General features: G+C 62.7%; 44 protein-coding genes and 2 pseudogenes (1 of these 46 running past the window's edge). 13 read left to right on the top strand and 33 right to left on the bottom strand.

The features are described from left to right. The 5 genes from ACIQUS_RS23105 to ACIQUS_RS23085 form a co-directional block, all read right to left on the bottom strand. Positions 1-869, bottom strand: partial view of a FepA family TonB-dependent siderophore receptor gene (locus tag ACIQUS_RS23105; RefSeq protein ID WP_403052019.1) — the 5' portion only. Its footprint begins 1,372 nt before the window's first position; only the first 869 of its 2,241 coding nucleotides appear in the window; its start codon is at positions 867-869; its stop codon lies off the left edge, out of view. A gap of 1,071 nt (positions 870-1,940) precedes the next feature. After that, the gene (locus ACIQUS_RS23100) at positions 1,941-3,395 is read right to left on the bottom strand and encodes a curlin (protein WP_403052016.1); all 1,455 of its coding nucleotides are present in this window, start codon (positions 3,393-3,395) and stop codon (positions 1,941-1,943) included. An 18-nt stretch (positions 3,396-3,413) separates the two neighbouring features. Then, entirely contained in the window at positions 3,414-3,887 is a 474-nt protein-coding gene (locus tag ACIQUS_RS23095) for a curlin (RefSeq protein ID WP_403052013.1), read from the bottom strand. 17 nt (positions 3,888-3,904) lie between these two features. Next, positions 3,905-6,136, bottom strand: coding sequence for an Ig-like domain-containing protein (locus tag ACIQUS_RS23090; protein ID WP_403052010.1), 2,232 nt, complete (start codon positions 6,134-6,136; stop codon positions 3,905-3,907). Positions 6,137-6,171: 35 nt separating this feature from the next. Next, positions 6,172-7,518, bottom strand: coding sequence for a hypothetical protein (locus ACIQUS_RS23085; RefSeq protein WP_403052007.1), 1,347 nt, complete (start codon positions 7,516-7,518; stop codon positions 6,172-6,174). Positions 7,519-7,754: 236 nt separating this feature from the next. Between ACIQUS_RS23085 and ACIQUS_RS23080 the strand changes: the two genes are divergently transcribed. From ACIQUS_RS23080 to ACIQUS_RS23060, 5 genes are all read left to right on the top strand, one after another. Beyond that, positions 7,755-9,224, top strand: coding sequence for a sensor histidine kinase (locus tag ACIQUS_RS23080; protein ID WP_403052004.1), 1,470 nt, complete (start codon positions 7,755-7,757; stop codon positions 9,222-9,224). A 175-nt stretch (positions 9,225-9,399) separates the two neighbouring features. After that, positions 9,400-12,180 (top strand): multicopper oxidase domain-containing protein, encoded by a 2,781-nt coding sequence (locus ACIQUS_RS23075; protein ID WP_403052001.1) that lies wholly within the window; start codon positions 9,400-9,402, stop codon positions 12,178-12,180. A 36-nt stretch (positions 12,181-12,216) separates the two neighbouring features. After that, positions 12,217-13,176, top strand: a complete 960-nt coding sequence (locus ACIQUS_RS23070; RefSeq protein ID WP_403052150.1) for an SCO family protein — start codon at positions 12,217-12,219, stop codon at positions 13,174-13,176. A 107-nt stretch (positions 13,177-13,283) separates the two neighbouring features. After that, on the top strand, positions 13,284-14,780 hold the full coding sequence (locus ACIQUS_RS23065; protein ID WP_403051998.1) for a sensor histidine kinase: 1,497 nt from the start codon (positions 13,284-13,286) through the stop codon (positions 14,778-14,780). Then, positions 14,749-16,179, top strand: a complete 1,431-nt coding sequence (locus ACIQUS_RS23060) for a sigma-54-dependent transcriptional regulator (protein WP_403051995.1) — start codon at positions 14,749-14,751, stop codon at positions 16,177-16,179. The genes ACIQUS_RS23065 and ACIQUS_RS23060 overlap by 32 nt, the downstream gene beginning before the upstream one ends. A 160-nt stretch (positions 16,180-16,339) precedes the next feature. Here the strand turns inward: ACIQUS_RS23060 and ACIQUS_RS23055 are convergent, their stop codons facing one another. From ACIQUS_RS23055 to ACIQUS_RS23045, 3 genes are all read right to left on the bottom strand, one after another. Next, positions 16,340-17,530 (bottom strand): hypothetical protein, encoded by a 1,191-nt coding sequence (locus ACIQUS_RS23055; RefSeq protein WP_403051992.1) that lies wholly within the window; start codon positions 17,528-17,530, stop codon positions 16,340-16,342. A gap of 83 nt (positions 17,531-17,613) precedes the next feature. Then, positions 17,614-18,081, bottom strand: a complete 468-nt coding sequence (locus ACIQUS_RS23050) for a VOC family protein (protein WP_403051990.1) — start codon at positions 18,079-18,081, stop codon at positions 17,614-17,616. Positions 18,082-18,188: 107 nt separating this feature from the next. Next, positions 18,189-19,808, bottom strand: coding sequence for an NADP-dependent glyceraldehyde-3-phosphate dehydrogenase (locus ACIQUS_RS23045; protein WP_403051988.1), 1,620 nt, complete (start codon positions 19,806-19,808; stop codon positions 18,189-18,191). A gap of 139 nt (positions 19,809-19,947) precedes the next feature. Here ACIQUS_RS23045 and ACIQUS_RS23040 point away from each other — a divergent pair, with 139 nt between their 5' ends. From ACIQUS_RS23040 to ACIQUS_RS23030, 3 genes and pseudogenes are all read left to right on the top strand, one after another. Next, on the top strand, positions 19,948-22,176 hold the full coding sequence (locus ACIQUS_RS23040) for a putative bifunctional diguanylate cyclase/phosphodiesterase (protein WP_403051986.1): 2,229 nt from the start codon (positions 19,948-19,950) through the stop codon (positions 22,174-22,176). Then, on the top strand, positions 22,164-22,388 hold the full coding sequence (locus tag ACIQUS_RS23035) for a hypothetical protein (protein ID WP_403051984.1): 225 nt from the start codon (positions 22,164-22,166) through the stop codon (positions 22,386-22,388). The genes ACIQUS_RS23040 and ACIQUS_RS23035 overlap by 13 nt, the downstream gene beginning before the upstream one ends. Before the next feature lie 166 nt (positions 22,389-22,554). Beyond that, positions 22,555-23,410: pseudogene (locus ACIQUS_RS23030) on the top strand (IS5 family transposase). Positions 23,411-23,870: 460 nt separating this feature from the next. Here the strand turns inward: ACIQUS_RS23030 and ACIQUS_RS23025 are convergent. The 3 genes from ACIQUS_RS23025 to ACIQUS_RS23015 are packed head-to-tail and all read right to left on the bottom strand — an operon-like array spanning position 23,871 to position 27,222. Then, positions 23,871-24,776 carry a plasmid partitioning protein RepB C-terminal domain-containing protein gene (locus ACIQUS_RS23025; RefSeq protein ID WP_403051981.1) on the bottom strand — a complete coding sequence of 302 codons (906 nt, stop codon included), beginning with the start codon at positions 24,774-24,776 and terminating at the stop codon, positions 23,871-23,873. Continuing rightward, complete coding sequence (locus ACIQUS_RS23020; RefSeq protein ID WP_403051978.1) at positions 24,773-25,669, bottom strand: ParB/RepB/Spo0J family partition protein; 897 nt, start codon at positions 25,667-25,669, stop codon at positions 24,773-24,775. Before ACIQUS_RS23020 ends, ACIQUS_RS23025 begins: the two co-directional genes overlap by 4 nt. After that, positions 25,669-27,222, bottom strand: a complete 1,554-nt coding sequence (locus ACIQUS_RS23015) for a recombinase family protein (RefSeq protein WP_403051975.1) — start codon at positions 27,220-27,222, stop codon at positions 25,669-25,671. Before ACIQUS_RS23015 ends, ACIQUS_RS23020 begins: the two co-directional genes overlap by 1 nt. 844 nt (positions 27,223-28,066) lie before the next feature. On the opposite strand from ACIQUS_RS23015, the gene ACIQUS_RS23010 reads away from it, so the two are divergent. Next, entirely contained in the window at positions 28,067-28,273 is a 207-nt protein-coding gene (locus ACIQUS_RS23010; RefSeq protein WP_403051972.1) for a hypothetical protein, read from the top strand. A 267-nt stretch (positions 28,274-28,540) separates the two neighbouring features. Here ACIQUS_RS23010 and ACIQUS_RS23005 read toward each other — a convergent pair. From ACIQUS_RS23005 to ACIQUS_RS22905, 21 genes and pseudogenes are all read right to left on the bottom strand, one after another. Then, positions 28,541-29,247 (bottom strand): annotated as a pseudogene (locus ACIQUS_RS23005) (MFS transporter); the annotation flags it as partial. A gap of 94 nt (positions 29,248-29,341) precedes the next feature. After that, the gene (locus ACIQUS_RS23000) at positions 29,342-29,575 is read right to left on the bottom strand and encodes a LysR substrate-binding domain-containing protein (RefSeq protein ID WP_403051969.1); all 234 of its coding nucleotides are present in this window, start codon (positions 29,573-29,575) and stop codon (positions 29,342-29,344) included. Between the two features lie 31 nt (positions 29,576-29,606). Next, positions 29,607-30,797, bottom strand: coding sequence for an MFS transporter (locus tag ACIQUS_RS22995; protein ID WP_403051966.1), 1,191 nt, complete (start codon positions 30,795-30,797; stop codon positions 29,607-29,609). Positions 30,798-30,891: 94 nt separating this feature from the next. After that, a complete protein-coding gene (locus ACIQUS_RS22990) occupies positions 30,892-31,827 on the bottom strand; it encodes a LysR family transcriptional regulator (RefSeq protein WP_403051964.1) in 936 nt (311 codons plus the stop codon). A 56-nt stretch (positions 31,828-31,883) separates the two neighbouring features. Continuing rightward, a complete protein-coding gene (locus ACIQUS_RS22985; RefSeq protein ID WP_403051961.1) occupies positions 31,884-32,186 on the bottom strand; it encodes a DUF3077 domain-containing protein in 303 nt (100 codons plus the stop codon). A gap of 338 nt (positions 32,187-32,524) precedes the next feature. Continuing rightward, the gene (locus tag ACIQUS_RS22980) at positions 32,525-33,316 is read right to left on the bottom strand and encodes a ChbG/HpnK family deacetylase (protein ID WP_403051958.1); all 792 of its coding nucleotides are present in this window, start codon (positions 33,314-33,316) and stop codon (positions 32,525-32,527) included. After that, positions 33,288-34,460: a GNAT family N-acetyltransferase gene (locus tag ACIQUS_RS22975; RefSeq protein WP_403051955.1), complete on the bottom strand. Its 1,173-nt coding sequence runs from the start codon at positions 34,458-34,460 to the stop codon at positions 33,288-33,290. Before ACIQUS_RS22975 ends, ACIQUS_RS22980 begins: the two co-directional genes overlap by 29 nt. 4 nt (positions 34,461-34,464) lie before the next feature. Beyond that, complete coding sequence (locus ACIQUS_RS22970; RefSeq protein WP_403051952.1) at positions 34,465-35,154, bottom strand: GNAT family N-acetyltransferase; 690 nt, start codon at positions 35,152-35,154, stop codon at positions 34,465-34,467. Between the two features lie 563 nt (positions 35,155-35,717). Further along, on the bottom strand, positions 35,718-37,643 hold the full coding sequence (locus tag ACIQUS_RS22965) for a hypothetical protein (protein ID WP_403051949.1): 1,926 nt from the start codon (positions 37,641-37,643) through the stop codon (positions 35,718-35,720). Next, positions 37,640-38,944, bottom strand: a complete 1,305-nt coding sequence (locus ACIQUS_RS22960) for an oligosaccharide flippase family protein (protein ID WP_403051946.1) — start codon at positions 38,942-38,944, stop codon at positions 37,640-37,642. The genes ACIQUS_RS22965 and ACIQUS_RS22960 overlap by 4 nt, the downstream gene beginning before the upstream one ends. Beyond that, positions 38,941-39,951, bottom strand: coding sequence for a polysaccharide deacetylase family protein (locus ACIQUS_RS22955; protein ID WP_403051943.1), 1,011 nt, complete (start codon positions 39,949-39,951; stop codon positions 38,941-38,943). The genes ACIQUS_RS22960 and ACIQUS_RS22955 overlap by 4 nt, the downstream gene beginning before the upstream one ends. 9 nt (positions 39,952-39,960) lie before the next feature. Next, entirely contained in the window at positions 39,961-41,097 is a 1,137-nt protein-coding gene (locus ACIQUS_RS22950; protein WP_403051940.1) for a glycosyltransferase family 2 protein, read from the bottom strand. Then, the gene (locus ACIQUS_RS22945) at positions 41,090-42,055 is read right to left on the bottom strand and encodes a glycosyltransferase (protein WP_403051937.1); all 966 of its coding nucleotides are present in this window, start codon (positions 42,053-42,055) and stop codon (positions 41,090-41,092) included. Before ACIQUS_RS22945 ends, ACIQUS_RS22950 begins: the two co-directional genes overlap by 8 nt. Further along, positions 42,052-43,422, bottom strand: a complete 1,371-nt coding sequence (locus tag ACIQUS_RS22940; protein WP_403051934.1) for an O-antigen ligase family protein — start codon at positions 43,420-43,422, stop codon at positions 42,052-42,054. Before ACIQUS_RS22940 ends, ACIQUS_RS22945 begins: the two co-directional genes overlap by 4 nt. Then, entirely contained in the window at positions 43,419-44,507 is a 1,089-nt protein-coding gene (locus tag ACIQUS_RS22935) for a glycosyltransferase family 4 protein (RefSeq protein WP_403051931.1), read from the bottom strand. Before ACIQUS_RS22935 ends, ACIQUS_RS22940 begins: the two co-directional genes overlap by 4 nt. After that, positions 44,504-46,096, bottom strand: a complete 1,593-nt coding sequence (locus tag ACIQUS_RS22930; protein ID WP_403051928.1) for a GumC family protein — start codon at positions 46,094-46,096, stop codon at positions 44,504-44,506. Before ACIQUS_RS22930 ends, ACIQUS_RS22935 begins: the two co-directional genes overlap by 4 nt. Before the next feature lie 20 nt (positions 46,097-46,116). Beyond that, on the bottom strand, positions 46,117-47,136 hold the full coding sequence (locus ACIQUS_RS22925; protein WP_403051925.1) for a polysaccharide biosynthesis/export family protein: 1,020 nt from the start codon (positions 47,134-47,136) through the stop codon (positions 46,117-46,119). A 23-nt stretch (positions 47,137-47,159) separates the two neighbouring features. Next, positions 47,160-47,807, bottom strand: coding sequence for a CpsD/CapB family tyrosine-protein kinase (locus tag ACIQUS_RS22920; RefSeq protein ID WP_403051922.1), 648 nt, complete (start codon positions 47,805-47,807; stop codon positions 47,160-47,162). Then, the gene (locus ACIQUS_RS22915) at positions 47,808-48,554 is read right to left on the bottom strand and encodes a sugar transferase (protein WP_403051919.1); all 747 of its coding nucleotides are present in this window, start codon (positions 48,552-48,554) and stop codon (positions 47,808-47,810) included. It lies immediately after the preceding gene. Next, a complete protein-coding gene (locus ACIQUS_RS22910) occupies positions 48,551-49,621 on the bottom strand; it encodes an NAD-dependent epimerase (RefSeq protein WP_403051916.1) in 1,071 nt (356 codons plus the stop codon). The genes ACIQUS_RS22915 and ACIQUS_RS22910 overlap by 4 nt, the downstream gene beginning before the upstream one ends. Beyond that, the gene (locus tag ACIQUS_RS22905) at positions 49,618-50,970 is read right to left on the bottom strand and encodes a UDP-glucose dehydrogenase family protein (protein ID WP_403051913.1); all 1,353 of its coding nucleotides are present in this window, start codon (positions 50,968-50,970) and stop codon (positions 49,618-49,620) included. The genes ACIQUS_RS22910 and ACIQUS_RS22905 overlap by 4 nt, the downstream gene beginning before the upstream one ends. Before the next feature lie 400 nt (positions 50,971-51,370). Between ACIQUS_RS22905 and ACIQUS_RS22900 the strand changes: the two genes are divergently transcribed. After that, positions 51,371-53,080, top strand: coding sequence for a sulfatase-like hydrolase/transferase (locus ACIQUS_RS22900; protein ID WP_403051910.1), 1,710 nt, complete (start codon positions 51,371-51,373; stop codon positions 53,078-53,080). 9 nt (positions 53,081-53,089) lie between these two features. On the opposite strand, the gene ACIQUS_RS22895 is transcribed toward ACIQUS_RS22900, so the two are convergent. After that, on the bottom strand, positions 53,090-54,028 hold the full coding sequence (locus ACIQUS_RS22895) for a LysR substrate-binding domain-containing protein (protein WP_403051907.1): 939 nt from the start codon (positions 54,026-54,028) through the stop codon (positions 53,090-53,092). Between the two features lie 146 nt (positions 54,029-54,174). On the opposite strand from ACIQUS_RS22895, the gene ACIQUS_RS22890 reads away from it, so the two are divergent. The 3 genes from ACIQUS_RS22890 to ACIQUS_RS22880 all read left to right on the top strand — a co-directional run bounded on the left by ACIQUS_RS22890 (position 54,175) and on the right by ACIQUS_RS22880 (position 57,480). Further along, positions 54,175-55,548, top strand: a complete 1,374-nt coding sequence (locus tag ACIQUS_RS22890; RefSeq protein ID WP_403051904.1) for an L-serine ammonia-lyase — start codon at positions 54,175-54,177, stop codon at positions 55,546-55,548. 159 nt (positions 55,549-55,707) lie between these two features. Beyond that, positions 55,708-57,006, top strand: coding sequence for a serine/threonine transporter (locus ACIQUS_RS22885; protein WP_403051901.1), 1,299 nt, complete (start codon positions 55,708-55,710; stop codon positions 57,004-57,006). Between the two features lie 66 nt (positions 57,007-57,072). Continuing rightward, the gene (locus ACIQUS_RS22880; RefSeq protein ID WP_403051898.1) at positions 57,073-57,480 is read left to right on the top strand and encodes an OsmC family protein; all 408 of its coding nucleotides are present in this window, start codon (positions 57,073-57,075) and stop codon (positions 57,478-57,480) included. The last annotated feature ends 191 nt before the right edge of the window (positions 57,481-57,671 follow it).

The raw sequence follows: 57,671 nt of genomic DNA, 5'->3' as shown, positions 1-57,671 counted from the left end.
TAGCTGGACTCCAGGTCCAGGGTGTTGGCCGGGTCGATGGTCCAGCTCAGCAGGCCGCTGATGTCCTTGTTGCGCACGCCTTCGCGGCCGGCCATCAAGGAGTCCTCGAAGGCCTGGTGGGCGCTGTTGATCTGCATGTCGTCGGCATTGGTCTTGTTCAGGCTGCCGTAGACCCGGAAGATCACATCATCGCTGATCGGCCCGCTGAGGCTGAAGTTGGCGCGCTTGCTCATGCCTTCGGCGTCGTCCTCGGGGAAGGAGCCGAACAGGGTCATGGAGGCGCGCAAATCCTGGGTCGGGCGTTTGGTGATGATGTTCACCACACCGCCCATGGCCCCCGAGCCATAACGGGCGGCGGCCGGGCCGCGCAGGATCTCGATGCGCTCGACCTCTTCTGCCGGCACCCAGTTGGTTTCGCCGCGGGTATCGCGATCGCCGCTCCAGCCGTAGCGCACGGCATTGCGCGAGGTGGACGGTTTGCCGTCGATGAGGATCAGGGTGTTTTCCGGGCCCATGCCGCGCAGGTCGACCTGACGGTTGTTGCCACGCGCACCGCTGGTGCTGTTGCCGGTGAGGTTGACGCCGGGTTCGCGGCGGATGATCTCCGAGAGGTCGTTGACCGGTGGGCGCTTCTTGATGTCTTCGGCGGTGATGATCGATACCCCGGGGGCCTGTTTGAGTTCTTCTTCGGCAGTGCCCAGGACTCGGGTGTTTTCCAGTTCGATGGCCTGGCGGCTGCCGGCGACCGGCAGATCGGTGGCCTGGACCGGGACTTCGTCGGCTGGCAGGGGGGCAGCGGTGAGCGGGGTGGCGCCCAGGGTTGCCAGCAACGCAATACTCAAGGGGCTGTAGGTGAAGCGCGACGCCATGTCAAAGTTCTCCATGAACAAACGAAGCGCCGAATGATAAGTATTAGCATTCGCATGTAAAGTGTCAGGGAGAAAAATAAAATATTAACAAGGGCTCTGGGGTAAGGGTTTCAGGGGGTATGGGTCTTTGGCTGGGTGTTTAAGGTGCGAGCTTATCCATTTGGTGTGGTGAGGCTGCCGGCCCCTTCCGCCCTTACGGCGGCCTACTTTTTTCTTGGAAAAAGTAGGCAAAACCGCCTGCTCCTACATACGGCCCTACGCTTCGCTTCGGGTCCCTTCGCTCCGGCGTCTTCCGGGGCCACGCGGCCTACGACTTGCTTCGCCAAGTCTACGGCTCGCGCTCTTCGGCTACGCCGAAGGTGCTACGCACCGGCCCCTACAGACACCTCCACTCAGCCTCCTGAAGTCGCAAAGTTACGGGCGGCGTCTGGAATGGCTTTATCTTCGAAAACAGATTGTGCAGTGGATAATTGCCACCGCAAGACAAGCTTCGCACGCGAAGCGAACACAACGACTTGCTGTCGCTTTTGCTCTGGCTTTTGCTTTTGCTCTTCATACGCGCAGGTTCAGACGCCACAGATCTGCGACTTCAGAAGGCCGAGTGGAGGCACCTGTAGGGGCTGGTGCGTAGCACCTTCGGCGTAGCCGAAGAACGCGAGCCGTAGACTTGCGTAGCAAGTCGTAGTGCCGCGTGGCCCCGGAAGGTGCCGTAGCGAGGGTACCCGAAGCGCAGCGTAGGGCCGTATGCAGGAGCGAGCGGTTTTGGTTCCTTTTGCCAAGACAAAAGGAACCCGCCGTAAAGGCGGAAGGGGCCGGCAGCGTCGCCGCATCCAATGGATAAGCTCGCAACCTGAACACCCAAGCCCAAGCCCAAGGACCTGATCCCCCAAAATCCCGAGAAGAAAAAAAAGGACCGCAACCACCCCCATCGGTAGTTGCGGTCAAGCGGGAAAACGAAGGAGAACCGCGGTTGCTGTGTTACCCATCGCAGGCTACGCCAGCTCCCACAGAGAACACTGCAAAACCTTGTGGGAGCTGGCGTAGCCTGCGATGGACGGCCAAGCCGTCCTGTTATTGCTGCAAGACGGACGCCTGGTTGCCATTGCCAAACTGCTGGACAGTGGCGTTCATGTTCGCGCCGCTCTGGTCGACGACGGCCTGGTTGTAGGAACCGCCCTGGGTCACGTAGGAGACATTGGCACCATTGACACCATCGGTCTGGGTGATGGTGGCCTTGTTGTTGTCACCGTACAGCTGCCAGGTGTAGCTCTGGTTGCCGGTACCGGACTGGTCCAGCAGGATGCTGTTGGTGGATCCGGTGCTGGAGCCGGTGGCGTAGTTGTTGGTCCCACGCTGATCGGCGATCAACAGGTTGTCGCTGCCGTTCTGCTCGAAGTACAGCTCGTTGTTGCTGTCGGACTGGGTCACCTCGGCCGTGTTGGTATAACCGGTCTGGTTCAACCGGGCCAGTTGGTTCATGTTGTTCTGGGTCAGGTTGGCACTGTTGCCGGTGCCGTTCTGGTTGATCTCGGCGCGCTGGTTGCTGCCGAACTGACCGCCGGATTTTTCGCCTTTCCAGTTGCTGGCCAGCACCTTGTTGCCGGTACCTGTGGAGGTGACCGAAATGACATGGTTGTCGCCATTCTGGTAGGTGAAGCTGAGGTTGTTCTGGCCGCTCTGGACCAGGGTGGTGGTCGACTGCAGCGACTCGAACTGGTCGGCGTAGAGGGCGTTCAGGCTGCCCACCTGGAGCACGCTGGCGATGTTGCCGTCACCGAAGCTCTGGTCGACGATGGTTTCGTTGGTCTGGCCATATTGGGTGATCGACGCCTGGGCGCCCAGCTGGGTGTCCTGCCAGACCTCGGTGGAGTTGCCCGTGCCGGACTGGGAAATGGTCACGGTACCGCCCTGGCCCTCGCGCTGGTCGCCATAGGCCCAGTTGTCGTCACCGGCCTGGTAGATGCCGATCTGGCCGTTGTTGTGGTTGATGTGCTCGGCGGCGCTGTAGTTGTTGTTACCGGTCTGGACGCTGGTGGCAGTGTTGCCGCCGCCACTGAACAGCTGTTCGACGTACGCCCGGTTGTCTGAGCCGTACTGCAGGGTAGTGCCCTGGCTGCCGGTCTGGCTGTCCTGGTAGACGAACGAGAAGTTGCCGGTGCCTTGCTGGGTCTGCTGGGCGTTGTTCTCGGTGCCCAGGGACTGGCTGGCATGGGCGACGTTGAGGGCGCCGGTCTGGTTCTGGTGGATTTCACTTGTGAATTCGTACAGTTGCTCGGCGTAACCGGCGTTGTAGTCGCCGGCAGCGTCCTGCCAGATCGGGCTGTTGCCGCCTTCCTGCTTGATGGCGTGGTTGTTGCCTTCACCGTACTGGTTCTGGGTAGCGGTGCTGTAAGGCGCGGCAGACTGCTTGACCTCGGCGATGTTCTCGGTGCCGGCCTGGTTCTGGGTCGACAGGCTGTCATCGGCCATGACCTGGCCGGCAACGGCCAGGACAATGGCGGCGCTTAGGGGAGCGAGCTTGAACATGGTGGTGCCTCCAGGTTTCTATCGGTATTGATTGACTTGCACGCGCTGGCCGTTGCCGGCCTGGACCACGGAGCTGGAAAGCCCCGAGCCGGACTGGGCGATGCTGGCGCTGTTGCTGTTTCCGTACTGCTCGATCTGCGCACGGTTGTTGCTACCGCTCTGGGTGATCGATGCGTTGTTGCCATACCCCTGTTGGTTGATGGTGGCCATCAAGTCGTTGCCTTGCTGCAGGATGTAAGCCTCCTGTGCACCACCGGACTGGACGATGCGGCCCAGCAGGGCCTGGCCGTCCTGGCCGATGGCGGCGCGGTTGGACTTGCCGTCCTGTCCGATCAGTGCCTGCTGCCCGGCGCCGGCCGGCAGTGGCTGCATGGACAGCGGTTCGCCCAGGTCGCCGCCAGGGCCGATGTCGGCGTTATCCATCAAGTCGTCGGCCAGGGCGGCCTGACCGATCAGGGTCAGGCAGAGCAGCAGGGTGGTCAGGCGCGCCATGGTCGTTTCTCCTTGGGTTACTGCACGGTGACCGGCACGGTGCGGACGGTGCCCTGGCTACTGCGGATAGTGGCCGACGGCGCCGCGGTCGGAATCACCGTGGTGCTGTTGCTCACCGCCAGGCGCCAGCGTCCGGTCAACGGCACCGTGGTACTGCCCAGGGTGACCAGCCCGGTCGGGGTGGTGACCTGCACGGTGATGGTGTTGCCGGTGGTCACCGACGAGGTGCCCGAGATGTCCCAGTTGTAACGGTTGTTGGAGCGCGCCGTGACGGTGGCGGCGGTTACCGCGAAGGTTTCCGCTGCCGGCCGTGGCGACACCTGCACGCTCACCGTGGCCGGTGCCGAGAGGGCGCCGAGGCTGTCCTGGGCGATGTAGGTGAAGGTGGCGGTGAAGGCTGCCGTGATGACGGCCGGTGGGGTGTAGATGACCTGGGTGCCATCGGTGGTTACCGTACCGCGGCCGGGTGCTGGCTGGCCGACGCTGGCGACGGCCAGGGGGGTGTTGCCTTCCGGATCGCTGTCGTTGGCCAGTACGTTGATCGGCAAGGTCACGCCCAGGGTCGCTGCCGTGTCGTTGACAACGGTGGGCGCCTGGTTGGGTGCGACGTTGACGGTCACCGTGGTGACTTGCGACTTCATCCCTTTCTTGTCCTGGGCCCGGTAGGTGAAGGTGGCGGTCATCGGCGCGGTCACCACCGGTGGCGGGGTGTAGACCACGGCGGTGCTGCCGCTCAGGGCGACGCTGCCCAGGCCCGTGTCCGGTTGGGTCAGGTCGGCGATGCTCAATGGCACATCACCGTCCGGGTCGCTGTCGTTGGTCAGCGGGTTGAGGGTCAGCGGCACGCCGAAGCTGGTGCTGCCGGCGTCAGCCTGGGTCACGGGCGGCTGGTTCTCGGCCTCCACAGGCGCGTTGCCGACCACCACGACCGCCTCGGTATCGCTGCCGCCGGCAGCGGACTTGATGGTCACGGTGGCCGGAGGCTGGGGCAGGTCGTTGACGGTCAGGGTCTGCACGGTGCCGGACTTGGACAGGCGGCCATAGCCCTGGGCAACCAGGTCGGGCACCTGCACTTCGTCACTGGAACTGGCTTCGATGCGCAGGCGCTTGTTGGCCCAGTCGTACCGTGCGGTGGTGACCTTGACTACGTCGCTGAGCTTGCTTGAGAGCGCGGTGGGGCGGTTGACGCCGGTCGGGTCGGTGGCGGTGACCACCACCACCGGTGGCGGCGCGGCACTGCTCAGGTGATGGGCGAAGAACAGGCCGTTGTTGTCGGCCAGCAGGTTGAACTGGCAAGGCGAAGGCGGGGTGCCAGGCACCAGCGCCAGGCTTTCACGGAAGCACAAGGTGGCGTTGTTGGGCGCCTTGGCGAACACCTCCACGCGGGTGCCGGCCGAGGTGCGCCGGTAGCTGGCGCGCTGCAGTTCGGCGGCGACCTGGTTGCGTGGGTCCAGGACCTTGCCGGAGACGGTGAACAGGTTGGTCTGGATGGTGCCGGGTGGACCTTCGATGCGCACGAAGTTGGTGTTGAACGGGCTGCCGATCACAGGTTCAGTGATGTTCGGGTCACCAATGAAGGTTTCCAGGGCAGAGGTGTCGGGGTTGACCTCTTTGTAGGGCCCTCCGACGCCGCGCAGGAACGGACCGAGCGCACCATTGAGTGCGCCACTGAAGTTGCCCGGTGCGCCGATGCCCACGTCGCGGGTGATGTTGATCGCCCGCCGACCCGGGGCGGTGACATTGACCGTCTCTACACCATAGGGGTGGGTGATCTTATAGGTGCCGGCCTGGGGTACCGAGACACGGATGCGGATACGGGCAAAGCTCTGCTGGTCGCCATCGACCGGATTCTCGGCGGCGAAGGCCGCTTCGATGCCGGCGACATAGACGTCCATTTCATAGCCGCTGTTGCCCACTGCCGGAATCGAGGTTTCCGCCAGGTACCAGAACATCTCCGGTGGCCAGTTGTCCGGGAACACCAGGGGCAGCGCGTCGTCATAGACACCGGGCTCGGGCAACAGGGTACACATGTAGGCCGGAGGCACCGAGACCCCCACCCGCGAGCTCGCCGCCCGCGACTGACACAGCTCCAGGGAGAGGTTGTCGTGGTCCTGGTACCACATCGGGTAACGCCCGGTGGCCAGGGTGTAGGGGCCCGGATCGACCGCCTTGAGGCCGGCCCAGGCAGTGCCGGCCAGCGAGAGGGAGAGCCCGGCTGCGCACAGCGCCAGGCGTGGCCAGTTGTTCATGGTGCCTCCTGCTACGGGACGTGGCGTGATGATGTTCATGGCACAAGCACCACTTCTTCAGTGTCGGTACCGCCATTGGCGCTGGTCACCGTGACCTTGGCCGGCGGGATCGGCGAGAGCCCGGTGCTGAGCGTCTTGACCGCACCGTCGCCGCTCAGGGTGCCGATGGTGGCGCCGTTTCCGGTGGTGGCGACGAGGCCCGGAGGGCTGGTTTCATCGCTGGTGGAGGCGACCAGGGTCAGTAGCCCTGAGTTCAGGTTGAACTCGGCGCGCTCGATCACCACCAGATCGGTGAGCGGCAGGGTCAAGGTGGTCGGGGTGCTGCTGGGGATCGCCAACTGGTTGTCGGCAGTTACCTGAAGACTCAGTGGCAAGGCGGGGTTGAGTGCCGACTGGGCGTACCAGGCGCCGGTGCTGTTGGCCTCGGTGAGGCTCAGGTTCGGGGTCTGGCTGATCAGGGTGGCGGTGCCCGGTGGCGGCGGGGCCTGCACGAACACATCCTGCTGGGCGCGCAGGTCGCCGTTGTCGCTGACGCGCGAGTAGGTGCTGCGCTGGGCGATGATCGGCGTGGGTCGGACTACATTCGAGAGTTTGCCGGTCACCGAGAACAGCTCGGTACGCAGGTCCAGGCCGTTGGGCCCCTCGATGCGTACGAAGTTGGTGTTGAACGGGCTGCCGGTGACGGCTTCGTTGAGGTTCGGGTCGCCGATGTAGCGCTCGCTGGCGCCGGTCTCCGGGTTGGTTTCGGTGTAGGGACCGCCGACGCCGCGCAGGAACGGACCGACGTCGCCCGTGAGGGCGCCGGTGTAGGTCTTCGGCGAACCGATACCGATGTCGCGGGTCATGTTGATCGCGCGCCGACCGGCAGCGGGCACATCGAATACCTCGACACCGTAAGGGTGGGTGACGATGTAGGTGCCGGCGGTCGGTACATCGACACGGATACGCACCCGGGCGAAACTCACCTGGTCACCGTCGTGCACTTCTTCGGCGGCGAAGGCCGCCTCGATGGCGGTGCCGTAGCTCAGGTCGATACCGCGGGCGGCGTCGACGATCGCCGCGTCTGCGGTGAACCAGAAGGTTTCGTCGGGGTAGTTGGTGGGGAAGCTGATCGGCAGGGTGTCGTCGAACACCCCGGGCGCAGGGTTGAGGACGCACATGTACGAAGGCGCACCGGGGGCACCGGCTACCCGCGAACTGACGGCCTTGGACAGGCACAGGTCGAGTACCCTGCCATGGGTGTCCTGGTACCAGGCGGCGAACCCGCCGGTTGCCGGCAGGTAAGGGCCGGGGTCAACATCGAACAGCGCGGCCTGGGCCGGTGTCTGGATCAGGCCGGCCAGGATCAGCAAAGCCAGTGGGTGGGGCGTTGGACGGTGCATGAGTCTTCCCTCTCGCAATCGGGCCCATGGACTTGGGTCGTCTGCTCAAGGGTCGGCAACTTCCGTACCAGTTTCGGCAAAGCCTTGTGCTGCCTGGCCTGCAGAGAAAAACAGGGTTGGGATGGGGGGCGCGGCGCGGGGCCGATGACCCAGGGTTGGGGGCGATTGGGGGAGTGCAGGGGGCAATCGCAGGTAACTGGTCTATAACCTTAGAAGTCATCTGCCGGGAGTTCGCGATGGATCTGCAGTCACGCCTGGACTCACCGTCCCAACCTGCCGCCACCGTTGAACAGGGCACGGGCAAGCGGCCATTCAATCTGCTGCGCTGGTATGCCTTTGTCAGCCTGGCGATCATCCTTTCGGTGGCCGTGGGCCTGGGGCTGATTTCCAGTCGCTTCGTGATCAACCAGAGCGTCGAGCGCGATGCCCTGCTGACGGCCCAGTTCATCCAGGCCATCGCTTCGGCTGAAGTGCGTCATGTGTCCATTCCCAACGTGCGGACCATGGGCGAGCTGCTCGACCCGCGCATGGACCAAAGTTTTCCCGACGTCGATCCCCAGGCCCGGCGCAGTGCCCGTGGCGAGTTCCTCGATCACGTCGCCAACCTGCCGGATATGCTCCTGGCCAACATCTATGCGCCGGACCGCATGGTGATCTGGTCGAGCAACCCGGCCCTGGTGGGCAAGATGATCGAAGCCGACGACGACCTCGAGCGTGCCTTCGAGGACAAGGTCGGGGTCTCGGCCAGCTATCACGATGTCGACCAGGCCCGCAGCGAGCAGAAGTTCATCACCCCGCCCGAGCAGCTGTTCATCGAGAACTACATTCCGCTGTTCGACGCCGATGGTCAGAACGTCACCGCCATGGTCGAAATCTACAAGGAGCCCCGTGACCTGATTCTGCGTATCGAACGCGGCCTGGTGTTGATCTGGCTGGCGGTGGCGGTGGGCGCGGCACTGGTCTACGGCGGCCTGTACTGGCTGATGCACCGGGCCAACCGGCAACTGGCGGTCCAGCAAAAGCGCCTGATCAACAACGAGACCTTCGTCGCCCTGGGTGAGATGTCCTCGGCGGTGGCCCACAGCCTGCGCAACCCGTTGGCCAGCATTCGCTCCAGTGCCGAGCTGGCCCAGGAAATAGAAGAGGGCCCGGCACAGAAGAACATCGGCGATATCATCAGCCAGGTCGACCGCATGTCGCACTGGGTACGCCAGTTGCTGCAGTCGTTGCGCCCGCTCAATGACGAGGCCGAACCGGTCGAGATCGAGCCGGTGCTCAAGGACAGCCTGCAGGCCTTCATTCTGCAGTTGCGGCGCCAGGGCATCGAGGTACAGGTGGGGCCCCTGGCCGATGTGCGGGTGCTCAGCCAGCCGGTGTTGCTCGGGCAGATCTTCAACAGCCTGATCGCCAACGCCCTGGAGGCCATGGCCGAGGGGGGAGTGCTGCGCGTGGAGCAATTGTCGAAGGGGCGCAAGAGCGTGATCCTGAGGGTGCGCGACAGCGGCAAGGGCATGACCGAGGAGCAGCTGCGCATGGCGCTCAAGCCGTTCTACACCACCAAGCAAGGGGGATTGGGGGTTGGCCTGGTGCTGGTCAAGCGCATCATGGAGCGCTTTGGCGGCTCGGTGCGCCTGAGCAGCCAGGAAGGCGAGGGCACCACCGTACAGCTGACCTTTCGCGTGGCGCGCTTGCCGGCGACGAAGTGAAATCTACACCGTTTTTGACCCGACTCTGGGGGGGATACGTCCCCACCTTAATGGCTCAGGCTGCACTGCATTGCCAGCTAATACCTTGATTAATAACGAATACATATCTTGATACAAATTTGGCCGGCTAGTTGCAAATCGACATCACCCGTCAGCAAAACCTGGGTGAGACATCATGGCCAAGCGAGTGCACTACCCCCACTGCCTGAGCGCAGCTCTGGCATTACTGCTGGCGGCCGAAGCGCCTGCCAGTCCCATTGACGACGTTGGCCCTCCGGACGCGGGAGATCCGTCGGCCTACAGCGAGATACCGGCGGATCCTCAAGCGGCGTTGAACAACCTGCTCCTGTTGCCTGAAGCCAACGTCGGCGCGTTCGACACGGCTGCCGGGGAGGGTGATCGCACTACCCCGCGTCAGGAGAACGAGCGTCCGCCGGCGTTGCAGACGTCCTTCAATTACCCCACCAATGGGGCACCGAGCCCGATGTTCGGTGCCCAGCCCTTCAGCCAGCAACTGCTGTTGTTCGAAGAGTTCGGCCCAACCCGTCTGGACCCGACCACCCCGGCCGGCCTGCTGATGTTTCCGTTGCCCAGCACCGGCCCGGCACCGCAACAGGACCCGATCAACGTGGCGCGCAGCGCCCCCGGCGGCCCCTTGCTCGACGCCTTTCTCAAGCAGCCGGGCCTGACCCCGTACCCCAGCCAGTTCGCCAATACGGTCGATCGCAACCCCTGGCAGGCGCCGGTCCAGCAGTTCCTCAACCGCTATGTCGATGCCCCCGCCGAAGGACGCCCGCCAGGAAAAGGCTGGTCGCATCAGCGCTGGAACGAGTTCTACCCGCAGGCGGCCTACAAGACAGCCCAGGCCGGGGCGCGGATCAACGGCGGCCTGCGTGACGGCATGCAGCTGCACCATTACAGCGTCGGTGAGTTTGCCCCGGGTGGGCTCTATTACAACACTGCCGGGCAGGCCAACACCCTGGGTACGACCAAGGGCATCGATACCCGTTTCCACCCCAACATGCCTTTGCAGGACCACAAGTCGCTGTGGACCTTCGATGGCACCTTGCCGGCCAAGCTGCTGATGGTGCGCTACGGCCAGCCACTGTTGATGCGCCATTACAACGCCTTGCCCATCGACCCTGCGGCCAACCAGGGGTTTGGCCTGCACACCATCAGCACCCACGAGCACAACGGTCACTCGCCTGCCGAAAGCGACGGCTATGCCAACGCCTTCTTCTTCCCCGGCCAGTACTACGACTATCGCTGGCCGCTGCAACTGGCCGGTTACGACAGCATCAACACCCGCGCCGAAGACCCCCGTGCCGCCTTCCCCTGCACGCCGGGCGAAACCCTGTGGGTCAACGATGCCAACCCAGGCCTTAAAACCTGCGACAACGGCAGCATCCGCATTCGCGGCGACTGGCGCGAGACCATGAGCACCCACTGGTTCCACGACCACATGCTCGATTTCACCGCGCAGAACGTCTACAAGGGCAACGCGGCAATGATGAACTACTACAGTGCCCTGGACCGTGGCAACGAAGCCTTCGTGGATGGCGTCAACCTGCGCCTGCCCAGCGGCTCGGCGTTGTCCTGGGGCAACCGCGACTATGACGTCAACCTGCTGATCGCCGACAAGGCCTGGGGCGCGAACGGCCAGCTGTGGTTCAACCCCTTCAACACCGATGGCTTCCTCGGTGACCAGGTGCTGGTCAACTGGCAGTACAAGCCGTACCTGGACGTGCGCGCCCGCAGTTATCGCCTGCGCATCCTCAACGGCTCGGTGTCGCGTTTCTTCAAACTGGCCATGGTCCGCGAGATCAAGGGCAACGGTGGCGAGTTCCCCGGGCCCAAGGGCTCCGGGCTGTCGTACGCGCGGGTACCGTTCCACATGATCGCCAACGACGGCAACATCATGGAGCATTCCGTGCCCTTCGACGGCAGCATGGACCTCGATGCCGACGGCGACCGCAAGGACCACAACGCCATCCTGCCGACCCAGGGCATCGCCGAGCGCTACGACATCATCGTCAACTTTGCGAAGAACGGCATCAAGCCAGGGGACAAGCTGTACCTGGTCAACCTCAAGGCCCACGAAACCGGCAAAGGCCCGAAAGAAGACATCGAACTGGCCGACGTGTTGTCCGAGAAGTACCTGGCGGTGATCAAGCAGACCAGCAAGGGCCCGCAGTGGGACCGGGGCGATCCGGCGGTGGGCAAGGTGCTGCAGTTCAACGTCAAGGCCTACAGCGGCCAGGACCTGGCCATGGACCCGGCGGAGTATGAACCGGCCAAGCCGGGCAAGGCCGAAGGCAAGGTGATGATCCCGCTCAAGCTGCACCGCGACAATCCGGCCGACCAGGCCCTGCTGGCCAAGGCCCGGCACCGTACCTTCACCTTCGGCCGCTCCGATGGCACCGACAAGGCGCCCTGGACGGTCAAGACCGATGGCGGCCTGGGCTACAACATGGACCCGCGTCGGCTCAGTGCCGCGCCACAACTGGCCAGCGGGCCGACCGATGCCGGGACCAGCGGCATCGGCACCCTGGAGATCTGGAAGATCCAGAACGGCGGCAACGGCTGGAGCCATCCGGTGCATGTGCACTTCGAGGAAGGCATCGTCCTCAGCCGCGGCGGCAAGGCGCCGCCGGAGTGGGAGAAGTGGGCACGCAAGGACGTTTACCGCATCGGCACCGAGGACGACGGCCTGGACAACGTCGAGGTGGCGATCAACTTCCGCGAATTTGCCGGGACCTACATGGAGCACTGCCACAACACCCAGCACGAGGACAACTCGATGCTGCTGCGCTGGGACCTGGAACATCCCGGCCAGTTGCAACTGATGCCCACGCCGTTGCCCAGCTGGGACGGGGTCAAGTACGTCAACTCCGCAGCATTGCCCACCTTCCGCACGGGTGATGGCAAGGGGCCGCAAGTCAAGGTCGGCAATTAGCCGGGGGAGAGGCGCATGGAGCGGTTTTCGCTGTGGATGGCTGCACTGTTGCTGTGTTGGGCGCTGCAAGGCGTGGCCGAGGAGGCCACGCCCTGGGGGCCTGGGTATTTTCCCAATACCGAGCTGATCGACCAGGACAGTCACCGGCTGCGTTTTTTCGATGACCTGATCAAGGACAAGGTGGTGGTGATCAATTTCATCTTCACCGGCTGCGGCGACTCCTGCCCGCTGGAGACGGCGCGCCTGCGCCAGGTCCAGCAACTGCTCGGCGAACGGGTCGGGCAGGATGTGTTTTTCTACTCGATCAGCATCGACCCGCTCAGCGACACCCCTGAGGTGCTCAAGGAATACGCGGCGAAGTTCAAGGTCGGGCCGGGCTGGCGTTTTTTGACCGGCGACAAGGATGAGATCGATGCCTTGCGCCGGCGCCTGGGGTTGTTCATCGAAGGCGTCGACAACGGTCGCAGCCGCGACCACAACCTGAGCCTGATCGTCGGCAACCAGGCCACCGGGCGCTGGATGAAGGCTTCCCCCTTCGAGAACCCGTGGATTCTTGCCGACCAGCTGGCCAACAGCCTGCAGAACTGGAAGCAGCCGAGCACGGAGCAGAGCTATGCCCAGGCACCACAAATCCGTCCGCCGAGCACCGGCGAGGAGCTGTTCCGGACCCGCTGCGCGGCCTGCCACAGCCTGGGGCCGGAAGAGGGCCAGGGCATCGGCATGCGCGCCGTCGGGCCGGACCTGTTGGGCGTCACCGGGCGTCGCCAGCGGGCCTGGCTGAGCCGCTGGATTCGCGAACCGGACCGGATGCTGGCCGAACGGGATGCCCAGGCCGTGGCACTGTTTCAGCAGTATGACCGGGTGGCGATGCCCAACCTGCGCCTGAACGAGGAAAACGTTGAAGCCCTGCTGGAATTCCTTGAGCAGGAAAGTGCCCGTCAGCAAGGGGTGGAACAGGCAAGCGCCGCGTCCGGCGGGGCGGGGGAGGTGCAATAAAGGCAAAATACTATCACTTTGTGTGTAGCCATAAGAATTGATGTGAAACGGCGCCATCGGGCTTGGGCTATAAGTTTCTAAGAAAAAACAGCCCGCAAGGAAGATCGATGCAGGAGCTGAACCCGAAGTTGGCCGATGAGGGCCGCAGTACCCAGGTAGCACCGGACCGCACCTTGCGCGAATTCAACCTGCTGCGCTGGTTCTCCGTGGTCAGCCTGTTGATCATCGCTTCGGTGGCGGTGGGGCTTGGCTATGTCTCGACGCAGTTCGTGGTCAACGACGCCGTCGAGCGCGACGCCATGCTCACCGCCCAATTCATCCAGGCCATGGCCAAGGCCGAGGTGCGCCATTCGCGCATCCCGCCCGGCACGACCATGGCCGAACTGCTCGATCCGCGCCTGGATCACGAACACCCCTACGTCAGCGCCGACCTGGCGGCCTCCACCCGCATCGAATTCCTCGACCATGTCGAACACCTGCCCGACACCCTGCTGAGCAATGTCTATGCCCTGGACCGGACGATCGTCTGGTCCACCAATCCGGCCTTGATCGGGCAGAAAATTGTCGGTGACGACGACCTGGACGAGTCGTTCAATTCGCAGGTGCCGGTATCGGCCAGCTACCACAAGGCCAACGAAGACCGTGAAGAGCAGAAATTCCAGCGCGAGCCGGAATACCTGTTCATTGAAAACTACATCCCCATGTTCGATGACAGCGGCACCAAGGTGCTGTCGATGGTCGAGGTGTACAAGGAGCCCCGCGACCTGGTGCGGCGCATCCAGCGCGGTTACGTGCTGATCTGGACCTCGACCCTGCTCGGCGGTGCGCTGATCTATTTCGGCCTGTTCTGGATCGTGCGCCGCGCCGCCAGCATGCTGCAGACCCAGCAGACGCAACTGGTGGCCAGCGAGACCTTCGTGGCCCTGGGCGAGATGTCTTCGGCGGTGGCTCACAGCCTGCGCAACCCGCTGGCCAACATCCGCTCCAGCGCCGAACTGGCCCAGGAAATCGCCAGTGAGCACTCGCAGAAAAACATTGGCGACATCATCAGCCAGGTCGACCGTATGTCGCGCTGGGTGCGTGAGCTGCTGGTGTCGCTGCGACCGCTCAAGGATGATGCCGAAGCGGTCGACCTGCGCGCCGCCGTCGACGACACCTGCCACGCCTTCGCCCAGCAGATCGAGCGCAACAAGGTGCAACTGCAGGTCAGCGCTCCGGAGCAGGCGTTGGTGGTGAGCCAGCCGGTGTTGTTGACGCAGATTCTCAACAGTTTGTTTTCCAACGCCCTGGAAGCGATGCCGGGCGGTGGCCGATTGACACTCGACGTGGTCGAACTGACCAGCGAGCGCCAGTTTCAACTTACCTTGAGTGATACTGGCAAGGGCATGAGCCAGCAGCAGGAACGGATGGTCTTCAAACCATTCTTCACCACCAAGCAGGGCGGTCTGGGGGTCGGCTTGGTGCTGGTAAAACGGATCATGGAACGTTTCGGCGGCGCCGTCAGCCTCACCAGCCGCATCGAGGAAGGAACCCGTGTATGTCTGACTTTCAAGATTGCAACGGGAGGGGACCATGGAGCACAGCATCCTGGTGGTAGAGGATGACGAAATCCTCGCTGAAAACATTCAGACCTATCTGGAGCGAAAGGGCTTCGAGGTCACTGTCTGTCATAGTGCCGAGCAAGCCCTGGAGCAACTGCAGCAATGCCAGCCGGATGCGGTGCTGACCGACAACTCGTTGCCGGGCATGAATGGCCATGAGCTGATCAAGGCGCTGGCGGTGCGGGCGCCGGAGCTCAAGGTGATCATGATGACCGGCTACGGTAACGTCGAAGATGCCGTACTGGCGATGAAAGAGGGCGCCTTCCACTACCTGACCAAGCCGGTGGTGCTGGCCGAGCTCAAGTTGATGCTGGACAAGGCCCTGGCCACCGAACGCATGGAGCGTACGTTGACCTTCTACCAGGAGCGCGAAGCACAGAAATCCGGGTGCCAGGCCCTGATCGGCGAGTCGCCGGCCATGCTCGGGCTCAAGCACACCCTCAAGCAGCTGCTCGACGCCGAGCAGCGCATGTCCAGCGGCGACCTGCCGCCGGTGCTGGTGGAAGGGGAAACCGGTACCGGCAAGGAGCTGGTGGCCCGCGCCCTGCATTTTGACGGAACGCGCAGCAAGGGGCCGTTCATCGAATTCAACTGCGCCTCGATCCCGGCCAACCTGCTCGAAGCCGAACTGTTCGGTCATGAGAAAGGGGCGTTTACCGATGCCAAGGACCGTCGCCTGGGGCTGGTCGAAGCGGCCGATGGCGGCACCCTGTTCCTCGACGAAATCGGCGAGATGGACCTGTTGTTGCAGGCCAAGCTGCTGAAGTTGCTCGAAGACCGGACCATACGGCGTATCGGTGCGGTCAAGGAACGCAAGGTCGATTTGCGCATCATCAGCGCCACCAACTGCAACCTGGAGCAGATGGTGCAGCAGGGCAAGTTCCGTCGCGACTTGTTCTTCCGCCTGCGCATCATCTCGATCAAGGTGCCCAGGCTCTATGCCCGCGGCGAGGACATCCTGCTGCTGGCCCGGCACTTCCTGTCCCTGCATGGCAAGCGTTATGGCAAGTCGCACCTTTACTTCAGTCCCGAGGCGGAGGAGTTGCTGCTCAACTACAGCTGGCCGGGGAACGTGCGCGAGCTGCGCAACATGCTTGAGCAGACCGTGCTGCTGGCGTCCAGTGAAGAGATTGCCCCGCACCAGCTCAATGTCTGCATGAGCCTGGTGGACGAACCTTTCGAGATGCCGGTCGCGGTGCCCCATGAAAGTTTTCATGGCAATGGCGAGAGCGCGGCGTCCACCAGCCTGCCGGAGGTGGAGCGCGACATGGTGCGCAAGATGCTCGATCGTACCGACTGGAACGTCACCAAATCGGCGCGGTTGTTGGGCCTGAGCCGCGACATGCTGCGTTACCGGATTGAAAAACTGGGGCTGACGCGGCCGGACAAGCGGCAGTGGTAGGAGCGGGCTTGCCCCGCGATTGCGATATAACGGACACACCGCAATCGCGGGACAAGCCCGCTCCTACGCCCGATCGCAGCCTGGCGGCAGCTCCCACAACCCCTGTGGGAGCTGGCGAAGCCTGCGATCGACTGCGCAGCTGTCGCAAAGGTGGCAGCGGTTACTCGCGCCCGCGCATGAAGAAGCCGGCGACATACTTGCGAAATGTATCCAGGCTCTTGAAGTCGGCATAGCGCTTGAACGTCTCGCCCTCGGGCTCCGGCCCCAGCGGCTGGTCGGTGAGTGACACCGACAGCACCCGGTCCTGGTCGGAGCTGAGCACCAGCGCCCCCATGCCCTGGCCGCCGATCACCGGCCGGCGCATGATCACCCGCACCCCTTTGCCGGCCATCCAGTCGATCAGCGAGATCAGCATCTTCAAGGGCTCGCGCTCTTCGTCGCGGTACACCGGAAACAGCTGCCCACGCGACAGCACCGGCACGCTGGCGACGTGGATCAGCTCGTAATAATGGCTGCCGGCACTGGCCGGCGAGTAGATCGCCAGGGCCAGCAGCGGCCCCGGGGGCTTGCTGCCGCCCCAGAGCAGGTGATGGCCCTGGAAATCGAAACCGTCCTCGCTACGCTCGTTGAACAGCTTGCGCGCCTTGATCTGGCTGACGCAGTCGAGCAGCAGGCCATGGCGGCGATGGTTGCCGAAGGCGCTGGAGTCACGCAGCCGGGCCTTGAGCATCATCATGTGCTTCATGTCCAGGCGGGTTTCCAGGTAGTTGCTGGCCGGCACCCGCTCGATCAGCGGATAACGGCTGGCGACGTTGCGCAGTTCGGCGAATTGCCCGGTCAGGTCCTTCTTCAGGTGCGTGGCATAGACGTTCAGGCCACCGGCCTCGATCAGGGTCAGCAGCAACGACAGCAGGCGCTGCTGTTCATGCCTGTCGCCACCGGCATTGCCTGCCTCGCCTTCAGCGCCAGGGCGCCGGAAGTCGCCGATCAGGCGCAACGGCATATCTGGCGGCAACCAGGCCGCCGGCAGGACGTCGGCGTCGTCCTGTCGGCCCGGGTCGCGCTCATCCTTGATGAAGTCGCAAGCGGGCGCATGGTCTGCGGTGCCCGGGTTGTTCTTCAGGAACAGGGTGCCTGTGTTGCCATTGAGGTTGACGTTGAGGACCGGCATCGACCGGGGCTGGCAATCGCACGCCAGCCAGTGACCGGCGGCCCGGATCCTGAGCAGAAGCTGGTTGGCCTGCAGCAGGCGGGGGCCTTCGAGGCTGCCTTGGGCAAAACCGCGCAGCAGTTCGTCCTCGGCGGGGGTGAGGGTACGTACCAGCGCTGCGTTCTTTTCGATGATTCGCATGAGTGTCCTTAACTCGAAACCCCTGGCTGCAAACCACAAGCAGGACGGTCTGCCTGTGGTGTGCAGCTTAACGCCAGTGGCTACTACTGGCCACCGAACAGCTTGGCGGCGCGGGCGCGGATTTCTTCCACCGTCAGGTCTTCCTTGTGGGTGGAGACGAACCACAGGTTGCCGAACGGATCTTTCAGGGTGCCGCTGCGGTCGCCGTAGAACTGGTCCTCCACGGCACGGACCTGGGTGGCGCCTGCCTTGATGGCCTGGGCATAGCGCGCGTCGACATCCTCGACATACAGGTGCAGGCCGATGGCGGCGCCGCCCAGCGACTGGCTGCTGACCAGCCCGCCCTCCATGTCGCACGGGTCGGCCAGCATCAGCGAGGAATCACCGATCTTCAGCTCCGCATGGCCAACGCGCCCGTCGGGGGCGTCGAGGCGGAACATCTCGACCGCACCGAAGGCGGCCTTGTAGAACTCGATGGCTTTGGCGGCATCCTTGATGCCGAGGTAGGGGGTAATGCTGTGTTGTCCTTCGGGGATAGGTTTGACGGCCATTTTATGCATCCTCCTTAGCGCGCCGCGGGTGAATGGCGCGAAACTGTATATTTGTACAGTTTCGGCGATTCGGCAAATCAAAACCCGCGGCGCAAGACGGACGGCAGTCAGAAGATGTAATCGGTTGTGAGGAAGCTCGAATCGCGATTACGGATGATGTCGCTGATCAATTGCTTGTTGCTGTCCTGGAATTTGGTTGCCACCAGGGTGCGGATCGAGAACACCCGCAGGGCATCGTGTACCGACAGGGTGCCTTCGGCGGAGTTCTTGCGCCCGTTGAAGGGGTAGGTGTCCGGGCCGCGCTGGCACTGGGCATTGAGGTTGATGCGTCCGACCTGGTTGGCGAAGGTATCGACCAGGCGCCCGACTTCGGCCGGGTTGGTGCCGAATATACTCAGTTGCTGGCCGAAGTCCGAATCCAGCACGTAGTCGATCACCGTCTGCAGGTCACGGTAGGGCACCACCGGCACCACCGGGCCGAACTGTTCTTCCTGGTAGACCCGCATCTGCGCATTCACCGGGTACAGCAGGGCCGGGTAGAAGAACGAACCACGGCTCTGGCCGCCACCTTCGTTGAGTACCCGGGCACCCTTGTCCACGGCATCGGCCACCAGGCCATCGAGGTAGTCGATCTTGCCGGCTTCGGGCAGCGGTGTCAGGGCAACGCCCGGCTCCCAGGGCATGCCGGGCTTGAGGGCGGCGAGCTTGTGCTGGAATTTTTCGAGAAAACGTGCGACCACCTCTTCATGGACGAAGAGGATCTTCAGCGCCGTGCAGCGCTGGCCGTTGAAGGACAAGGCGCCGGTGACCGCCTCGTTGACCGCGTTGTCCAGGTCCACTTCAGGCAGCACGATTCCCGGGTTCTTGGCATCCAGGCCCAAGGCCGCGCGCAGCCGGTGGGGGCGCGGGTGGAGTTTTTTCAGGTCGCTGGCCGCCTTGTTGGTGCCGATGAAGGCGAAGACATCGATCTTGCCGCTGGCCATCAGGGCGCTGACGGTTTCGCGGCCGCGGCCATAGATGACGTTGATGACCCCGGCCGGAAAGCTGTCACGGAAGGCTTCGAGCAGCGGACGGATCAGCAGTACGCCGAACTTGGCCGGCTTGAACACCACGGTGTTGCCCATGATCAGCGCCGGGATCAGGGTGGTGAAGGTCTCGTTCAGCGGGTAGTTATAAGGGCCCATGCACAGCGCCACGCCCAGCGGTGCGCGGCGGATCTGGCCGAGTGTGTCCTGCTCCAGCTCGAAGCGGCTGGAGCGTCGGTCGAGTTCCTTGAGGGCGTTGATGGTATCGACGATGTAGTCGCAGGTGCGATCGAACTCTTTCTCCGAGTCCTTGAGGTTCTTGCCGATCTCCCACATCAGCAGCTTGACCACCGCCCCGCGCTGTTGGCGCATCTTGCCCAGGAAGGTTTCCACGTGCTGGATACGTTCGGCCACGCGCATCGTCGGCCAGGCGCCACGCCCTTTGTCGTAGGCCTGCACGGCGGCGTCCAGGGCGGTGAGGGCGGTGTCGGCATCGAGCAGCGGGGCGCTGCCGAGGATCACCTGGCGCTCTTCACCGTCCTCCTTGAGCCAGACCGGGCTGCGCACCGTGGCCAGTGGCCCGTCCCAGCGGTGCAACTGGCCACCGACCAGGTACTCGCGTTGCACCAGCGGCTCGCCCAGGCGGTAGGCCTCGGGGATCTCGTTGGCGGTGGGAAACAGCGAATCGAGCAGACGGTCCATGGGCGCAGCACCTCTTTTTCTGTGATGGGTGAAACGTTTCAGTTGGAGCATACCCCTTGCCCGGCAAAAAAAGCCAGCCTCGCTCAACATTGCGCCGGCCTCGCCGATAACCGATTAATTGGCTGCGAACAATGGACCCATGAACACAAGAATCCTCGCACTTGATGACAGTCTGATTCTGCCGGAAACCTTGCGCACCACCCTCAACCGCCTGCTGCCCATCGGCTTTGCCCTGATCGGCATCGGCCTGTCGGTGGCGCTCGGCCGCCTGGATGTGCAGCGCCAGGAAAGCGAACTGGTGGCCAATGCCGGCGCACGGCTGTCCGGGGTGCGTGCCGCGCTTGAGGCCCAGCTGCGTTCGGCCTTTGGCGAAACCGAGGGGATCGCCCAACTGCTCAGCGCCGATGGCGATATCAGCCCCGAGCACTTTCATGACATGGCCCGCCAGGCCATCGCCTCGGTCCCGCATATCCGCCATATTTCCCTGGCCCCGGCCGATGTGATCGCCGATGTCTACCCGCTCAAGGGCAACCAGGGCATCATCGGCCTGGATTACCGCCACCTGCCCGACCAGTACCCCATGATCCTGCGCGCCCGGGAGCACTACAGCCCGGTGCTGGCTGGCCCCGTGCAGCTGTACCAGGGCGGGCGCGGGTTGATCTACCGGCGGCCGGTGTTTCTCAAGGGCCACAAGGGCGTGAAGCTGTACTGGGGCAATGTCTCGATCGTCGCCGACATCGACCGCCTGCTCAGCGCCGCCGGCCTGGACCTGGACCCAGGCTTCGAGCTGGCCCTGCGCGGCAGCAACGGCCAGGGTTCGGTCGGCGGGATGATCTGGGGCGATCCCAAGGTCTTCGATGAGCATGCGGTGACGGTCAACGTCGATGTGCCGGGCGGACTCTGGCAACTGGCGGCAAGCCCACTGGGCGGCTGGCCGTCGATGAGCCTGTTCGCCTCGCCGCTGTTTCTGTTCGCCCTGACCTGCACGGGCCTGTTCAGTGTGTTCGTCGCCCAGCTCAACCGCAGCAACCACCTGATCAAACTGCGCAACCGCGAGCTCAAGCAGTCCCAGGCCCAGCTCGAACGCCTGGCTCATTACGATGCGATCACAGGCTTGCCCAATCGCCTGCGCTTTAACCAGTACCTGTTCGAAGCCATCACCCGGGAATCGCAGCTGGCCGTGCTGGTGCTGGACATCGACGGCTTCAAGCAGGTCAACGACAGCCTCGGCCACCCCATGGGCGATCTGTTGCTGCAGCAGGCCACCGCGCGGTTCATGCAGATCATTGAAAAGCACGACTGTGTCTGCCGGCTGGGTGGCGATGAGTTCGCCTTTTTGCTGGTGGGCAGCGAAGCGGTTTGCCTGGAGCAGGTCCAGGCCCTGCTGCACACCCTGCAGCAACCCTTCGACCTCAAGGGCAGTGCTGCCCTGGTCACCGGCAGCATTGGCCTGGCCTGGTTCCCGGAGCACGGCCACAGCAGCGACCGGCTGCTGCGCCATGCCGACACCGCCATGTACGCGGCCAAGGAAAGCGGGCGCAACGCCTGGCGCCTGTATCACCCGGACATGACCCAGCGCCTGCAGGCGCGCCTGGGCCTGGAGATGAACCTGCGCCGGGCCCTGAAAAACAACGAGTTCGAGCTCTGGTACCAACCCAAGATCGACCTGTTCAGCGGCTGCGTCGAAGGCGCCGAGGCCTTGCTGCGCTGGCGCGATCCCGAGCACGGCCTGGTGTCGCCGGCGCAGTTCATTCCCCTGGCCGAACGCACCGGCCTGATCATCCCGCTGGGGGAAAAGGTCCTGGACCTGGCCTGTGCGCAAATTGCTGCCTGGCGCGCCGCCGAGTGCCTGCCCGGGCCGGTGGCGATCAACGTCGCGGCCCTGCAGATCGAACGTAGCGACTATGTCGCCAGCCTGTCGCGCACGCTCCAGCGCTACGACCTGCCGGCGACCCTGCTGGAAGTGGAGATCACCGAAAGCCTGCTGATGGAAAGCCAGCAACTGGCCTGCGAGGTGCTGGCCCAGTTGCAGCAATTGGGCGTCGCCACGGCGGTGGACGACTTCGGTACCGGCTACTCCTCCCTGGCCTACCTGAAGATGCTGCCGATCAACCACCTGAAGATCGACCGCGCCTTCATCAAGGACCTGCCCCATGACGACGATGGGGTGGCGATCACCCGGGCGATCATCGACCTGGGCCATGCCCTGGGTTTTCGCATTACCGCAGAAGGCATCGAAACCCGCGAGCAGTATGCGTTTTTGCGCAATGCTGGGTGTGACCAGGGCCAGGGCTATGTGATTGGTCGGCCGATGCCGGCCGAGCAGTTTCAGCAGTGGCTGGCGCAGGGGCGGGTGTGCCTGGTGTAGTGGTGGTGGTGGTGGTGGTGGTGGTGGTGGTGGTGGTGGTGGTGGTGGTGGTGGTGGTGGTGGTGGTGGTGGTGGTGGTGGGAGCGGGCTTGCCCCGCGAAGCTCCACCATGGCACACAGGGTTCGCCATGCAGGATGGTGTTATTGATCGACCATTGGAAAGGGTAGAAATCAGCATCGGGTACTCAAGCAGTAATGGCAGACTGGCATGAAAGCCTGAGCCAGCAACATACCTCATTCCTGTAGTACCGGCCTGCATTGGCTCACGAACGTCAGCTAAGCCTAGGTTCTGTACGAAATCCCGAGAAACCCAATCGCCGCCCCTCGAACGCTGAGATTTTGTAGAGTCCCCCGCCATCAACGGAAAGGAGTTCTGTGATGGCAAAACGTTACGAACTCTCGGACGAGGCCTGGGATGTGGCCTCCGATCTTTTCAGCGAAACCTCTGGCAGGGGGCGGCCTCGCTTGAGCGACCGACTGATGCTTGATGGTGTGCTCTGGGTGCTCTGCTCCGGTGCTGCGTGGCGAGATATGCCAGACCGCTTTGGCCCATGGTCAACGGTGTATCAACGGTTCAGGGGCTGGCGAAACCAGGGAACGTTCGATCAGATGCTCAAACGCTTGCACCTGAGACTGAATGAGCAAGGTTTGATTGATTTGCAGACCTGGATGATCGACTCAACAGCTGTACGCGCCACCCGGGCCTCGTCAGGCGCCGGGAAAAAAGGGGGCCTGACGAGCCTGCCGATCACGCTCTAGTCCGCAGTCGCGGTGGCCTGACCACCAAAATCCACATGCTCTGCGACGCCAACGGCACACCGTTGCGCTTCCTTCTCTCTGGCGGTCAAGCCAGCGACATCAGCTACGCCCAACCACTTCTGGATGATGTCAGCATTCCTCGAATCACCGTGGCCGCCCCCGCAAACGCTGCAAATGGCTGCTCGCTGATAAGGGCTACGACGCCGAAGCACTGCGCCGTTACTGCGACCAGTATCGAATGCAGCCCGTCATCCCGCTGCGCTCGATGAAGCGCAAACCCAAACCTGGCTTGCCGAGGCTGTTCGATCGACCCAAATACCGACAGCGCAACATAATCGAGCGCATGTTTGGGTGGTTGAAAGAGAACCGCAGAATCGTGACGCGCTTCGACAAACTCGCGAAAAGCTATGCTGCCATGGTTTCACTGGCGTGTTCCATGCGGTGTTTGCGACATCTCTTTTCGTACAAGGCCTAAGAAGCCCAGCTCAGAACTGCCAGGAGGGTGGAGCGTGTAAACCTATTTTTTACCTGTAAACCTCAGTGGTTTACAGGTAAAAAATTTGGTTTACAGCGATCCTAGATCGCCCAGTCGCCGACTGGACGTCATGCCGATTTATCAACGTGAGCGGCTTGCTTGGCCTCACGCGCCGCTTTAAACAATCCATCCAGCCACGTTTGTGCCATCAGAGCACGTAGCCAGCGATAACCTGCTGAGGAGTTGCTCTGATCCTGATGTTCAGCAGAACATTCGGGACATGCTGCGGTGCGGATGATGACCGCCTCCTGTGGGTCGGAATCAGGCGCTCACCACCGGCCGCTTTCGACCCAAAGCTGTCCTTGACGAGGACAGCTAACGACCCATTGCGGAGGTTCAGTGCGCGTATTGATAGCAAGCTTTAATAACTCCAGGTATGAACTTACGGCTTGTACTAGCGTTATTCCCGTTCCAGATTTCTCGCATCTACTGTGATTGCATCCATAATCCCTATTAACTCTCGAGCCAAGTCAGGCTCGAAACGTTGTAAGTAGGCTGATATTGCTTCGTTGCGTAATACTCTGGATAAATAGCCTTTAGCTACAACTAGTACCAACATGGTTTCACCCAAGGTATCCTCTACAAGCCGGTAGTCATGGTAAAGCCTCTCCATTTCTCTTTCCATTTTCATGATGCTTTCAGGAGATACCCCTTCGACTGAGGTTTTCGACACAGTTAAGTCGTCAGGCCTTGTCGCGGTCAACACCATTTGTGCATAGCGTCCGGTATAGCAATTTGCAGAAATCATCATCTCCGCAGCTTCAATCTGCCGCATTGGCTTCATTTTACGAAGGATAGGGAATACAGGCTGTCCCACCATCCGCGTTTTTAATAGCTCAATAGCCTCCGGTGCGATACCCTTTAAGAGACTTTGCCGTAATTGGATGCGATCAAGCCTAATGTTGAGGACTTCTGCAATTCTTTCTGCTGAAACGCCTCTCTCGATTGCCTGGGTAATCATTTTGCTTTCTTGGATTGGCGTCAGTCGATTTATTTGCCTATTGTATGTAAAGCCCTCATCATCCGTGGAAAGCAAGCAGAGTGCGTGTTGTGCGCCTAGCTGCTTCAAGGCGGCTAGGCGCAGGTGTCCGTCGAGTATTAAATATCTAGATGGCTGTTCATTTAAATCAATTGGTTCGTGATGAATGGCCAGCGGCTCAATAATTCCAAGCTCCCGAATGGATGCTAAAATTGATAGATATTTGGGTGAGCTGAGAGTGGTTGCCTGGATCATTCGAGATGGTAGTAGTTGAGAAGTAGCCACAGTTATTAGCCTGTTGTCAAAGGCACTTTTTAATTCGCTCATGCTTCCCCCTTAACGCGATCGGCTAAGACTTGTGGCATATCCTCAATTCCTTCATTTTTCAACAGGGAGCAAAAGTACTCATCCGAGATAAGCTTCCTTAGGGCGGTGACCACGAACAACAGGCGTTGCTCGCCGATATCAGCTTTTTTCACCATTAATCTTTGCCTGCGCACCTCGGATTGATAGGCGTTAAGAAGCTGGCGGGAGGTGGTGATCTTTTCAGGGCTTTTTTGATGATTAAAACATTTCCCAGTCGCGCGGCGATTATCAATTAAGCGGCGGACCTTCATTAATTGCTCGCCCTTCAATAGCCCACTCTCATACGCCTCAAGCATGGCGGCTTGGATTACAGTGTCGTCCGAACGTGCAACTGTTATGGCAATTTTAATCGGTAGCCAGCCTTTTTCCACAGCGCTGATTAATCGCTCTTCACCTTGTCGTAGCAAAATAAGTATGCCGCCTACGTAGTTGTAATCTAAACAGGTTTTTTGTGAGATCTGTTTGGTGCTATACCCACGATCATGCATTGAATTTATTGCTTCTAACAGGTCGCGATTCGTGTGCTTCCGTCGGGCTAGGTTTTCGACCAGACTGATCAAATACCTATCTAATTCATTAGCTTTTATTACAACGCAAGGTATGTTTCGCGCGCCCAGCACTTTAAATGCCTCGAATCGTCCCTGGCCACACACTAGATCGAAACCTGTATTGGTGCGCACTACCGTGATCGGTCTCTTTAACCCTAGATTTGCGATGTTTTCAACCAGTCTTGCAAAAACTTTCTGGTTTCGCTGCCTAGGGTTGATGACTTTAATTAGCTCTAAGGGGACTTGTTCGATTGATGAGGCTCGAGCGACATGTAGCGTCAGTGGGGCTTCTTGAGGGGCGTTCATTATGCGGCGCTCGACAGATGGATTCGCTTACTCAGCGTGGACAAAATATCCAAGTTTTCAAAACGATAGAGCTCCAACTCCCTAGGGTTTGAGTCGCCCAATCGCAAATTAGGGGCCACTAGGTCAATCATCGGGAAAAGATAGTAATCTAAAACTTCACTTTCACCTGGAAGCATGCGGACGGCGACAGTGATATCTGGGAAAAGGCTGAAGTCAAATCGTACCTGCCAGCGCCGGCGTGTGGCACCTATTAGCTGGCAGCGACAGAGTACAATTGAAATAGTAAATTCATCATTTACGAGTATTAATTGAGTTCTTGGGTCTACGGAGATTCGACCTCCTGCAGTCTCAATTTTTTGTTGTGTATCAGTGAAGATCTCGGGGAAACGTTCGCGTAAATGTCGATTGGCTTCTATGAAGCCATAATCCCTGGCAGGCTCGTATCCAATTAGTCGGTAGCTATCAATCAGACTTCCAAATCTTTTTCTGTAACAACTGCTTGATGGCAGATCCTCCTGCTCGTCTATGATAAGGCCTGATAGACATCCCCGCTCGTGGAATAGACCTTTTAAGCTTGTCAGCATCTCCTCGTTTGACCAAAAGCGTGCACGAGCTTGAATGATGGCTTGGGCAGCAATGAACAGAGAGTGGTCAACGATCGCTGGAAATGCTGCGTCTGCTCGTATCCATTCAGTTGCTGGGTTGGCGGTACGAGGCATCTTTAGTTTTGCTGATGTATGATTCCAAACATTGTTCCCTATGTATTTTTCATTCACAAGGATCTGATGTACTACGCCGCGTGTCCACGGTCTGTTCAAATCGGTGAGTATGCCACGCCTGTTTAGTGATTCGGCAATTTCTTTCTCTGTTTTAGCTTTCTTAATGAATGAGTTGTAAATCTCCAACACTATTTCTTGCTCGGAGTCGGGGCCTGGTGCGAGGACCACTCTGTCAGTTTGAAGGCTTTTGTATTCTTTGTGGCATAGCATTGCCTTGTGCTTGCCAGTTTGGTCTATCAGTTGGCGACGTAGACCGTAGCCTGCAGGGCCGCCTTGTCTATACCCTAATTGGATTAGTCGCGATTGTCCGGCAAATACCTTTACAGAAAGTTCGCGACTGTATTCTCCGGCCATCATTCTTTTAACGCTTTTGACAATGCTGGATACGGGAGAGCCGTCATTTACAAATTGTTCAGCGCAATACTCTACTCGGACGCCGGCTTGTCGGCAGCGCACTTCATAACTAGCGCTGACGTCTGGATCTTGAAAGCGCCCCCAGCGGCTAACGTCATAAACGAGAACGGTAGTGAAATCACTATTTCCAAACTCCACATCCGACAATAGACGTTGTAGAGCTTCGCGCCCATCTAAACTGAGCCCACTTTTTCCTGCGTCCGTATAAATTTTCACGACATCGAGATTGTGGGTCTGCGCATAGATGTTGATAGCATCCAGCTGATTCTCTGTGGAGTATTGCTGGTGCTCTGTCGACATCCGGACATAAGCTGCCGCTCTGTTATTAGCTTCTGCGCTAAAAGATGTGCTTTGTCGCATTGGCAGACCTATAGGCGTTGGTTCATGGCATACCGGTACAGGACAGGCAGGGTTGCTGTATGCCTATCAGTGATCATCAAATACTAAATTTAGGAAGGGGAAGTGGAAAAATGATCGCGAAAATGGGCATTTGCTTTCCAATTAGCGCTGATGTGTATGCTCATGCTCTGGCATCTGCGCTGCTAGACGAGCTCGGCAACTCACATAGAGCTATAAAAACCCTGCGAAATTGGACTAATGCGAGTGAGAGAACAACGAAAAATTGGCTCGCCGGTGCCAATGGCCCTAGTGGGCTGCATCTGATAGAAATCATGCGGCACTCTGATACTGTTCTTCATACTGTTCTTGAGCTGGCGCAACGAAGATCTATTGTCGCGGTGGCGCTTCTGCCTGCTTTGAGGCAGCGTCTGCTTGAGACTGCTGAGCTCATTGATGCGTGCCTCGGGCCCAGCTCGCACTCAGCCACGTCGTGACTGCTACCAAGCAAAAGATTGCCGGAAGCGGCTGATATGAGCACTCTCCGCTGACACGGCGCCTCTTCCTTGGGGCGAGGCTTGAAAGCACTTCAGGTGTTGGAGGCTATTGCTGGGCATTTTATGATCTTGCGAACTGGTGCAGGATATGAAGCGAACCCTAGAGGGCATAGCGTTAGCCGGCGAACCGCTTCTGCGGCTGGCGTTAGAGGCACTCAGAGCTCATCACAGGCGGCCAAGGATGGTGCTTCTGCAAAGGAAATTGAAAGACTTCGCTTGCTGGCGGATTCGCTTTTTCAAACAGTCGTGGCCACCAGCTTTTCAAAGGTGGTGGGCTGTCGCAAGCGATCCACTAATGAGGCAGGTGCCGAATGTCCAATCCTCCTGAAATTCTGTTCCCTGATCACCCTGCGTACACCGATGCTGTCGAAGCCATGCGTCGCTGGCACGAAGCCAAGGATGCCGGGGCTCCCGCTTTGGAGGTAGAGCGATTGAGGCAGATTGCAGAGTCGATGTTTCAAGCTGTCACAGACTATCAGCTTCGAGCTTTTGGGTTGCGCGGCGGCTCCGTTCATTGAGCGAGGCGCCATGGAGCAAGGTGGGTGTGTAGCATCGCGCTTCTAACGTCAGAGCTGCCAAGCCCGCTTCATCCGCTACTCAACCAGGGTTATTACCTGAGGGCATAGACTGACCGCTATGGGGCCAGGCTGTGTGGAAACGCAAGTGAGTACGTCGAGTAGCGAAAGAAGCTGGGGCAGCCTGCTAATTCAGCAGATGTAAGTGCAGATCTACCTCAGTCGGGCACCAGATAGCTGTATACGGACAAAAAAAACGGTTGGACTCATGGTGTAGGCAGCGAACATCGCGGTAAAGGCAAGCACCGACAGGGCTACGTTTGCCAGGAAGTAAGGCTCGCAAAAAAACGCGCCTGGCTACGCAAGTCCACTTTCGGTACGCGGGGAACGCTGGGCATCCAGGTGATCACGGCAAATGCCATGACCGCCGACAGGGCGGACAGTGCCCAGAATGCACCTCGCCAGCCGACAGCGTTGGCGGCGAGGGTCCCCAGGGGAATGCCGAGCAACAGCGCAGCAGAAATACCCAGGTAGACCCGGGCAACCGCCTGGCCGTGGCGATCAGGGCTGACCATGCTGGCTGCGGTTTCGCTCGCCGTCCCCCAGAAGACCGGAAGCACCAGGGCGGGCAGAACGCGTGCTATGCCCAGCACTCAGACGTTCGGGGCAACGGCGGCAAGTGCGTTGGCAGCGGCGAACACCATCAGGATAGCGGCGAACAGCTTGCGGCGATCGAGGTGGGCCAGGGCTGCGGTCAGGGGAGGGCCTGCCAGCATCACCGTGAAGGCAAACAGTGTCACCAACTGGCCGGCGGCGGAAATCGAGATACCCAGGTCGCGTGCCAATCCCGGCAATAATCCGACGATCAGGAATTCGGTGGTGATGATCAGAAAGGCCGAGATGGCCAGGATGAGTGTTCCGGTGTTCGCCCGCCGATCGCAGGCAAGGTTAACAGGCGGGGTTTGAGCAGCAGTCATGAAAGCGGTTCCTGAGTCCAAGGTCCCGCCAGTCTATTGGTTCAAAAAATTCCTATCGCTGGCATTAATTCATCAGTCAGAGGAATAAAATTCACTAATTGTTCGGCATCAATTGGTGCCCGTCTGTGCGCAGCGAACGCGACAGCACGTCGAGCAGCGCGCGGACCCGGGGCAGCGAGGCCCGCTTCTTCAGCCACACCAGGTTCATCGCCAGACCGTCCGTAGCCAGGTGGGGCAGCACTTCAACCACCTCACCGCTCGCCAATTGCCGATTGACCAGCCAGGTGGGGAGCTGTGCGATGCCGAACCCCTGGACAACACCCTGCACGACACCCTCGCCATCGCCGATGGCAAGTCGCCTATCCCCGCGGACAAAGCCACGCCACCACAGGCACCAGCATCAACGCCAGCAGTGCTATACCCGCTGCAACATACCCGAGCGACGACAACCCAAGCGTCGGTATCACCAGGCCCCCTAGCAGTGCGCCCATCCCGATACCCGCATTGGCGGCAGAAACATTGGTGGTACCCGCCAGTGCCTGGGAGTGGGTCACTGAGCGCATGACCCGGACCTGGCAAACGGGATAGAGCGCCGTATTGGCGATAGCCCAAAGGGCAAGGCTGGCCCACAGCGGCACCCACCACGCAGCAAGCAGGCCGAAGGCGGCCATGCCCACGGCGAGTAGCGCCAGAAAGAGGGCGGTGGCGCGCAGTGGCGAGCGACTCACCGCCCGGCCACCGATCCAGTTGCCGATCAAGCCGATGGCGCCAAAGCCCATGAGCCACCAGCCGACATTCGACGCTGCCACCCCGGCAATGCGCTCGAGCATGTCGGCGAGGTAGGTGTAGGCAACGAACATCGCGGTAAAGGCAAGCACCGACAGGGCTACGTTTGCCAGGAAGTAAGGCTCGCGAAAAACACGCGCCTGGCTACGCAAGTCCACTTTCGGCACGCGGGGAACGCTGGGCATCCAGGTGATCACGGCAAATGCCATGACTGCCGACAGGGCGGACAGTGCCCAGAATGCGCCTCGCCAGCCGGCAGCGTTGGCGGCGAGGGTGCCCAGGGGAATGCCGAGCAACAGCGCAGCAGAAATGCCCAGGTAGACCCGGGCAACCGCCTGGCCGTGGCGATCAGGGCTGACCATGCTGGCTGCGGTTTCGCTCGCCGTCCCCCAGAAGACCGGAAGCACCAGGGCGGGCAGAACGCGTGCGATGCCCAGCACCCAGACGTTCGGGGCAACGGCAGCAAGTGCGTTGGCCGCGGCGAACACCATCAGGATGGCGGCGAACAGCTTGCGGCGATCGAAGTGGGCCAGGGCTGCGGTCAGGGGAGGGCCTGCCAGCATCACCGTGAAGGCAAACAGTGTCACCAACTGGCCGGCGGCGGAAATCGAGATACCCAGGTCGCGTGCCAATCCCGGCAATAATCCGACGATCAGGAATTCGGTGGTGACAATCAGAAAGGCCGAGATGGCCAGGATGAGTGTGCCGGTGTTCGCCCGCCGATCGCAGGCAAGGTTAACAGGCGGGGTTTGAGCAGCAGTCATGAAAGCGGTTCCTGAGTCCAAGGTCCCGCCAGTCTATTGGTTCAAAAAATTCCTATCGCTGGCATTAATTCATCAGTCAAAGGAATAAAATTCACTAATTGCCCGGCATCAATTGGTGCCCGTCTGTGCGCAGCGAACGCGACAGCACGTCGAGCAGTGCACGGACCCGGGGCAGCGAGGCCCGCTTCTTCAGCCACACCAGGTTCATCGCCAGGCCGTCCGTAGCCAGGTGAGGCAGCACTTCAACCACCTCACCGCTCGCCAATTGCCGATTGACCAGCCAGGTGGGGAGCTGTGCAATGCCGAACCCCTGGACAACACCCTGCACGACACCTTCGCCATCGCCGATGGCAAGTGCTGCCGGCATGAACCGTCGCTCCCTTTCACCAGGCTGCGTGCCGGTCATGAACCAGGGGCTGCCGATCCCGTCGGCCTGGCCGTACACCACGCAATCATGGGCGTGCAGATCACTTTCCTCGGTCGGGGTGCCCCGTGCTTTCAAGTAGGCGGGGGATGCGCAAAAAATGAAACGCTGTGCCCCGATGAACCGGTGCTCCAGTTCGTCCGGCCAGATGTCCGAACCGCCGATACGCACCACGATATCGATGCCCTGGGCAGCCGGGTCGACGAAATTGTCCGTGAACGAGACATGCGCTTTCAGTTGTGGATGACGCTTGATGTAGTCAAGGATGACGGGCAGCACGTGTAGTCGCCCGTAGGATGCCGGCAGGTCGATGCGCACGCGCCCGCGTGGTTCGAAGTAGTCCTCATGCAACGACAGCTCGGATTCCTCAAGGTCAGCGAGCACCCGCGAGCAGGTGGTGTAGAAGGTCGCCCCGGCGTCGGTCAGCGCGAGCCGCCGGGTGGTCCGGTCGAATAGGCGCACCTGCAGACGAGCTTCAAGTCGTGCAATGCCCTTGCTGACAGCCGAGCTCGTCAGGTTCAGACGCTGCGCTGCGGCGGCAAAGCTGCCGAGGTCGGCCACACAGACAAATACATCGATTCCTTTCAGACGCTCGGATGAGTGCACCGCTTTCTCGCCTACACAGCTTTATTGGAGGGGTATCAGGGGCGCATGCTCGTTCTTCAGCCTTGCGCCTGCCGCCACTCTATCCCATCCAGCACCGCATCAATCAACCCCATGGCCATCTGCACCGAATGCTGGGTCGACCACACAAACCCACGGCCGTCAGCACTGGTGTACTGCACCGCCTGGGGAATCGTCGCATGGGCGCATTTGAGGTAGAGCAAGGCATGCACCAGCGCATCCTCGGCAGGTACGCCTGCGCGTACATTGAACAGTGGAGGATGGTCCGGGCAACTGGTGACCGGTGTTTCGGCGGTTTCGGCGAGGTGCAGGCTTGGGGGATCGGGGACGAGTTTTTTCATGATGGAGCTCCTGGTTGGGTGGAGCCACCACTCGCTCGTCGCCAAACGAGATTGGGTGGTAGCTGTACGCGGGTTGGCGAACCGGATCAACACAGGAAACCCCGGCAGGGCCTAAGCCCTCCCGCGCACAGCCACCATAAAGCCGGCGCGAACGTCAACGACGCCGGCCATGGTTCATGGGGCAGATCTGCATATAGTTTCCGGGTCGCCAAACCCGATCACCGAACATTCAGTGACCTGGCGAGCCTAGTGTGAAGGCCTTCCCCGGGCAAGCTACTGAGAGCGACAGACCGCGTAGGATAGGTCCTAGGACTCGCCACTGGCTAGACCCCAGCGCGTTACACGGCCGATGTCAGCGGCTGTCGCTCCCCGGCCAGCACCCCGTACCCCACCCGTGGCACGCCCTCCAGACGCTGCTCCACCAGGGCCTTCAACGACTCGCCCGTGCCCAGGTAGGCATCGCCAAAATCATGCCCGCCCAGTGCACTGGGGTGGGCCACCACCTCCAGCAACCCCGCATCCGGCGCCAGCCCCGCGCGCAGGTCCACCGGCGTGCATACGTAGTCCGCCGTGGCCCCCGCCAGCTGGCGCAAGCGGCGATTGAGCAAGGTCTTGAACACCCGCTTCACCGGTCCGATGTTGTGCCCCAGGTTGCGCGCCAGCCTGACCGGCACCCCGACACGCGCCGCAAAGCGGGCGACGATCACGCCGATCGGCCAGATGTTGTGCACGTGCTGGTGGGAGTCCAGGTGGCTGGGCATCAAGCCCAGGCACAGGCAGTGCTGCCACTGGGCGTGCAGTTCCTGTTCGACCGCCTCGCGTTCGCGCCGGCTCAGGCGCAGGGTGCGTTGTTTCAGGCGCAGGTCGAATTCGCCGCCGGGGGTGCAGAAGCGCGGCTCTTTGGCGATGGCTTCGCTCAAGGGCCGGCCAAAGGTCAGGTTGAAGTGCAGGCCCACCCGGCCCCGCAGGGCCGGCAGCTGGGCCAGGGTACAGGCGGCGGCGAACGCCGGCATGTTGGCCATGGCCGTGGCCGAGCTGATCAGCCCGGCCTGGAAGGCGTGGAGGATGACCGCGTTGGTGTGGGCGCTGAGGCCGAAGTCGTCAGCGTTGACTATGACCTGTGAGGGCATTCGAGTTCTCCGGTTCGGGAATCGGCTCGGCGGCGGGCGCCGGACGTGAATGACGCAGGCGTTGCAAGTACGGCTTGAAGCGTCGCCACGAGCGCAAGGCCAGGCCCAGGACGATGCCGTCCGGGCGCCAGCTGTAGAAGCTCAGGCGTTGTTGCTCAAGGTGGGCACTCATGCGCTCCTGCAACTGGTGGCTGGAATTGCTCAGGCTGACGCGCGAGGCGTCGACCCATTCCCAGCCCTCATCCAGGCCCCAGTGAATCCATTCTTCAAGCAGTACCCGGCCGCTGCCCAGATCAGCATGGGCAGGCACGAAGGCCAGGTTGTAGTCATAGACCCGTCCGTGCTCGAACACGCCCAGGCGGTAGCTGATGCAGCGCCCGCCCAGTTCCAGCAGAACCATGCGCACCAGGCCTTGTTCGGCCAGGGCGCTGAAGGCCTGGTACATCCATTGGCGGCGCAGGGTGCCGGAGAAAATGCCGACGTCGTCATCGCCTTTCCAGCTGGCGTCCTCGACATCGGCCACGGCATCGAGCAGGGTCTTGATGGTGCCGGCATCGGGTATCACCCGACGCACCTGGGCACCACAGGCGGCGATGCGCTTGCGCGCGCGGCGCAGTTTGTAGCGCGGGTCGCCGCTGATTTCCTGGCGGTCTTCGGGCACGATGCGATGCACCGGCACCTGGCAGCTCAGGCGCCGCTCGAAGGTGGAGCTGCGCCGTTGCCAGGCGCTGAGCAGGGCGTGCGGCGCTGTTTCGTCCGGTACTTCACTGAGCTGCAGCAGGGCATGGGGCAGGCGCTGGCGGATGGCCCGCAGCACCTGTGCCTCTGCGCCCGCCGGCAGGTCGGCGAGCAGGGCGATGCGGTCGCTCAAGGGGTAGCCCAGGTGGCGTACCACCTGAGCGTTCAACGGGCCGAAGCGTTCGCTGCCACGGATCAAGGGCAGGCACAGGCACAGTCGGCCCTGGTGGTGGCCGACCAGTACCTGCACGTGCTGGTCGGCGGGCAGGGCGGCTTCGGCGGCCTGCAACCAGCCCAGGTGGTTGAACGGTGTGCTGCCCGGCAGGCGTTGGCGCAGTTGCTCATAGGCGTCTGCGGGAAAACCGTCGGCGCGCAGCGAGGGGTACCATTTCAAGTCCATTTGCATAGGCTCAGGTCGCTGTGGCGGTGGTGGGGCTGGAGGCCGGTTTGCGCAAGGCGTCCAGGCGCGAACCGCTGTAGCGGGTTTCGCGGTAGAACTTCCAGCGGCCGAACAGGCAGTACACATTCATGATCCGCCCCTGCTCCTTGTAACCCATGCGCAGGTGCAGTTTCAGCGCCGGGATGTTGTGGTTCTCGCACACATCCACCACGGTGTCGCAGCCCTGGGCTGCCATGGCTTTCCACAGCTCCAACTGCAGGTCCACCGACAGCTCCGTGCCCCAGTACTTGCGGGTCAGCTCGCCGCCGAACTCGAAGAACTGACCCGGCTCCACCGGGAACCAGCAGCCGTAGAAGTGACGGTCGTGGTAGTGGCGCAGGCTGCCCCAGATAAAGGCCACCACATCGCCTGCGTCATCAAGGAACATAAGGCCGGTATGACCTTCGGCCGCCAGTTCGCGCATGGTGTCGACCCGGTCGCCGAAGTAGCGAGTGAAGGCCCCGGCATTGTGAATGGTGATGGTCTCGATCCGCAGCGGCGGGTAGGGCTTGAGGTTGTGCGGTGGCACAGGGCTGACCAGGTCACGCTCCATCCACAGCAGTTCCCAGTGATAGAACAGGTAACGTTTGACCCCAGCGCTGAGGGTGTTGCGTAGTCCCTTACGCTTTATGCGGTCCTGGATCTTGCTCAAAGCACTCATGGTGCCTCCTGTTTTCAGGTTGAGGTGCGCTTGCCAAGAAGCACTCCAGGTCAGGGCAAACAGGGTTTGCCCCGGCAGTTGAAATGAATGCGGCCTCGACACGGGCTCACGCCATGCACCAAGGCTAGCAACGCCGCTCTCACAGGCCATGGCACGTTGCAACAAATGTGGGAGCCGGCGAAGCCGGCGATGCGCCGCGCGGGCGGCGCTCGATCTCAAGAGCGGTAAAAACCTTACGGCGTACACCCACTGGGGTTTACTCCCTCTCAAGACCTGCACCTGGGTGTCGCCTGGTAGATCGCATCGCGAGGCAAGCTCGCTCCTACTTTGGGTTTTGCTAAAAGTATTCATGGTAGGAGCGGGCTTGCCCCGCGATGACATCTGTAGATTGTGCGATGGCGGCCAGGTGTTTGCCTTAAGGGTTGTGGCGCTATTTAGATCGAGCGCCGCCCGCGCGGCGCATCGCCGGCTATGCCGGCTCCCACATTTGTTGCAACGTGCCATGGCCTGTGAGAGCGGCGTTGTTAGCCTTGGTGCAACGCGAGAGGGCGTGTTGAGGGCGCTCATGATGATGCACTCCAGGTCAGGGCAAACAGGGTTTGCCCCGGCAGTTGGAAATGCACGCGGCCGTCATGGCAATCGTAGCTGGCATTGCGTGGGGTATTGTCCGGGCCGAACAGGTTGAGCACGCCTTGCGGGCACTGCGCGTTGTCCAGCGCCAGGCTGACCTGCTGGCGGCGCTCGCCCTTGTTCACCCCCAGCAGGCTGCGTTGCTTGCCACGGGCCATGGCCAGGGCGTCGACCTCGAAGGCGTCGTTGTCCAGCGTCAGCACCTGGTCAAGCCAGTGCTGCTGGATGAACTGCTGGGCCAGGCCGACCGGCTTGAGCTCGAAGTGGTTGTCGCCCAGTACCCGGACCATGCCCTTGGGCCATTCGGGCTCATCGGCGACATGGAACCAGTTGAGCATGTCGAGCAGGCCGTCCTGGGAGGCGTTGACCACCACCGAGGCCCACCACACGGCAGCGTAATGGGTGTTCTGGTCGTAGGGGCTCAGGCTGGAGCCGCTGGACAGGTTGGTCTGGTCCAGCAGCAGGGCTTTGTTGGGCCGGCCCCTGGCATCCAGGCCCACCAGCCCGGCGGCCTGGCGTACCGCGTCACGGTAGCTGCGGGTGGCCAGCAGGTCGCGGATCATCCATTCGTGCCAGGCCAGCGCGTCGATCTGCGCGCCGTGCTCCTTGAGCAGGCGCCGGGCCCAGTCCAGTCCGATGCGCTCGCGGCTGTTCTCATGCAGCGGGCCGTTGACCAGGCGAGAGCTGGCCGGCACGGCGATGCGCACCCCGGCCTCGCGGGCGCCGGGAAAGCGCTGCACGCGTTCGAGCATGTGCTGGAAGTAGCGACTGAAGCTTTCGTAGTCGTTGTAGAACAGATTCGGCTCGTCGGCGAAGGCGAGGTAGTGCAGGGTGTCGCCTTCAAGGGCGCGGGTGGTGCTCAGCCAGGCGTCCAGGCCATCGTTGCTGGTGCGGTCGGCGGCCAGTACCGATTGCCTGGCGGTGCCGCCGAGCAAGGTGATGTCCTGCTTGATTGGGTAGCGTTGCTGGTAGAAACGGCGGAAGGCGTCTTCGTACCCGGGTTTGCGCGCCAGCAGGTCGGAGAAACTGTAGTAGCCGGCGGCGCGGGGCTGCAGGGCGTCGAGTACCGCGTAGCTGGAGGGCGGCGGTAACACATAGGGCAGATTGACGCCCAGGCTTGGCGTCGGCCCCAGCACCTTGTCACCCAGGCGCAGCGCCACCTTGCCCTCGGCGTTGCGCAGTGGCCCCAGGTCCTGGGCGCGCTGGGCAAACAGGTTGGCGCTGCCATCGAGCCAGAACGCCACCTTGCCGCGGCCTTGCAAGTGCAGGCGGTAGGTCTGGTCGCTGCTGGAGACCGGCAAAGGCAAACGGTCGAACTGCCAATAGGCCGGCCAGGGCTTGAGCGCCAGGCTCAGTCGCTGCTGATCGCCCAGGCGCTGTACCTGCAGGCCACTGACGCCGCCATGGTACTTGCCGGCCAGGGTGGCCTGTTCGCCGGCGGGTACACGGAAGAACAGCTCGATCCCGGGCCCCACTTCGGCGCTGAAATGCACCTTGGCCGGGGCGAACAGGGCGCGGGTGCTGTCGCCGTGCTCGATGCGGTAGCGGCGGAAGCTGTAGCCAGGCACCTCCACCTGATAGAAGGCGGCGCTGGCGGCCAGCGGCCATTGCTGGCGGCCACGGACTTCCCTGGCCTGGATCTGCCGCTCAGCCTGCAGGTGGCCCTGGCCATCGAGCAGGAAGATACGCTCGGGGTTGGCGTCGGCCTGCCAGGCCGGCCGCCAGCTGAGGGTCAGGGTGTCGGCTTTGTCTGCTTGCAGGTACAGGCTGCCATCGCGCAGGTCGCTCCACTGCATCGACGCGGCCTGCGCCGAGGCACCGAGCAACAGGCCGCTCACCACCAGGCCAGGGCGTATCATGCCGGCCGCCGTTGCAGCATCTGGCGCAGTGGCAGCAGGTCGCTGGGCAAGACGATCAAGGTCTTCCACAGCGGTACACCACTGAGTTTGCCGTACAGCACGAGCATCGCCAGGGTCACCGCCAGGTAGGCGATGGACGAGGCCATGGCCGCGCCAACGATGCCGTAGGCCGGGATCAGGATGACGTTGAGCACAAGGTTCAGCGCCGCGCCTGCGCCCATCATCAGCGACACCGTGCCCGGGCGGTTCTTGCCCAGCAGGTCCAGGCGCAGGATGCTGGCGTAGCACAGGCCGAACAGCCCGGGCAGCAGGGCCAGCAGCGCCGGATAGGCCGGTTGGTACTCGGCGCCGAACAGGGTGACGATCAGCCATTCACCGATCAGCGCCATGCTCAGGCAGGCGCCGAGCATCACCGTGGCGGTCAGGCGCAGGGCCAGCGGGGTGAGCTTGTCCATGCCGGCGTCCTGTTGCAGCAGGCGCTTCATCAACGGGGTGGTCACCGCTTCCGGGACGATCAGCAAGAGTTCGGCCGCCGCGCTGGCCATGGCGTAATGGCCCAGGGCGGCACTGCCGAGCATGGCGCTGATGAACAGGTAGTCCGAGCGCAGGATCACTTGCTGGAACAACAGGTCCGGGTGGCTCTTGGCGCTGTAGCTGAGCAGTTCGCGCTGGCCGCTGCGGTCCCAGCACAGGCGGATCGAATGCTGGCGCCCGAGCCAGTACAGGCCCAGCACCACCACCAGGCTCAGGCCCAGCAGCCAGCTGATCAGCGCCGCTTCCAGCGCCGCGTTCTGCCACATCCAGAACAGGCCGACGAACAACAGCAGCGGCACCAGCGACTCGGTCAGGCGCAGGGCATTGAAGGCGCCGACGCCGCCGGTGGCGTTGTGCAGGGTCAACAGGCCACTCTTGAGCACGGTCAGCGGCACAGCGAGCAGCAACAGCCAGGCCAGCAGGCCGAGCTGGGTGGTGACTTCCAGTTCGGTGCCGAAGGTCCGCGCCAGGGCCACGCAGACCAGGGTCAGGGCGCCGGCCACCAGGCAGCCGAAGATCAGCACCTGGCTCAGCAGCAGGCCCATGGAGCGCTGCTTGGCCGCCTGGTAGCCGACAGCGGTGTTCAGGCCACCGCTGGTGGCTGCGCTGATCAGGTCGGGCAGGGTGCTGAGCAGGGCGAACAGCCCGCGCTCGCTGGGGCCGAGGATGCGTGCCAGCAGCACGTTGCGCAGCAGGCGCAGGGCAATCATCGCCAGGCGCGTGCCCATGCTCAGCAACAGGTGACGCAGGTAGCTGTTACGGCTCATGAGTGCCCTCCACGGCTGATCCGCCAGGCCAGCAGCGAGGGCCGACTGGCAGTGCGCTGGCTGACGCTGATGCGCGGTAGCGCCAACGGGTCGTCATGGCCCTGGCAGATCCCGGCCTGGGTACCCAGGGCAAAGGGGTAACGGTGCGCCCTGAGGCGTTCACGCACCCGTGCATCATGGTCGCCGTTGGGGTAGCAGTACACCGGCAGCGGCTGCTTGCAGCCTTGCTGCAGGGCGTAATGGCTGCGGGTCAGTTCTTCTTCCAGGCGCTGGTCGTCCAGCCCCGGTAGCAGGGCGTGGCTGGCACCATGGGGGCCGAAGCTGATCAGCCCCGAGTTCTCCAGCAGGCGCACCTGGTTCCAGTCCAGGGCCTGGGGCAGGGACTCGGCCGGGCAGGTGTCGGTCAACAGGTGCAGGGCCTGGGGCGGCAGGGACTTGAGACTCTGCAGGTACCGGGCCAGTACCTGGCTGCGGGCATGCTCGCGCTCGTTCATGAACCAGGCCGCCGGCAGTGGCCGGCCGATCTTGCGCAGTTGTTCGACCAGCGCGCGGCGCGGCACTTCACCGTGGCTGCCCCATAAGGTCTCGCCCAGGCTTTCCCACCAGAAGCGCTGGCGGCTGCCGATGTAGTCGGTGGACAGGAAGATGCTCGCCGGCACCTTGTACTGTTGCAGCAGGGGGAAGGCATTGAGGGCGTTGTCGCGCCAGCCGTCGTCGAAGGTCAGGGCGACCTTGGGCCGTTGCTGGCCACGCGGCTGTTCATGGACCTTGAGCAGGTCCATCAGGTGCACGCAGTCAAAATGCCGTTGCAGCCAGCGCAGCAAGCGCTCGAAGGCCTGGGGGCCGACACAGAGTTCATTGCGATGGGGCAGGGCCGCACTGCTGTCGTCGGCCAGCACCCGGTGCAGCATCAGGATCACCCCGGCGCCGCGCAGTTGTTGGCGGCCCTTGGGCGAGTTCAGGTAGAGCCAACCGCTGGCACGCTTGAGACTGGTTTTGATCGGCATGTCAGGCTCTCATCGGGTCTGGTCGGGGTTCCATTGGTTGTAGCTGTGCCCGCGCAGGAACTGCCACACACCGACGCTCATGCCGGCCAGGGTCACCAGCACGAAGGCGGCCAGGCGAAACGGCTTGGGCAAGCGCCGGCGTTCGTCCAGCAGGCCGGCCACGGCGATGGCGTAGCCGAGCAGCTGGGCGGCCAGGGTCAGGCGGTAGAAGCCGTGGTCATCGAGCAGCCAGAGGTTGGCCAGCAGCAACGGCAGCAACAGCACCGGGGCCAGGCGGCGGATCAGCTTGTGGCTGATCAGGGCGATGGCGTACAGGCCATGGCGCATCGGGTTGAGCAGCTCGCGCCGGGCAGCCAGGCTGATCAGGCCACCGACGGTGACGCGCTGGCGGCGGCTGAACTGACGGTCGGCCTCGTCCACGCCCTGGTCCAGCACCTGGGCTTCGTCGACATAGACCACGCGCTTGCCGGCCACCGGTGCACAGGTGTTGATATAGAAGTCGTCGTTGACCCGCGCCGGAATCGGCTGGTACAGCTCGCGGCGCAGGGCCTGCAGGGCACCGTCGGCCGAAACCGTGCAGCCGGTATGGCTTTCCAGCCGGCGCAGCCAGGCTTCGTAGTGGCGGTACAGGCTTTCACCCACACTCAGGCCCTTGCCTGCGACGGGGATGATCATCTTGCCGACGGTGCCCCCCACCTCGGGGTCGGCGAAGGGCGCCAGCAAGGCGGCCAGGGTGCCGTCGATCCAGTGCACATCGGCATCGGTGAACACCACGATATCGCCCGTGCACTGGCTGACCGCGACGTTGAGCACGCTGTTCTTGCCCATGCGCGGCAGGTCCAGGACCTGGATGCGCGGATCGTCGAAGCGGCGTGCCAACTCCACCGTGCGATCGCTCGAGCCGTCGCTGGCGACGATGATCTGCAGGCTGGCGGCCGGGCAGTCCTGTTCCAGCAGGTTGCGCAGTTTGTTGTCGATATTGCGCTCTTCATTGTGCGCGGCCACCACCACACTGACCCGTTGCGGCGCCAAGGGGCCGGGTTGGTGGCGACGGAACAGGGGCGCGGCGACGGTGAGCAGCAGCGGGTAGCCCAGCCAGGCGTAGAAGGGCAACAACAGGCACAGCCAGAAAATGAACTCAGCCACGGGCGGGCCTCCTTGCGTTCCAGTTGAACAGACTGAGCACGAAGGCCGCGCCGGCCAGGTGCAGGCGAATCCAGTGCAGGCCCCACAGTTGCAGGCTGAACAACAGGTCGTTGTGGCTCAGGCTTTGGCGAAGGCTCAGGGCCAGGGCCGGCAGGGCGCTGATCAGCAGCAGGAACAGCGCCACATGGGGGAAGCCGTCGAGCAAGGCCGACAGGGCCATGAAGTCCAGTGTCCAGGCGCCGACGGACAACAGCGGGAAGCGCAACAGGCGCAGGCTCACGCCATTGCTGCGCAGCAGCTGCAACTGACTGCCCTGGCGCCACATCTCCTTGCCCAGCCATTCGCCCCAACTGCCTTCGTAGCCCCAGTGCAGGGCGGCCGGCTCGCGCAGGGCCAGCAGCCGCGCGCCGGCATGGCCCAGGCGCAAGGTCAGGTCCTTGTCTTCACCGGTGCGCAGGTGCTCGTTGAAGCCGCCCACCTGCTCGAACCAGTGACGCTGCATCAGCAGGTTGGGGGTCGGCAGCCATTGCGCCCGGTGTTCATTGCGCCCGGCGCGCAGGGTGCGGCGCTGCCAGGCGCGGGCGAACCAGGGCGCCTGGCGCGGGGTGTCGCAGTCCAGGGCGAAGACATCGCCACGGTGGTCGGCGTGCAGCGCGAACAGCACCGTCAGCCAGTCTTGCGGGACTTCGATATCGGCATCGAGGAAGGCCAGCCACTCGCCCTGGCAGGCGGCCGCACCACGGTTGCGCAGGGCACCGATGGTCAGGCCCGGCAGGGTCAGTACCCGGGCACCGAGGCCGCGGGCAATCTGCGGGCCATCGTCGCGGGAGCCGTTGTCGACCACCACCAGCTCGCATTCAAGCCCGGCCGCCTCGGCGGCGTTTCGCGCCGACTGCAGGGTACGGCCAATGTGCCGTGCCTCGTTGAACATGGGTATGACGATACTGATCCGGCTCATGCCGCCTCCTGGGGCAGGCGCGCCCGCTCGGCTTCTAGGCGCAGGACACTGGACAGCGCGAGCATGATCCACAGGTACTTGTGGTTGGGCGCACTGAGGAACATCAGGAACAGACCGATGGCGAGCATGCTCATGCACAGGTGGGTGAGCATGTCGGCCTGCTTGTGGTTGCCCTGCTGCAACCACAGCCGCCTGGCGTACCAGAGGTTGTACAGGGCCAGGATCACCATGCCGGTGAACAGCAGGCCGGCCGGCACACCCACTTCACTGAAGATTTCCAGGTAGGTGTTGTGGGCCCGGCGGTACAGGTCGCCGACCTTGCGGTTGGCCGAGAACGCCTTGGCATAGCCGGTGGTGGCGTAGTGCAGGGGGAAGGTGCCGGGGCCGGAACCGAGCAGCGGGTTCTCGCGGATCATTTTGCTGCCCACGACGATGTAGGAAGAACGCCGGCCCAGCGAGTCGTCCTTGAAGGCGTTGACCCCGGACTTGAGGTAGGTCAGCGACTGGATGCGGGCAATGTAGGTGTCCGGCATCACCGCCACGGCGGCGGGCAGCAGGATCGCCAGCCCCAGCATGGCAAAGCCCAGATGACGCGGGCGCAGGCGGGCCACCTGTTCGCGGTAGTGGACCAGGACAATGCCCAGGCTGATCAGCAGCACCACCAGGCCCGAGCGCGAGTTTGTCTTGGTCATGCCGGCCAGCAACAGCAGGCAGCAGGCGATCCAGAACAGCCGCTGCAAGCGGTTGGGGCTGTTGAGCACCAGCCACAGCGCCATGGGCACGGCGATGGCGATGAGCATGGCGAATACGTTGGGGTCCGAGAGCAGGCCGGCGGCGCGGCCCTCGTCCTGGTACTTGGTGGAGAACATGGCCATGATGCAGGTCAGGCCGACACTCAGGGTCACCAGCCGGCACATCATCGCCAGGTTCAGATCGCGTCCGATCAGCAGGGTGATGGCGAACAACAGCAGCCCCACCGCCAGTTCACGGAAATGTCCAAGGGACATCTCGCTGCTGTCGCTGACCCAGAAACTCAGCAGGTACAGCGCCATAAAGCCCAGCAGCAGACGCCACATGGAGCTGCGCAGGCGCTCGCCGGGCAGTTGTCCGACCGCCAGTTGCAGCAGCAGCACCAGGGCCAGGGACGCGCCGATGACCTTGGCGGCCGACAGGTCGCTGTCCTTGAACAGACCTTCGAGCGGCACCACCGCGATGATCGCCAGCAAGCCCCAGGCCGGGCGCCGGTACAGTGCCAGCAGGCCGACCAGGCCGATGGCCGCACCGGGTGCCAGGTACGGGTAGGGACTGGCCAGCAGGGCGATGCCTGCAATCGCAAACAGACCGATCAACGACAGTGGAATGATCATGCGCAGGTCTCCGTGGCCGCGCCCAGGTAGACCTGGGCCCAGCGTTGCGCCAGCGTCGGCAGGTGAAAACGTTCGCGTTGGGTGTGGCGTGCCTGGGCGATCAGTTCGGCCGCCTGGGCAGGGTCGAGCAACAGGGCTTCGAGCTGCGCGGCCAGCTCGTCCACTGCCAGTGGCCGGGCCAGCAGGCCGCTGCGACCGTGCTCGATGACATCGGGAATACCGCCCACGCCGAAGGCCACCACCGGTACGCCATCCTGCATGGCTTCGAGCAGGATCATCGGCGTGCCTTCGGTGCGCGAGCTGATCACCAGGGCATCCAGGCGCGCCATCCACTTGCGCATGTCGCGTTGAAAGCCGGGCAGACGGATACGCGCGTTCAGCCCGGCGGCATCGATGCGGGCCTGCAGCAGGTCTCGCTGCGGACCGTCACCGAGCATCACCGCATCCAGCTGTGGATGGCGCTGGCACAGCGGGATCAGGGTATCGAGAAACAGGTCAGGGCCTTTCTCACTGCTCAAGCGCCCGACGTAGCCTGCCAGCCAGCGACCGTCGCCATGGCTCAGGTCGGGCAGGGCGATGGCTTCAGGCAGGCCGTTGGGGATGACCTGCAGCTTGTCCGGCGCAACACCGGCCCGACGCAGCAGCACGGCGATGCTTTCGGCCACGCAGACCACCCGGGCGATGGTGCGGGTGCGGCACAACTGCAGGGTCAGCCAGCCATACAGGCGCTGCTTGCGGCTGGTGGGGGTAAAGCCATGCTGGGTGCTGACCATCGGCAGGCGCCAGCGCCTGGCGGCCACCCAGCCGAACACCAGGCCCCTGAAGTTATGGGCATTGAGCAGCGGCCGCGAATGGCGTTGCTTGCCAAGCTCGGCCAACAGCGCCGCGAGGCCGTCGCAAGTCTGGCAGGCGATACCGGCGGCGCGAAACCGCGCCACCAGATCTTGCGGGGCCCCGAGGAACAGCACCTGGTGCTGTCCCGGGGTGGCCTGGCAGTGGTCCAGCAACATCCGTTCGGCACCGTAGAAACCACCGCTGCTCAGCAGGTGGATGATCGGCCGGGTCGGGGTCAGGGGTGCGTTCAATTGCGCACCCAATGCATCAACCGTGGCAGGGTCCAGCCGCTGTGCGGGTTGGGCGTTTCCGGGGTCTGGTCGTTGATCACCAGCAACACCGGCAGGTCCAGTTGATGGCCGATCTGCGCCGGATGCTTGAAGCGATGGTCGAAGAACTCACGCACATAGACCAGGGCAATGGCCAGCAGCAGGCCGGTGAGCATGCCGAACGGTACGATCAGCAGCGGCTTGGGAAACGCCGCTTCAGCAGGTTCGTAAGGGGCACTGAGGATCCGTGCGTTGGACAGGTCGCCCGCCAGCAGACGCTCGCCGCGTGCTTCTTCATAGCGCTGGGTGTAGGTGAAGAAGGCTTTGTGCAGGGCGTCGATCTCGGTGTCGAGCTGACGCGCCTTGCTCTGGGTTTCCTGCAACTGGTGCACGCGGCCTTTGTAGTCGGCGATGCGTTGGGTCTTCTGGGCGATCACGTCCTGGACCACGGCCAGGTCTTTTTCACGCTCCTTGATGCGGTTGGAGACGACCTTGAGGAACTGCTGGCGGGTCTTGGCGATCTGCTCGCGTTGCAGCACCATCTGCTCGCTGCTGGGCTGGAACACCGCCAGGTCGCTGACGTAGGTCAGCACCAGGGTGGTCAGTTGCTCGCCCAGTTGCTTGATCTCGCGGTCTTCGAACGCCACGTTGTCGACGGTGGTGGTGAAGGTGTAGGGGAAGGCGAAGTCACGCATGCCGGCGTTGCTGGCCGCGCTCAGGCTGGTCTTGAGGTAGTCCAGCCATTGCTTGCTTTGCAGCAGGCGATCGCGGTACAGGTTCAGCGCCTGTTCCTCGGTGTTGATGGCATTGAGGCGGAAGGTGATTTCTTCCTTGGGGTCGGACGAGCCGATGTTTTCGAGCATGCCCAGGCGTTTGCTTTCCAGATCATCCATGCGGGCCTGGTACTGCAGTTTCTTCTGCTCGTAGAACTCTTGCGGCAGCTCGTTCGATTGCAGGTTCTGGCGGTTTTTCAAGTAGTTGTCCAGCAGCCGGCTGACGAACAGGGTGCCCAGTTTCGGGTCGGGGAAACTATAGGTCACCGAGACCACGTTGGAGCCGGGCAGGGTTTCGATCTTCAGGTCCTTGATCGCCTCGTCGGTGAGGGTATCGAGCTGGGTATCTCGCACCGGGTCGACCTCAAGGCCGAACAGCGAACGCACCGGGTTGACCACGTACTCACGCAGCGGATTGACGATCACGCTCTTGATCGGGCCGAACACCAGGCGCTGCATCAGGCCCGGCGGTACCTCGTACTGGCCCTCGTCGCGCAGCTGGCTGATGGTCTGGCGGATCAGGGTCGGCGAGCGCAGGATGTTGCTTTCAGTCTCCATGTCGGCCAGCGACGGCGGGATGAACTTGTCGGTCTCCTGGGCCAGGGCGGTGTTGGTGTCGCTCTGGGACAGTTTCTTGGACTGGACGATGACCTCGGCCGTGATGTCGAAGCTCTGTTTGAGCACCAGGGGCAACAGCAGGGCAATCACTGCAAAGACCAGGAACACCCGCTTCACCAACTGGCGGTTGGCGAAGAAGATCCTGAAGAATTCATGCAGGTAGTTTTCTTTTGTGTTCATGCTCATTCACCCGCCTTGAATTAGTCGTCGCTGTCTTTGTTGTCAACACGGTAGGCAAAGCTGAAACCGAAGCCCTGGAACAGCACCACATCGGCCAGTTGCCGGGCCAGGTCACCGGCGCTGGCCAGTTTGGTCTTGGGCACGTAGAGCATGTCGTCCGGTTGCAGGTAGGCCACTTGCGCAGCGCTGGCATCCAGGGCCTTGTCGACGTTGTAGGGGAAGGCCTGCACCTGGTTGCCACTGCGGCGCAGGATCATCACCGAGTCCAGCCGCGCCTTGATGTTCGGGCCGCGGGCCAGGGTCAGGGCTTCGAGCACCGAAATCGGCCGACGGATCGGGTAGGCGCCGGGCTGGCCGACCTCACCGAGCACATAGACCTCGTTGGCCGCGGTGGACTTGAGCATCACGTCCACGGTCATGCGCCCGGGCAGGCTGGCGTAGCGGTTGTTCAGGTAGGTTTGCAGTTGATTGACCGTCATGCCTTGCAGCGGCACCGAGCCGATTTCCGGAAAGCTGGCCTGGCCGTCGGTGCCCACGGTGATTTCCCGGCTCATGCCGGTGGCGGGGTGGTTCAGGGCACTCTTGAGGTTCTGCTCGTTGGTCAGCGGGCTGATCACCTGTACCGTCAACTGGTCGCGGTTGGGTTGGAACAGACTCTTGTTGCGGTAGGCCTGCTGGATGGTGCGGCGGGCCTGGTCGGGGGTCTGCCCGGCGATGTTCACCGAGGTGTTGGCCCGTGGCAGTTCGATGCTGCCGTCGGGCAGCACCAGCTGGTTGCCGTTGAGCGAACTGGCCGAGAGAAACGACAGGCCCACGGTGTCACCCGGCTGAATGCGGTAGGCATCGGAGCCGCTGGTGCTGATATGGAAGATCACATCGAGTACATCCTGTGGTCGCAGCACCTGCTCACGGCGCGGCAGCTCGGTGTCCTGGGCATTGGCCGGGGCGGCCGTCATGATCTGCACCGGCATTTGCCGGGATTCCTGGGTGGCGCAGCCGGCCAGGGTCAGCAGGCACAGCGCGAACGATGTGTATTTCATGGAAAGCTCCTGGGCTGCTGGCCTCAAAGGTTGTTGTACAGCCACTTGGGCATGTAGTACTTGCGCCGGTTGAAGACGCTGCCGATCAACCGCGCACCGGCCTGGGTCAGGCGCTGGGCCGCCGCCTGGGCCGCCTCCCAGCGGGTCTCCTCGGCGCACACCACCAGGATCACGCCATCGACCAGGGTACCGATCACCAGGCTGTCGGCGCTGGCGTAGACCGCCTCGCCGTCGATCACCACGAAGCGATAGTGCTCGCCCAGGTGGCGCAGCAGGACCTTGAGCAGGTCGGGGTTGAGCCGCGCCTTGCCGCGTCGGTAGGTGCCGGCGGGCAAGACGTCGAACGGCTGGTCGGACAGGCGCACGATGCAGTCCTGCATCAAGGGCGGGGTGTCCTGGTCGAACATCAGGTCGTTGAACCCGCGCAGCTTGTGCAGGCTCAGTTGCTGGCTGAGGTTGTTGCCGCTTGGGCTGCTGTCCACCAGCAATACCGGGCCGCCGCTCATCAGCGCCAACTGGCTGGCGAAGGCCAGGGCACTGGTGCTGGTGCCGCTGCCGGTGTTGGCAGCAGTCAGCAACAGGATGCGCTGGTCCTCGTCGAGCACGGTGGACGTCAGGTTGGTTTCGCTCGGGGTGGCGATGGTCAGACTTCTTGAAGTAGAACCGTCCATTCAACTTGCTCCGTGGCCGCTGAAGACTTTGAACGGAGTCTTGAAGAGGATTTTCAGGTCCAGCAACAAGCTCTGTTCGTTGATGTAGCTCAGGTCCAGTTCGACGCGCTGGTCGAAGTCGATATTGCTGCGGCCGCTGATTTGCCAGAGGCCGGTCATGCCGGGGTAGATGCTCAGGCGCGCAAGGTGGTTGTCCTTGTAGCGATAGGCGTTGAACGAAGTGGGGCGAGGTCCGACCAGGCGCATATCGCCGAGCACCACGTTGAACAGGTTGGGCAGTTCGTCCAGGCTGCTGCGCCGCAGCCAGTGGCCGATGGGGGTGACACGCGGATCCTTGTCGATCTTGAAATCGATGGAGTCGGCGCCGTGTTTATTGAGGTGGCGCACCGAGTCCTTCAAGGCTTCGGCGTTGGCCACCATGGTGCGGAACTTGTACATGCCGAAGGCGCGGCCGCGGTAACCGGTGCGTTTCTGCACGAAGAACACCGGGCCCGGGCTGCTCAGCTTGACCAGTACGGCCAGCACCAGCAGCAGCGGCGAGATCAGCGTGAGGATGCACAGTGCGCCGATGCAGGCCAGTACCCGGTTGGTGCGCGACAGGGTCCAGGGACGCCCGCCGGCACGGCCGGTCATCCAGCCACGGCCCTGCATGTGGATCGCCGCGTCAATGCGTTGGCGATGTGCCGGGTCCATGCGTTTGTCTTGATGCAGTGCCTGCAGTTGCGCACTTTTAGGTTGTCCTGTCATACCGCCCTCCATTGATGCTCGGGTGTTGGCCCGGTGACCCGCATGTCGTCCCTGGCAAGGTGCGGGTAGTACTGATGAAACCAGGCAATAAAGCGCCCGAGGCCTTCATCAAGTGAAATACGTGGGGTGAAGCCGGTGACCTGTTCCAGGCTGCTGGCATCGGCGCAGGTGGCCAGCACATCGCCGGGCTGCAGGGGCAACAGTTCGATCTCGGCCTTGCGCTGCAGGTGTTTTTCCAGCAGGGCAACGTAGTCGGTCAGCTCCACCGGGCGTTGGCCGCCGATGTTGAACAGGCGCCAGGGCGCGTGGCTGCTGGCAGGGTCGGGCTGCTCGCGGTCCCAGTCCGGGTTGGCCCGGGGCGCCAGGGGCACAAGGCGCACCAGGCTCTCGACGATGTCGTCGATGTAGGTGAAGTCGCGCTGGTGCCGGCCATGGTTGAACAGCTGGATCGGCCGGCCTTCGGCAATTGCCCGGGCGAACTGGATTGGCGACATGTCCGGCCGGCCCCAGGGACCGTACACGGTGAAAAAGCGCAGGCCCGTGGCCGCGATGCCGAACAGGTGGCTGTAGCTGTGGGCCATGGCCTCGTTGGCTTTCTTGGTCGCGGCGTACAGCGACAACGGATGGTCCACCGCGTCCTGGACCCGGTACGGGGTGTGCTGGTTGGCGCCGTAGACCGAACTGGACGAGGCATACAACAAGTGCTGCACAGGATGGCGGCGGCAACCTTCGAGGATATTGAGAAAGCCGCACAGGTTGCTGTCGATATAGGCCCGCGGATTTTCCAGGGAGTAGCGCACCCCGGCCTGGGCCGCCAGATGGATCACCACCTCGGGTTGCTCGCAGGCAAACAGCTCGGCCACGCCGGCGGCATCGTTGAGGTCCAGGCGATACAGCGCGAAGGGGCGGGCCTGGGTTGACACCCAGCGCACCCGGTCTTCCTTGAGCGTCGGGTCGTAGTAGTCGTTGAAGTTGTCCAGGCCGATCACGTCGTGGCCATCCTGCAGCAAGCGCAGGGTGCAGTGAGCCCCGATGAAACCGGCGGCACCGGTGACCAGTATCTTCATGGTGCCGGTACTCCCGGCAGTACTTGTCGCAGGCCGATACCGCTGTAGCTCAGGCCGTAGGTGGCCACCTGGTCGGGGTTGTAGAGGTTGCGCCCGTCGATGATCACCCGGCTGCGCAGCTTCTTGGCCAGCAGGGCGAAGTCGACCACGCGAAAGGTCTTCCACTCGGTGCAGATCACCAGGGCGTCGGCGTCTTCCAGGGTGTCGTCGCGGGTGGCGCACAGGCGCAGGTCGTTGCGGTAACCGTAGATACGCCGGCATTCGGCCATGGCTTCCGGATCATAGGCGCACACGGTCGCACCCTCGGCCCACAGGGCCTCCATCAGGTAGCGGCTCGGCGCTTCGCGCATGTCGTCGGTATTGGGTTTGAACGCCAGGCCCCAGAGCGCGATGGACTTGCCGGCCAGGCTGCCGGGCAAGTGCTGCTTCAATTTGCCGAAGAGGATCTGGCGCTGGGCGTCGTTGACCTCGCTGACACTCTGCAACAGACGCAGCGGCATGCCGCTGTTCTCGGCGGTGTGCAGCAGGGCACGCAGGTCCTTGGGAAAGCACGAGCCGCCAAAGCCGCAGCCGGGGTAGATGAAGTGATAGCCGATGCGCGGATCGGAGCCGATGCCCTTGCGCACGGCCTCGATGTCGGCGCCCAGGCGTTCGGTGAGGTTGGCCAGCTCGTTCATGAAGCTGATGCGCGTGGCGAGCATGGCATTGGCCGCGTACTTGGTCAGCTCGGCGCTGCGGTTGTCCATGAACATCAGCTTTTCATGGTTGCGGCAGAAGGGCGCGTAGAGCTCGGCCAGCTGGTCATGGGCCTGCTCGTCGGCGGTGCCGACGATGATCCGGTCCGGGCGCATGCAGTCGGCCAGGGCGCTGCCTTCCTTGAGGAACTCGGGGTTGGAGACCACCCGGACCTTCAGATTGTCCTTGGCCAGGTGCTGGAGTTCTTCCCGCGCCAGCTGGGCGACCTTGTCGGCGGTGCCGACCGGTACGGTGGACTTGATGATCAGGGTGCGGTCGGCGTCCATCAGCCCGGCAATCTGCCGGGTCACCCCCAGCACATGGGACAGATCGGCCGAGCCGTCTTCATCGGGCGGGGTACCGACAGCGATGAAGATCAGCTCGGCATGAGCCACTGCATCACTGGCCTGGGTGCTGAACAGCAAGCGTCCTTCCTTGATGTTCTCTTCGAGCATGCTCGACAGCCCAGGTTCGCTGATCGGTGGAACACCCTGGCGCAATTGATTGATCTTGTGGGCGTCAACATCGACGCACAACACACGGTGACCTACGTCTGCCAGGGCAGCAGCTTGTACAAGACCGACATAGCCGGTGCCAAATACGCTCACGTCCATGTCGGCGTGCCTCGTATGGAGTAATGAGAATGAAACAGGTGTGAAGAGGGTATAGCCCACCGGTGAACGGTTGTGTCAATCAAATGGCATGTTTCGTCGGATTTACAGTCGCTACAAAATGGGCTTTTTGCCATCAAGCCTTTTGAAATCCGTACCTTAGCGAATTCGGGCAGTGGCAATTGGCCGCTTGCCAAAACGATGAACGGTCATGAGCCCCTAAAAACGTGGCCTGTAGGAAGGGTGTTGTTTCACGAATGCAACGCTTTCTCGTTTTCTGCCTGTCAGAATTGGCGCACGTAAGTTGAGTCATATTATTGACGTATTCGGGTTTGCGCTTTGTGACAGCACTGCTAACGTGGAAGGAGCCCGGGACGTAAAAGGGCCTATTTGCGAGGGAGCCATGCGCCGATATTTCAAGGAATTGCTGCTCGTCCTGTACCTGCTCAGTCACTTTCCCTACTACCTCGAACGCATCCAGGCCATCGGCCCGGGGCCGGCGCTGGTGTTGTATGGCGGGGTGTTCGTGTTGCTGGTGCTGGCCTTGCTGCTGTGCGCCAGTATTCGCCAGGGTTGGTTACGTTGGGGGTTTGCCCTGGTGTTTTCGGCCAGTGCGCTGTTTTTCGATGCCTACACCCACATCACCGCCGATTACCTGACCTACAGCGCCTTTATCTCCATGGTCTATTCCGGCGGCTTCATCGGCGAGGCCCTGGCGCAGTACCACAGCGTGATCCTGCAGAGCCTGGGACGTACGCTGCTGTTGCTGCTGGGGCTGGGCCTGCGCCCCCGGCGCGAGTTGCCGGGGCCGGCGCTGCTGCCCCTGGCCGCGCCGCTGCTGGCCATCGCGCTGTTGACCACCATCCTGTTCGTGCGCGCAGGCGAGGGCGCCCGTGGCCTGCCGATCATGTACACGCCGCTGGCCTACCTGAACCTGATGGCCTACGAATCGCTGAACAACCATGTCGGCCCGCGCGAACCCGTGACCCTTTCGCGCAGCGGGCCGGTGCTGGCCCGTGACATCGTGCTGATCATCGATGAAAGCGTCTCGGGCAACTACCTGGACCTGAACACCGCCCAGGGCGTGCGCAGCCACCTCAACCAGGCACAGCCCGGCGCGCGCATCTTCAACTACGGCTACGCCGCCTCGATCGCCAACTGCAGCGCCGACACCAACGTCACCCTGCGCTACGGCGGCACCCGCAGCGATTACCTGCGCATCAATTCGACCCTGCCGTCGATCTGGCAGTACGCCAAGGCGGCGGGCCTGGGTACGGTGTACATCGATGCGCAGCGTACCGGCGGCAGCCTGCAGAACCTGATGACCCAGACCGAGAAGCGTGACATCGACCAGTTCATCCAGTTCGATGACACCCCGGTGCAAGACCGCGACATGGCGGCAGTGGGCACGCTCATCGAGCTACTGGGCGATGACAAGGCGCAACTGATCGTGATGAACAAGGTGGGCGTGCACTTCCCGGTGCACGACAAATACCCCGATGCGTTCATGGCCTACCAGCCGGCCTTGCCCCGCGGGCAGTACGCCGATATCACCGACACCGGTCGGCGTGACGGCTTCAGCGGGCAGCCGCAGGATTGGGTGCTTTACCGCAATTCCTACAAGAACAGCCTGTTGTGGAACGTCGGCGAGTTCTTCAATCGCCTGTTCGCCCGGGCGGACCTCAGCCAGGCCGTGCTGATCTATACCTCCGACCATGGTCAGGACCTGCACGAGCGCGGCAATCCTGGTTTGAACACCCATTGCGACAGCGACCCGGTGGAAGAAGAGGGCCTGGTGCCGCTGGTGGTGATCCAGGGCGAGCAGCTCAAGACCCTGGACTGGGATGCGGCGCTGGCCGGCAACAAGGACCGCTCCAGCCACTACAACATCTTTCCGACCCTGTTGCAGTTGCTTGGGTTTGACCCGGCCGGCATCACAGCGGTCTATGGGCGCTCACTGGCGGTGCCGACCGAGGACGACTTCAGCTTCAACACCCGCTTCAACGCGCGGCTGGGCGCGGAGCCGGTGTTCAAACGCATCGACCTGGGCCAGGTGGTGACGCCGGACGCGGGGGTGACGAGCGAGCAGATGCCGGTGGGCAAGGCCGATTGAGCGTGGTTCTTATGGCACCCGGGCGTGCAGGGCGCGGAAGCTGTCGGCTTCCTCCACCAGCCAGTCGTGCACGGCCCGGGCGCCTGGGTGAGTCAGGCCGCCGGGCGGGTAGTGCAGCACGTAGCGCTTGTGATTGGCGATCGGCAGGCCGAAAGGCACGATCAGGGTGCCACGCTCCAGCTCGTCATTGAGCAGGGTGCGCCGGGCAATGGCCACGCCGATGCCGGCGATGGCCGCTTCGATGGTCAGGTGGTTGCGGTTGAAGGTATGGCCGCGGCGCACGTCCAGGCCGGCGGCGCCGATGCCTTCCAGATAGAACTCCCACTCCGCATATTCGGAACTGCCGCGCCAGGCGGTGATGTCGTGCAGCAACGGATAGTGCGCAAGGTCGGCAGGCCCGTGCAGGGGCGGACGGCCGCGCAGCAGCGCCGGTGAGCACACCGGAAAGATCTGCTCGTCCAGCAAGGGGGTGGAATGCATGCCCGGGTAGCTGCCGTCGTTGAGGTCGATGGCGAGGTCAAAGTCGCCCTCGCGCAGCGCCTGGCTGCTGTCTTCGGCTACCAGGCGCAACTGGATGTCCGGGTAGCGTTGTTGCAGGCGCGGCAGGCGTGGCGTCAACCATTTGGCCAGGAACGAGGGGATCGAGCGCAGGCGCAGGGTGCCGCGGATCTCGCCGGCGTCCAGGCGCCGCAGTTCGGCATCGATGTTGCCGTAGGCTTCGCTGACCGTCTGCGCCAGGCGCTGGCCTTCGGCGCTGAGCTCCACGCCGCGGGCGCGACGCAGGAACAGGCGAAAGCCCAGGCGCTCTTCCAGTTGGCGGATCTGCTGGCTGACCGCCCCCGGCGTGATGTGCAGTTCCTCCGCACAGCGGGTGAACGACAAGTGCCGCGCCGCACAGGAAAACACATGGAGCCAGACATACATCTGGCCATTCATTTGCCGTCTCATCGTTTAGTTCTACTAAAGGCTTGCTTAGAAAGTTTCGTTGGTCAATGCCACGGTGACCGGGCAGTATCGCGCAACTTCGCGAAACCCTTCAATTTTTTCACAGCACGGCAGGGCGACATTCGTCGCTTGAGTGTGCAGGCATTAGCATGGCTATCAGTGTTTTCGACCTTTTCAAAATTGGCATCGGGCCTTCCAGCTCCCATACCGTAGGCCCGATGCGGGCGGCTGCCACCTTCGCCCAGGCCTTGCGCGAGCAGGGTTTACTGGCCCAGGTGAGCCGCCTGGAGGTGCGTCTGTATGGCTCGCTGTCGGCCACCGGCGTCGGTCACGCCACGGACCGGGCCTGCCTGCTCGGGCTGATGGGCGAGTGGCCGGACCAGATCGAGCCCCGTAGCATCGAGTCGCTGATCGGCCAGTTGCAGGACAGCCAGGTGCTGTTGCTCGACGGCAGCCAGCCGGTGCCCTTCGATTGCGCCCGTGATTTGCTGCTGCTCGACGAAAGCCTGCCCTATCACCCCAACGCCATGACCCTGGAAGCCAGCAGCGTCAACGGCTCCTTGTTGCAGCAGACTTACTATTCGGTGGGCGGTGGCTTTATCGTCGAAGCCGGTGAGATCGGCAGGGTGGCCAGCACCGATCAGGTGCAGTTGCCCTACGATTTCGACAGCGCCGCCCAGTTGCTCGCCCTGTGCAAGCAGCACCAGTTGCGCGTGAGCGAACTGATGATGGCCAACGAGCTCGCCTGGCGGCCTGAAGCCGAGGTCCGCAGCGGCCTGCTCACGCTCTGGGCGGCCATGCGCGAGTGCGTCGACAACGGCCTGCGCAATGAGGGCATCCTGCCTGGCGGGCTGCAGGTCAAGCGCCGCGCCGCCAAGCTGCACCGCAGCCTGCAGGAGCTGGGCAAACCCAATGTCATCGGCTCGACCCTGAGCGCCATGGAATGGGTCAACCTGTTCGCCCTGGCGGTCAACGAAGAGAACGCCGCCGGTGGGCGCATGGTCACCGCGCCGACCAACGGCGCGGCGGGGATCATCCCGGCGGTGCTGCATTACTACATGAAGTTCAACCCGGATGCGTGCGACAACGACGTGGTGGATTTTCTCCTCAGTGCCGCCGCGGTAGGCATCCTGTGCAAGAAGAACGCCTCGATCTCCGGCGCCGAAGTGGGCTGCCAGGGCGAGGTCGGCTCGGCCTGCGCCATGGCGGCGGCGGGGCTTGCCGAGGTGCTCGGGGCCACGCCCATGCAGCTGGAGAACGCTGCCGAAATCGCCCTGGAGCATAACCTGGGCCTGACCTGCGACCCGGTCGGCGGCCTGGTCCAGGTGCCGTGCATCGAGCGCAATGCGATTGCCGCGGTCAAGGCCATCAATGCCGTGCAGATGGCCCTGCGTGGCGATGGCGAGCATTTCATTTCCCTGGACCGGGTGATCCGCACCATGCGCGATACCGGCGCCGACATGCACGCCAACTACAAGGAGACCTCGCGCGGCGGCCTGGCTGTCGCCTTCGTCGAGTGTTGATTGAGCATCGCTGGCTACGCCAGCTCCCACACCGGCCTGGTTTGCACAGGGGATTGTGGGAGCCGGCATAGCCGGCGATGGCGGCGCAGCAGCCCCTGTTTCACCAAGCAGCAAAGCAGTTCGTTCATAAGCAACAAAAACAACTACAAGGCAATATCGATGACTGATGTAAATAGCACCACGACCATTCGTGTGGAATCGGCTGCCCCTGCGCAAGGCAAGGCCTGGAACCGCCACGACACCACCTGGGTCCTGGGCCTGTACGGCACCGCCATCGGCGCCGGTACCCTGTTCCTGCCGATCAACGCCGGGGTAGGGGGCTTCTGGCCGCTACTGATCCTGGCGCTGCTGGCCTTCCCCATGACCTTCTACGCGCACCGCGGCCTGACCCGCTTTGTTCTCTCGGGTAAGCGCGGCGCCAGCGAAGACATCACCGAGGTGGTCGAAGAACACTTCGGCGTCGGTGCCGGCAAGCTGATCACGTTGCTGTACTTCTTCGCCATCTTCCCGATCCTGCTGGTGTACAGCGTCGCCCTGACCAACACCCTGGGCAGTTTCATGGAGCACCAGCTGCACATGACCCCGCCACCGCGGGCCCTGTTGGCCTTGCTGCTGATCTGCGGCCTCATGATCGTGGTGCGCAGTGGCCAGGGCATCATCGTCAAGGTCATGAGCCTGCTGGTCTACCCCTTCGTCGCGGCCTTGCTGTTGCTGGCCCTGAGCCTGATTCCCAACTGGAACGGTGCGTTCTTCGCCCAGGCCAGCGAAGGCATGTCCATGGACCTGTTGATCAAGACCCTGTGGCTGGCGATTCCGGTGATGGTGTTCTCCTTCAACCATTCGCCGATCATCTCGGCGTTTGCCGTCGACCAGAAACACCGCTACGGCGAACAGGCCGACCAGAAAAGCGGCAAGATCCTCGCCAGCGCCCATGTGATGATGGTGCTGACGGTGATGTTCTTCTGCTTCAGCTGCGTGCTGGCCCTGAGCCCGGCTGATCTTGCCGCGGCCAAACAGCAGAACATCTCGATCCTGTCGTACCTGGCCAACCACTTCCAGACCCCGGTGATTGCCTTCGTCGCCCCGCTGATTGCCCTGGTGGCGATCACCAAGTCGTTCCTGGGCCACTACATCGGTGCCAGCGAAGGCTTCCAGGGCATGATCATCAAGAGCCTGCGCAGCCGTGGCAAACAACTGCCGGCCAAGCGCCTGGAGCAACTGACCGCCTTGTTCATGGTGCTGACCTGCTGGGCGGTGGCCACGCTCAACCCGAGCATCCTGGGCATGATCGAGAACCTGGGCGGCCCGGTAATCGCCTGCCTGCTGTTCCTGATGCCGATGTACGCCATGCACAAGGTGCCGTCCTTGCGCAAATACTCGGGCAAGGTCTCCAACGTCTTCGTGGTGCTGATCGGCCTGATCACCTTGTCGGCGATCCTCTATTCCTTCCTCGCCTGATGCCTTAGTGTAGGGACTCCGTGCCAGGCCTCAGGGGCCTGGCCGCTGTCAAGGAAGCCTGCACCGATGACCGATTCGACCGTCCACGCCGAACTGGGCGAGATCCCCTACAGCGTCAACCTGTCCGCTGGTGTGAACCAGTGGCTTGCCGATGAAAACCAGGCCCTCGGCGGTCGCGACAGCGGCCCCAACCCCCATCAACTGTTGCTCTCGGCCCTGGGTGCTTGCACCGCGATCACCCTGTCCATGTATGCCCGGCGCAAGGCGTGGCCGTTGCAGCATATCCATGTGCAGCTGGATATCACCCGGGAAGAGAAAACCACGCCCATGGACACCGCGATCAAGCGGGTGATCGAACTGCACGGCGATCTCGATGCGAGCCAGCGCGAGCGCCTGCTGGGCGTGGCCAATGCCTGCCCGCTGCACAAGCTGCTCAGTGGCAACATTGTCATTGATAGTCAGTTGGGTGATTGACCTGACACGGGGGTAGCCGCTCCCACAGCGCAGTCGATCGCAGCCTGGCGGCAGCGGCTACGCGTTGGCACTGAAGACGGTGAGCATATCCATTCGCTACGGCGGCCCCGCCGGCTGGTTTCGCCTTTACGGCGACCCACTTTTGAAGGCAAAAGTGGGCAAAACCCGTGTCCCTGCATCCGGCCCTTCGC

Origin of the sequence: Pseudomonas sp. NPDC090755 (assembly GCF_044769005.1) — a bacterium.
Classification (GTDB): Bacteria; Pseudomonadota; Gammaproteobacteria; order Pseudomonadales; family Pseudomonadaceae; genus Aquipseudomonas.
The sequence above is the reverse complement of the archived record's forward strand: the minus strand, read 5'-3'. Positions and strand labels throughout refer to the sequence as shown.

Bases quoted from the DNA above. Each gene is read 5' to 3' on its own strand.
- ACIQUS_RS22945 (WP_403051937.1), bottom strand. From the start codon at position 42,055: ATGAGCCGGATCAGTATCGTCATACCCATGTTCAACGAGGCACGGCAC.
- ACIQUS_RS23090 (WP_403052010.1), bottom strand. From the start codon at position 6,136: ATGAACAACTGGCCACGCCTGGCGCTGTGCGCAGCCGGGCTCTCCCTC.
- ACIQUS_RS22940 (WP_403051934.1), bottom strand. From the start codon at position 43,422: ATGATCATTCCACTGTCGTTGATCGGTCTGTTTGCGATTGCAGGCATC.
- ACIQUS_RS22930 (WP_403051928.1), bottom strand. From the start codon at position 46,096: ATGAACACAAAAGAAAACTACCTGCATGAATTCTTCAGGATCTTCTTC.
- ACIQUS_RS23080 (WP_403052004.1), top strand. From the start codon at position 7,755: ATGGATCTGCAGTCACGCCTGGACTCACCGTCCCAACCTGCCGCCACC.
- ACIQUS_RS22980 (WP_403051958.1), bottom strand. From the start codon at position 33,316: ATGCCCTCACAGGTCATAGTCAACGCTGACGACTTCGGCCTCAGCGCC.
- ACIQUS_RS22975 (WP_403051955.1), bottom strand. From the start codon at position 34,460: ATGCAAATGGACTTGAAATGGTACCCCTCGCTGCGCGCCGACGGTTTT.
- ACIQUS_RS23010 (WP_403051972.1), top strand. From the start codon at position 28,067: ATGTCCAATCCTCCTGAAATTCTGTTCCCTGATCACCCTGCGTACACC.
- ACIQUS_RS23050 (WP_403051990.1), bottom strand. From the start codon at position 18,081: ATGGCCGTCAAACCTATCCCCGAAGGACAACACAGCATTACCCCCTAC.
- ACIQUS_RS22960 (WP_403051946.1), bottom strand. From the start codon at position 38,944: ATGAGCCGTAACAGCTACCTGCGTCACCTGTTGCTGAGCATGGGCACG.
- ACIQUS_RS22995 (WP_403051966.1), bottom strand. From the start codon at position 30,797: ATGACTGCTGCTCAAACCCCGCCTGTTAACCTTGCCTGCGATCGGCGG.
- ACIQUS_RS23025 (WP_403051981.1), bottom strand. From the start codon at position 24,776: ATGAGCGAATTAAAAAGTGCCTTTGACAACAGGCTAATAACTGTGGCT.
- ACIQUS_RS23085 (WP_403052007.1), bottom strand. From the start codon at position 7,518: ATGCACCGTCCAACGCCCCACCCACTGGCTTTGCTGATCCTGGCCGGC.
- ACIQUS_RS23040 (WP_403051986.1), top strand. From the start codon at position 19,948: ATGAACACAAGAATCCTCGCACTTGATGACAGTCTGATTCTGCCGGAA.
- ACIQUS_RS22985 (WP_403051961.1), bottom strand. From the start codon at position 32,186: ATGAAAAAACTCGTCCCCGATCCCCCAAGCCTGCACCTCGCCGAAACC.
- ACIQUS_RS22900 (WP_403051910.1), top strand. From the start codon at position 51,371: ATGCGCCGATATTTCAAGGAATTGCTGCTCGTCCTGTACCTGCTCAGT.
- ACIQUS_RS22880 (WP_403051898.1), top strand. From the start codon at position 57,073: ATGACCGATTCGACCGTCCACGCCGAACTGGGCGAGATCCCCTACAGC.
- ACIQUS_RS23020 (WP_403051978.1), bottom strand. From the start codon at position 25,669: ATGAACGCCCCTCAAGAAGCCCCACTGACGCTACATGTCGCTCGAGCC.
- ACIQUS_RS23060 (WP_403051995.1), top strand. From the start codon at position 14,749: ATGGAGCACAGCATCCTGGTGGTAGAGGATGACGAAATCCTCGCTGAA.
- ACIQUS_RS23015 (WP_403051975.1), bottom strand. From the start codon at position 27,222: ATGCGACAAAGCACATCTTTTAGCGCAGAAGCTAATAACAGAGCGGCA.
- ACIQUS_RS23100 (WP_403052016.1), bottom strand. From the start codon at position 3,395: ATGTTCAAGCTCGCTCCCCTAAGCGCCGCCATTGTCCTGGCCGTTGCC.
- ACIQUS_RS23065 (WP_403051998.1), top strand. From the start codon at position 13,284: ATGCAGGAGCTGAACCCGAAGTTGGCCGATGAGGGCCGCAGTACCCAG.
- ACIQUS_RS22970 (WP_403051952.1), bottom strand. From the start codon at position 35,154: ATGAGTGCTTTGAGCAAGATCCAGGACCGCATAAAGCGTAAGGGACTA.
- ACIQUS_RS22905 (WP_403051913.1), bottom strand. From the start codon at position 50,970: ATGGACGTGAGCGTATTTGGCACCGGCTATGTCGGTCTTGTACAAGCT.
- ACIQUS_RS23045 (WP_403051988.1), bottom strand. From the start codon at position 19,808: ATGGACCGTCTGCTCGATTCGCTGTTTCCCACCGCCAACGAGATCCCC.
- ACIQUS_RS22920 (WP_403051922.1), bottom strand. From the start codon at position 47,807: ATGGACGGTTCTACTTCAAGAAGTCTGACCATCGCCACCCCGAGCGAA.
- ACIQUS_RS23075 (WP_403052001.1), top strand. From the start codon at position 9,400: ATGGCCAAGCGAGTGCACTACCCCCACTGCCTGAGCGCAGCTCTGGCA.
- ACIQUS_RS22955 (WP_403051943.1), bottom strand. From the start codon at position 39,951: ATGCCGATCAAAACCAGTCTCAAGCGTGCCAGCGGTTGGCTCTACCTG.
- ACIQUS_RS22895 (WP_403051907.1), bottom strand. From the start codon at position 54,028: ATGAGACGGCAAATGAATGGCCAGATGTATGTCTGGCTCCATGTGTTT.
- ACIQUS_RS23055 (WP_403051992.1), bottom strand. From the start codon at position 17,530: ATGCGAATCATCGAAAAGAACGCAGCGCTGGTACGTACCCTCACCCCC.
- ACIQUS_RS22910 (WP_403051916.1), bottom strand. From the start codon at position 49,621: ATGAAGATACTGGTCACCGGTGCCGCCGGTTTCATCGGGGCTCACTGC.
- ACIQUS_RS22915 (WP_403051919.1), bottom strand. From the start codon at position 48,554: ATGACAGGACAACCTAAAAGTGCGCAACTGCAGGCACTGCATCAAGAC.
- ACIQUS_RS22965 (WP_403051949.1), bottom strand. From the start codon at position 37,643: ATGATACGCCCTGGCCTGGTGGTGAGCGGCCTGTTGCTCGGTGCCTCG.
- ACIQUS_RS22885 (WP_403051901.1), top strand. From the start codon at position 55,708: ATGACTGATGTAAATAGCACCACGACCATTCGTGTGGAATCGGCTGCC.
- ACIQUS_RS22925 (WP_403051925.1), bottom strand. From the start codon at position 47,136: ATGAAATACACATCGTTCGCGCTGTGCCTGCTGACCCTGGCCGGCTGC.
- ACIQUS_RS22890 (WP_403051904.1), top strand. From the start codon at position 54,175: ATGGCTATCAGTGTTTTCGACCTTTTCAAAATTGGCATCGGGCCTTCC.
- ACIQUS_RS23095 (WP_403052013.1), bottom strand. From the start codon at position 3,887: ATGGCGCGCCTGACCACCCTGCTGCTCTGCCTGACCCTGATCGGTCAG.
- ACIQUS_RS23070 (WP_403052150.1), top strand. From the start codon at position 12,217: ATGGCTGCACTGTTGCTGTGTTGGGCGCTGCAAGGCGTGGCCGAGGAG.